Below are 57,671 nucleotides of genomic sequence, written 5' to 3'. Positions count from 1 at the left end.
CGAATTCGTCGCCCTTGCCGAAGGTCTGCTCGAATACGAGACCCTGACCGGCGAAGAGATCAAGGCGCTGATCCGCGGCGAAAAGCCTTCCCGCGATCTCGGTGATGATTCGCCGCCAAGCCGCGGTTCAGCCGTTCCGAAGGCCGGCGCACGGCCTGCCACCAAGGGTGACGAGCCCGAAGCCGGCCTTGAACCGCAGCCGCATTGAACAGCGGCACTCCCTTGAACAAGGCCCGGATTTCCGAAGTGGGAGATCCGGCCTTTTCTTTTGGTAACGGGATATAATCATTTTTCTTGCTAATTTACGTGCTGATCGCCGCATTTTGTGGCATTCCGCTGAATTGAGGCAAGCATGAATCACGCTCCTGGATTGACGACATTCCACTGAAGCCGGATTCGCTTGGAACGATGCGCTGCCTTGAATGGCGCGCGGAAAGCGCAGGAGTGCAGATGAAAAGACGCTATTTCGGTACGGACGGCATTCGCGGCCAGGCCAACGTCTTCCCGATGACGCCGGACCTTGCGATGCGGGTTGGCATCGCCGCAGGAACGATTTTCCGTAACGGCGCCCACCGTCATCGTGTGGTCATCGGCAAGGACACGCGCCTGTCCGGATACATGCTGGAGAATGCCCTCGTGGCCGGTTTTACCGCGGCTGGACTGGACGTGTTCCTGCTCGGCCCTATTCCGACACCTGCGGTTGCCATGCTGACGCGTTCCCTGCGATGCGATATTGGGGTGATGATTTCGGCCTCGCACAATCCGTTCCAAGACAATGGTATCAAACTTTTCGGTCCGGACGGCTACAAGCTCTCCGATGACATCGAAGCGCAGATCGAGGATCTGCTCGAGAAGGATCTATCGGGGCAGCTTGCCAAGGCTGAGGAAATCGGCCGAGCCAAGCGCGTCGATGGCGATATCTATCGCTATCTCGAGCATGTCAAACGCACGCTGCCGCGCGACGTCACGCTGCAGGGTCTCCGGATCGCCATCGATTGCGCCAACGGTGCCGCCTACAAGGTGGCGCCCGCCGTGCTCTGGGAACTCGGTGCTGAGGTCGTCACTATCGGCAACGAGCCGAGCGGCATCAACATCAACCTCAATTGTGGTTCCACCAGCCCCGTCGCGTTGCAGAAGAAGGTCGACGAGGTGCGCGCCGATATCGGTATCGCGCTCGATGGCGATGCGGATCGCGTCATCATCGTCGACGAGAACGGCTCGATCGTCGACGGCGACCAGCTGATGGCCGTCATCGCCGAGAGCTGGGCCGAGAGCCAGCAGCTGCGCGGCAATGGTATCGTTGCGACCGTGATGTCCAATCTCGGCCTCGAGCGTTTCCTCGATGACAAGGGCCTCGGCCTTGCCCGGACGAAGGTCGGTGACCGTTACGTCGTCGAGCATATGCGCCAGCATAATTACAATGTCGGCGGCGAGCAGTCCGGCCACATCGTGCTTTCGGATTACGGCACGACCGGCGACGGTCTCGTCGCGGCGCTGCAGATCCTGGCCGCGGTCAAGCGCACCGGCCGGACCGTCAGCGAGGTCTGCCGCCGCTTCGAGCCGGTGCCGCAGCTCCTGCGCAATGTCCGCATCAGCGGCGGCAAGCCGCTGGAGGATATCCAGGTGCAGAAGGCGATCGCCGATGCCGAAGCCGAGCTTGCCAGGAACGGCCGCCTCGTCATCCGCCCTTCGGGCACCGAGCCGCTGATCCGCGTCATGGCCGAGGGCGACGACCGCGCCCAGATCGAACGCATCGTCAACGAGCTGATCGGTACGATCTCGAACGTCCGGACAGCCGCCTGATTTTTTCGGGATGAAATGTCAAAAGCCGGTACGGAAGTACCGGCTTTTCGTTATTGGTGCCTTCGGTTCGAAGATTTACTCCGGATCGACTTCCCGCCGGGACCGTCTCCGCCCTTCCGAAGACAAGATGTCAGTGACTTGCCAGCTTGGCTTCCGGTAGGGAGCAAGCCTCGGCAATCGCAGCATGTCGGAGCGCAGTGAGCACTGAGACGGCATCCACGGAAATTTGCCGATGCCTTGGTGACAACGCTGTCAACCTCCACACGTGGATGCTACACGGCGGCATTTGCATTCAAGGGAAATATCATGAAAAAATTGGTGCGCCTGCTGCTGACGATCGCTCTGGCATTCGTCGTCTTTACCGGTTTCCGCTGGTATCGCTACATCACCAACACCGACAGCCCTTACGATGAAATCGGCATCACGCTCAACAATGCCATGCCGGGCCCGATCAATGCCTGGGGTTGTGCCAAGCTCAAAACGACCTTTGGCACCTCCTTGCCACCATACGGCTGCGCTGCCGAAAACGCGACGCAATGGAAGTAACAGCAAGATTTGTCGATTGGAGCAGCCGATGGATCTGACGGCGGAGGAAACCGACCTGGCGATTTGACGGGGCAGGGTTCTTGGGCTTTGCAGTTGGCGGTCTTCGGTGAGTCCGGCGGCTGCCAGCCTGAACCTAACTCCACGATAGCGAGGAACTCGCCGCCAATCTCTCTCTTAACGTTTCTTCCCATTTATAGTTAAGCAGCTTTTAACGTTTCCAATTCATTATCCATACGAAGCGTACCAGATTGGCGGCGATTGAGCCTGCCGACGCAACGAGATTTTGGAGTGGGATCCATGAAAAGAAGCTTGTCCGGCATCTTCGCCGCATTGTTGATCGCGACAAATGCCTATTCCGCGGACTTCGCCCCTGCCGAACCTATCCCGGAGCAGCCGCCTGAGGTAACGGTCACCGAAGCGACCGGCTGGTATCTGCGCGGTGATGTCGGTTATGCCTTTACCGATCTGCGCGGCGCCCGCTATTTTCAGGGCAGCAACGCCACGGAAGTCGATTTCGACGACGCTGATCTCGATGACGCATGGACGATCGGCGGCGGTGTCGGTTATCAGATCAACAGCTATTTGCGCACCGATCTGACCTTCGACTATCTCACCCAGGCGGATTTCAAGGGTTCGACGGTTGGGCAGTGCGGCTTTCCTCTGGTGGATTGCACCTCGAGCGACCGCTCCTCGCTGACGGCCTATACACTGCTCGCCAATGCCTATGTCGATCTCGGCACCTATGGCTACGTCACGCCTTATGTCGGTGCTGGTATCGGTGGTTCCTACGTGAAGTGGAAGAACCTGCGCAACGTTGCCTGCGCCGATGACGGCAGCTTCTGCGACGACCAGGTCACGCATGGCGGCAAGGGCAACTGGCGTTTCACTTACGCCCTGATGGCCGGCGCCTCGATCGACGTGACCTGCAACGTCAAGGCCGATGTCGGCTATCGCTACCTGCATATCGACGGCGGCAACATGTTCGGCTATGCCGACAATGGCGGCCCGGGTCGCGACAAGGGTCTCAGCGTTCACGAAGCCCGCGTCGGTGCCCGCTATCTCTTCGGGGGCTGCGCCCAGGCGAGCTACGAACCGCCGCCGGAAATCCCGCTGCAGCAGCCTGTCTACAAGTAAGTCCGATCTCCCTGACACCAGAAGCCGCCCCCAACCGGGCGGCTTTTCGTATTGCGGCCCTACTGCTCTGCGTCAAAATATGTTCCCGCCGCGACACTTCGATCTTGACTATGACGCGCCGGATCCATACACACGGCGGCGGGACACCCTTCCCCAACGAAGGGCTTTCTATCTGAGAGGATAGCATCATGGCGAAGACCGCAAAGCCGGACATCCGTCCGCTCAATACCCATTTTTCTTCTGGCCCCTGCTCGAAGCGCCCCGGTTGGTCGCTCGAAGCCCTTTCCGACGCGGCCCTTGGCCGCTCGCACCGCGCGAAGGTCGGCAAGGCCAAGCTCAAGCAGGCCATCGACCTTACCCGTGAAATTCTCGAAGTGCCGGCGGATTACCGCATCGGCATCGTTCCGGCGTCCGACACCGGCGCCGTCGAAATGGCGCTCTGGTCGCTGCTCGGCGAACGCGGCGTCGATATGCTCGCCTGGGAAAGCTTCGGCGCCGGTTGGGTCACCGATGTCGTCAAGCAGCTGAAGCTCAAGGATGTGCGCAAGCTCGAAGCCGGTTACGGCGAGCTTCCCGATCTCTCCGCCGTCGATTTCGACCGCGACGTCGTCTTCACCTGGAACGGCACCACCTCCGGCGTGCGCGTGCCGAACGCCGATTTCATCCCAGCCGACCGCAAGGGTCTGGCGATCTGCGACGCCACCTCGGCCGCTTTCGCGCAGGCACTCGATTTCGCCAAGCTCGACGTCGTCACCTTCTCCTGGCAGAAGGTTCTGGGCGGCGAGGGCGCCCATGGCGTCATCATTCTTTCGCCGCGTGCCGTCGAGCGTCTGGTCACCTACACGCCGGCCTGGCCGCTGCCGAAGATCTTCCGCATGACCTCGGGCGGCAAGCTGACGGAGGGCATCTTCCAAGGCGAGACGATCAACACCCCGTCGATGCTCTGCGTCGAAGACTATATCGATGCACTTGTCTGGGCCAAGGGCCTCGGCGGCCTCAAGGGGCTGATCGCGCGTGCCGATGCCAATGCCAAGGTCATCCACGATTTCGTCGCGGCAAACGATTGGATCGCCAATCTTGCCGTCAAGGCGGAGACAGCCTCCAACACCTCCGTCTGCCTGAAGATCGTCGACAAGGACATCGCAGCGCTTGATGACGACGGCCAGGCGAATTTCGCCAAGGGCCTGGTCGGCCTCCTGGAAAAGGAAGGTGTCGCTTATGACGTCGGCCACTACCGAGACGCGCCGTCGGGCCTGCGCATCTGGGCCGGCGCCACAATCGAGGCATCCGACATGCAGAAGCTGATGCCGTGGCTTTCCTGGGCCTTCGAAACACAGAAGGCGCAGTTCGCTCAGGCCGCCTGAGGTGATCGCATCCGGCTCCGCCATAGGGCGGAGCCTATTCCTGATTCATTCATCGCTGAACACTTTTGAAGGAGGCCCTCATGGCACCTCGCGTTCTCGTATCCGACGAGTTGTCGGAAACCGCCGTCCAGATTTTTCGCGACCGCGGCGTCGAAGTCGATTTCGAACCGCAGCTCGGCAAGGACAAAGACCGTCTGCTCGAAGTCATCGGCAAGTATGATGGCCTGGCCATCCGCTCCGCTACCAAGGTGACTGAAAAGATCATCGAGGGGGCGACGAACCTCAAGGTCGTCGGCCGTGCCGGCATCGGCGTCGACAATGTCGATATCCCGGCCGCCTCGCGCCGCGGCATCATCGTCATGAACACGCCCTTCGGCAACTCGATCACGACGGCCGAACATGCGATCGCGCTGATGTTCGCCGTCGCCCGCCAGCTTCCGGCCGCCGATACCTCGACGCAGGCCGGCAAGTGGGAGAAGTCGAAGTTCATGGGTGTCGAGATTACCGGCAAGACGCTCGGCGTCATCGGTGCCGGCAATATCGGCTCGATCGTCTGCGCCCGGGCCATCGGCCTCAAGATGCACGTCGTCGCCTACGACCCGTTCCTTTCCAAGGAGCGTGCCGAAGAGATGGGCGTCACCAAGGTCGAGCTGGAAGAGCTTTTCGCCCGCGCCGACTTCATTACGCTGCATGTGCCGATGACCGACAAGACACGCGGCATCCTCAACAAGGAAGCGCTGGCGAAGACCAAGCCCGGCGTGCGCATCATCAACTGCGCCCGCGGCGGCCTAGTCGATGAGGCCGCGCTTGCCGAGGCGATCAAGTCGGGTCATGTCGCCGGTGCCGCCTTCGACGTGTTCGAGGTCGAGCCCGCCAAGGAAAGCCCGCTCTTCGGCCTGCCGAACGTCGTCTGCACGCCGCATCTCGGTGCCTCGACGACCGAGGCGCAGGAAAACGTCGCTTTGCAGGTGGCCGAACAGATGGCGGATTACCTTGTCAACGGTGCCGTCTCCAACGCCATCAACATGCCGTCGATCACGGCTGAAGAAGCGCCGATCCTGAAGCCCTTCATCCGCCTTGCCGACGTTCTCGGCGCCTTCGTCGGCCAGGTCACCGAAGAGCCGATCAAGGAAATCGAAATCCTCTATGACGGCATCACTGCCAACATGAACACGCGGGCACTGACGAGTGCTGTGCTCGCCGGCCTCATCCGCCCGCAGGTCGCCGACGTCAACATGGTTTCGGCGCCAATCATGATCAAGGAAAAGGGCATCGTGCTCTCCGAGGTCAAGCGCGACAAAACCGGCGTCTTCGACGGCTATATCAAGCTGACGGTGACGACCGAAAGCATGACGCGCTCGGTCGCCGGCACGGTGTTTTCGGACGGCAAGCCGCGCTTCATCCAGATCAAGGGCATCAACCTCGATGCCGATGTCGGCTCGCACATGATCTATATCACCAATACCGACGTTCCCGGCATGATCGGCTTCATCGGCACGACGCTTGGTGCTGCCGGCGTCAACATTGCCAACTTCCAGCTCGGCCGTGACAAGCAGGGCGGCGACGCCATCGCACTGCTCTATGTCGACGGCAAGGTTGATGACGCCGTGCTTGCTGAGTTGACCGCCCACCAGGCAGTACGCCAGGCAAAACCGCTGACCTTCAATATCGACTGAGTTTTTCCTCCCAAGGAAATGAAAACCCGGCGCTGGAAACGGCGCCGGGTTTTTGCTGTTTCAGGAACAGACAAATTAACGGTGCCGGCGTTTCCGGCGGACGAGCCTGCCGAAACGGGCGACATCGTCTTCAGCCTTGGTGCGGTGAAGGAAGGCGAGCCTGCTGCCGTCGAGGCCCTGAAAGAATTCGTCCCAGGAAATTTCTTCCTGTGTTTCCGAGGAAAAATCGACGCGGACGGTTTCGCTATCGCTCGCGTCCTTGATGCGGGCGGGATGGCCACCGCGCGCCTCGATCCAGTGTCTGATCCTGCTGTAATCCGTCGTCGTGCCGAAACTGCCCATGAAACCCTCCTCAGCAACTGGCTTGCGACTTCGATGCCCAGGAACGCACGATCGAGAGAATTGTTCCATGGTGCCTCAATTATTTTATCGAGGCCCGAGATCGCGATGGCAGATCGCCGCTTTTGCACATTCTGAAGGCGGAAGCCTAAAGTTTAGCCCTGATTATGATTCTGATTTTATTTAACTTTTCTCGATATATCCTAGCATCGGCATCAACCGCACGCGAATTTCCATGGCCCTCTTGCAGAAGACCGAGCAGACCCAAGCATTAAACGACGACTTCCGGTCATTGTTTGCAACGCATCCGTCGCCGATGTGGGTCTATGATCCGGTAACGCTGCGCTTTCTCATCGTCAACGAGGCGGCGGCAGTACTTTACGGCTACGGCGCGGACGAGTACCAGCGCATGACGGTTCTGGAGATCCGCCCCGAGCATGAACGGGAGCGGATGATCGACGCCGTCAGCAGCCGTACCGACATGGAAAAGGCGGAACGCTGGGTTCACCTCAAGGCGAGCGGCGAGACCTTCGAAGTGCTGACCTATGGCCGAGAAGTGCGTTTCGAGGGCCGGGCTGCGATCCTGGCAATCGTGCAGGATCGCAGCGAGGTCAATGCCGCCAGACGCCAGATGAGCGATACCCGCTCGCTTCTCGACAGCATCGTCGACAACCTGCCTGTCGGCGTCTTCGTCAAGGACATGGAAGCGGACGGGCTCTACGTTCTCTTCAACGAGGCCTGCGGCGATATCGTCGGCATGAGGGCGGAGCACGTGGTCGGCCAAACCGACCGGGCGCTGTTTCCCGCCGGCCAGACAGACGCCTTCCGCGAGCAGGATCGCCGGGCCTTCGAAACCAATGCGGCAATCAGCTTCGAGGAGACGATGCTGCGCGCCGATGGCGTGCCGCGCATCCTGCGCACCGTCAAGCGCGCCCTGCCGACGCCGGAGGGCCATGCGCCGCGTTATCTGCTCGGCATCTCGCAGGACGTGACGGAGGAGCGCACCGTCGAGGCAAAGCTTGCCCATCTCGCCATGCACGATTCGCTCACCGGCCTGCCGAACCGGGCGGCATTTTCCAGGCGTATCAACCAGCGGGCGGTCGAAGCGACCACCGACAGCCCGATCGCGCTGCTCTATATCGACGTCGATCACTTCAAGCATATCAACGACAGCAAGGGACATGCCGCCGGCGACGCGCTACTTTGCCAGGTGTCGGAGCGGCTGCTGCAGCTGGCGGAGGAGGTCGATCTCGTCGCCCGCCTCGGCGGCGACGAATTCGCCGTCGTGCTGGAGCTCGACGAGCCGGAGCGGGCCGGGCGTTTTGCGCAGCGGCTGCTCAAGGCGCTGAGCCGTGCCTTCGATCTCGACGGCGCCCGGGAGCATGTCACCTGCAGTATCGGCATCGCCTTGGCGCCCGATCATGCCGGCGACGCGGATGTGCTGATGCGGCATGCGGATCTGGCGCTCTATGCCGCCAAGGAGAGCGGGCGCTCGACCTATCGTTTCTACGAGACGGAGATGCGGCTTGCCGCCGAGCGCCGGCACGTGATGACCGCCGAGCTGTGGGAAGCGCTGGAGAAGCTCCAGTTCGAGCTGCATTACCAGCCGATCGTGCAGCTCGACAATGACGGCATCGGCGGCTTCGAGGCGCTGATCCGCTGGCGCCATCCCAAGCGCGGTCTGGTGGCGCCGATGGAATTCATTCCGCTCGCCGAGGAAACCGGCCTTATTGTGCCGATCGGCGACTGGGTGATCCGGGAAGCTTGCCGCACGGCTGCCGGCTGGCCCGCCCATCTGAGGATCGCCGTCAATCTCTCCGTCAGCCAGTTTCGGCATGCGAGCCTACTTTCGACCGTGGTCGCGGCGCTCGACGAGACGGGCCTCAATGCCGACCGGCTTGAAATCGAGATCACCGAGTCCGTATTCCTTACCGATGCCGATCAAAGCCTGCCGCGGCTGCGTGCATTGAAGGAGCTTGGCGTGCATATCGCCATCGACGATTTCGGCACCGGTTATTCGTCGCTGAGCTATCTCCGGTCCTTTCCCTTCGACAAGATCAAGCTCGACCGCAGCTTCGTTTCGGGCATCGAGACGGATGCCGGTAATCTCGCCATCGTGCGCGCCGTCGTCGGCATCGGCTTCGGCTTCAGCGCGACGACGCTGGCCGAAGGGATCGAGACGGAGGAGCAATTGCAGAGGCTGCGCGCCGAAGGCTTCAGTGAAGTGCAGGGCTATCTGCTCGGCCGGCCGATGCCGCAGTACGAGGCGGAGGCGCTGATCCACGGGCGCGCGCTGAAGGCCGCTTCGTCTCTCAGATAGGCGTGCTTGCGAGGCAGCTGGGATCAGCCGCCCGGCGCATGCCGCCTGGCGCTATCAAGCATTCGTCATTTTGAGAAAGGCGGCAGAAGCGGCATAATTGTCGTGGGCTGGAAAGGAGGATGTGTATGAAACGCTATTCATTCTCGATGATCGGACTGGCGCTCGTAACCGCCATCATCGCCAATCCGGGCATCGCATTCGCCTGTAACAAGCTGATCGGCACCTGAGCCGCACCCCTGCTTTTCATGAGGCGCAGCTTCGGCTGCGCCTTTCTTGTGTGAAGCCATTTTTTCGACTCGTCACTTTCCGATGTTGCATTGCACTCTAACTGCACCTGCATGACGGAATTTCTGGACGACATTCGCGCCGGAGGCATCTGGCTCCCCGACTGGCTTGCAAGCGCCGTCATCTTCGCGGCGGTCATCTCAGTGGGGCTCTTTGCGCATCGCATTCTCTTTCGCTTGCTGACGCGCTTCGTCGAGAGCAAGGATCTCTTCTGGCGCTCCCTCGTCTCCCGGTTAAAACGGGTGGTGAGACTTGCGATGCTGGCAGCCGCCCTTTCCTTCGGTGCGACGGTCTCGCCGCTGACGGAATATCAGTCGGCGACCGTGCGCCACTTCCTGCTGATCTTCTTCATCATCCTGGTCGCATGGATGGCAAAGACCGCCAAGCATATCTGGATGACGGTCTATCTGCGCCAGTTCAAGCTCGACGCCGAGGACAATCTTCTGGCGCGCAAGCATGTGACGCAGACACGCATCATGGAGCGTGTCATCAACCTGCTGATCGTCGTCATCGCGATATCAGCCTGCATGATGACCTTCGATGCGGTCCGGCAATATGGCGTCAGCCTGCTCGCATCTGCAGGCGTTGCCGGTATCGTCGTCGGCCTTGCGCTTCAGCCGGTGCTGAAGAACCTGTTTGCCGGCATCCAGCTTGCCATCACCCAGCCGATCCGGATCGACGATGCGTTGCTGGTGGAAGGCGAGTGGGGGCGAGTGGAGGAGATCACTTCGACCTATGTCGTCCTGCAATTGTGGGACTGGCGGCGTCTTATCTTGCCGCTGAGCTATTTCATCGAGAATCCGTTTCAAAACTGGACGCGCGAAAGTTCAGCGCTGATCGGCACGGTGATGATCTATCTGGACTACAGCGTGCCTGTCGATGTGGTGCGTGGAAAGGTCGAGGAGATCGCGAAGGCTTCGACGCTGTGGGACCGCCGCGTCGTGAATGTCGCCGTCACGGATTTTCGTGAGACGGTCATGGAGATCCGCGTCCTCGTATCGGCATCGAATTCCAACCGCACCTTTGACCTTCGCTGCGAGGTACGGGAGAAACTGATCGATTTCATCCGCCGCGAATATCCCGAAGCACTTCCGCGCATGCGGGCAGTGATGAGCGAGGCGCCGGCGCGAGATCGCCGTCAAGCGGCGGAATAGGATCTATCTCGCAGGCGCCTTCGCATCACCTTCCATCGGCGTCATGGCCTATGACGCCGCCAAGTTCGGCCGAAAGCCGGCACTTGCGCGCGGGCGCAATAGTTTCTATATCCGTCGCCCATGAAAGCCGGCGGCCGATCCCGCCGGAAATGCAGGAAATCCGCCACATTCCGAAGTCAGAACGGCGGATCGAAACAACACAGAATTTGGCAGCACCCGTTGAACACACTGGATTTTGACAAGAAGCCGGAAGAGACCCGTGTCGTCGTCGCCATGTCGGGCGGCGTCGATTCATCTGTCGTCGCTGGCCTTCTCAAACAGCAGGGTTACGACGTGCTCGGCATTACGCTGCAGCTTTACGATCATGGCGCTGCTGTTCACCGCGCCGGCTCCTGCTGCGCCGGCCAGGATATCGACGATGCGCGCCGCGTCTGCGAAACGCTCGGCATCCCGCATTACGTGCTCGATTACGAAAAGCGCTTTCGCGAGACGGTGATCAACCCCTTCGCCGAAAGCTATGTGGCCGGCGAAACGCCGATCCCTTGCGTTTCCTGCAACCAGACCGTCAAATTCGCCGATCTTCTGGCGACCGCCAAGGAGCTTGGCGCCGATGCGCTGGCGACCGGCCACTATATCCGCTCGGGACGGAATCCTTCGCCGGACAATCCCGGCCGCCGCGCGCTTTTCCGCCCGGCCGATGCCGACCGCGACCAGAGCTATTTCCTCTTTGCCACGACGCAGGAACAGATCGATTATCTCCGCTTTCCTCTGGGCGGCCTGCCGAAGGCCGAAACCCGCAGGCTCGCCGAAGAAATGGGCCTCGTTGTCGCCAAGAAGGCCGACAGCCAGGACATCTGCTTCGTGCCGCAGGGCAAATATTCCGACGTCATCACCAAGCTGAAGCCGAATGCTGCGCTCGCCGGCGAGATCGTCCATCTCGATGGTCGCGTGCTCGGTACCCACGAGGGCATCCTGCACTTCACGATCGGCCAGCGCCGCGGCATCGGCATCGCCACCGGCGAGCCGCTCTACGTCGTCTTTCTCGACGCCCGTTCGCGCCGCGTCATCGTCGGGCCAAAAGTGGCGCTGGAAACGCACCGCGTCTACCTGCGTGACGTCAACTGGCTGGGCGACGAGACACTCCAGGAAGCCGCCTCCGGCAAAGGCTTCGCCTGTTACGCCAAGGTCCGATCGACACGGGCGCCAGCGCCCGCCGAGCTGCATGTCGATGCAACCGGCACCTATGTCGACCTGACCGTCGGCGAGGCGGGCATCGCGCCCGGCCAGGCCTGCGCGCTTTATTCGGCGCCCGGCGACAACGCCCGCGTCTTCGGTGGCGGTTTCATCGAACGCTCCGAGCGCGAACCTTCGGCCGAAGCCTGCCTGAAGGCCCTTTTGGCCAGCCCCGTCGCCGCCTGAAACCCATCGGAAACGGGAGGCGGCAAAGCCCACCGTTTTTCTCGATCATGCGCTTGACACAAAGCCGAAGCGCACCTTATAAGCCGCTCATCCCACGAACCGGCATCGCTTCGCGAGCGGGTATCGTTGACCAGTGGCGGAGTAGCTCAGTAGGTCAGAGCAGAGGAATCATAATCCTTGTGTCGGGGGTTCAAATCCCTCCTCCGCTACCATCTCCTCATTGCACAATTAACGATTTTTGCGGCTCGATTTTGAGCCGGCTTCGATGGCCGCTATGGCACATTGGTCGCAGCGCCAAGCGTGGCGGCGAGGGACAAAACCAGTCCGGCCCTGATCTGCAGGATTCGCGCCAACGGCGAGGACAGGCCTATCTGTAGAGCGTCAGAAACAACAGAGGCATCTTCGTCGTCCAAAGGTGGGATGCGACAGCGATAATAATAGCCCATACGGCGAGCGAGAACATGACCGCCGCTAACCTGATCCCGACTGGCTGCATCATGTCCTCCATCCCAGCATAATCGTGCCCCTCGAACGATCCAATGCTAGCAAGATGCAGGCCCGTCAGCTATCGCAAGAAATTGGTACCCAGATAGGCGCCGCAGGACGCAGTCGGTGAAGGTGCACAGATTTCGGTGATGCGGCGCCTTTTCCCCATCAATCAAACGATGAAGTGAAAGTTGTCGTATTGCGCGCCGTAATAATCCGGGCCGCTCGTTTCGTTGATGACGGGTTCGGTGTCGAGCACGAGTTGGTCGATTTCGCCGTAGGCGCTGAGATCGATCACTTGCGGGTCATGAATGCTGTCGGCGGTGACGTTGACCGTGACCAAGAATACGGTATCGCCGTCCAGCTTACCTTCGATCGTCAGAACGTTGTCATAGTCCGATGTGCCGTTTGCGACACTGAATTGCTCGATCTGAAAGTTGCCGCCATCGGCGGCTTGGATGGGTGTCCAGAACACGCCTCCTCCCAGATAGTGGTTGCCATCCGCTTCCTCCCGCACAGTCGCGTCGTCACCATCGTACCAAGCGCCCCAATCGAAGCCTTTGTAGCCCGTCGGGAAGTCGTGGTTGCCGACATCCTCGAAATTGACGAAGACGTCGCCGCGTTCCGGCAGGTCGACCGCGATGTTGAGCAAGCCGAAGTCGGTCGCGCCTTTGCCATCCGAGATCTTGAAATTGAACTGGTCGACGAGTTGGTCTCCCGGGCCGAGCGCTGCTACCACCGGGTTGGTGTGATCGAGCTCATATGTGTAGTTGCCGTTGGAATAGACGGTCAGAGTGCCGTATTTTCCCTCGACTGTGGTGGTGGTGGCAGGTCCGTACGGATCGGCCGGTTGCGGAATTCGCTGTCCATTGACGAAGTTGAGACGTACCTGATCTCCGTCGGCATCCACCGAACTGGTATTGTCCAGGATGTTGCCGTCGATCGGATTGTCGATGTTGAAAATAGGCTGGTATACGTCACCTGCAACCGGCTTGTGGTTCGCCATTTCTATCCCCCCGTTTGATGTTCTTTTCGACTATGCAACCCTATAGGGTGTCTGGCAACCGAAATTGAGGGAGCGTCAGAGCAATTCCACCCGTCAACGTCACAGATCCCGGTCGATTACAGCTCAACTATTCAAGTAAAGGGAGCGCATAAACGTCGATCCTATTTATGAACCAGGATTTACGCCTTGTCTTACATTGCTGCCGCTTCATCGATCATGGTGTTTCTCGCCCTTTCAGGCGATCCACCAATTCGGCCAGCGGATAACTTTCGGGCAGATAATAATGATAGGTCAATCATGACATCGTCATGACGATATACTGCATGAATTGCTCGACGCGCCAAGAGCAATCGTAATGGCGAAAGGGGAGCAATCAGCAGAGCCCGAGCTTCTGCCGACTATCGATCAATGCAGGCCGCCGACCCCGAGCAGGCTCTCGACAACCTCGTGATCCCTGGTGAGATTTTCCGGCGTTCCGGTCCAGGCCAGTCTGCCGCGTTCGAGAATGACGACTTGATCGGCGAAATCGAGCGCGCTCTGGATGCGCTGCTCGACCAACAGGATGGTCATGTCTCCCGTCTTGGCGAGGTCGGCGAAGGCGGCCATCAGTTCCTCGCAGATGACGGGCGCCAGGCCCTCCAGCGGTTCGTCGAGCAGCAGGACGGAGGGGCGGCCGAGAATGGTGCGGGCGGTGGAGAGCATCTGCTGCTCGCCGCCGGAGAGCTGGCTGCCGAGATTGCGGCGGCGCTCCTTCAGGCGCGGGAACATCGCATAGGCTTCCTCCAGCGCCGTCTTCGGCCGCGCCTTCAAGCCGACGAAGAGATTTTCTTCGACTGTCAGCGTCGGGAAGACGCAGCGTGCCTGCGGCACATATCCGAGGCCTTTATGCGCGCGTGCAGCACTCGGCGCCGTCGTGACATCCGAATCGCCGAGGCGGATGCTGCCCTCGTATCGCCTGGTCTGCCCGGCAAGTGTTGCCAAGAGCGTGGTCTTGCCCATGCCGTTGCGGCCGAGCACGGCAAGCCGTGCGCCTGCCAGCACCGAGAAGGAAATGCCTTCGAGCACTCTCGTCGACCCATATCCGGCCGATAGGTTCTCGACCTCAAGCGACAGGGCTGGCATTGGCATAGCTCCCGAGATAGGCCTCGCGCACACGCGCATCCTTGGTGACGTCTTCAGGCAGGCCGTCGAAGATGATCGCGCCTGATGCAAGCACGATGACGCGTCTGGCAAAACGGAAGACGAGATCCATGTCGTGTTCGATCATCAGCACGGCGAGATCGGCAGGCAGATCGGCGAGCGCCTGCTCGATGCGGCCGGTATCGCTCTGCGGCACGCCGGCTGCCGGCTCGTCGAGCAGCAGCACCTTCGGCTTCAGCGCCAGCGCCACGGCGATCTCGAGAAGCCGCTGCTGGCCATAGGCGATTTCGCTGACCTTGCGATGCATCAGGAAAGCCAGCCCGAGTTTTTCAAGGAGGTCATCGACCTCGGCCATGACGTCGGGCATACGCAGGAAATTGCCGAACATGTGCCCGGTCTTTCCATCGCGCTGAAGGACGGCAAGTCCCACATGTTCGGCCGGCGTCATGTCCTGGAAGAGCCGTGTCACCTGAAAGGAGCGGACAAGACCGCGCCTGACCCTGCCGATCGCATCGACCTTCGTCACCAGCTCGCCGCCGAGGCGAACCTCGCCGGAATCGGGTGAGAGATTACCGGTCACGAGGTTGACGAAGGTGGTCTTGCCGGCGCCGTTCGGGCCGATCAGCGCGATGCGATCGCCAGGCGACATCGTGAGCGAGACATTATTGGTGACGGCCAGGCCGCCGAAGGCTTTCTTGAGATTGGCGACTTCGAAGACCGGGCTCATCAGCGCTGCTCCCTGCGGCGGCCAATGAAGGCTGCGGCCGTGCCATAGAGACCTTTCGGCGCAAAGAGCACTACGGCGATCAGCAGCGCGCCGACCATGGTCAGCCAATGGAAGGGATTGGCGGCGGAGACATAGTCCTCGAAGAGCATGAAGATAACGGTGCCGGAAAGTGCCCCGAAGAGAGAGCCTGTGCCGCCGAGCACCAGCATGACAAGCGCTTCGGCCGACTGCGTGAAAGACAGGCTGTCGAGGCCGACGACCTGTGTCGAGATCGCATTCAAGGCGCCGCCGACACCGGCAACGGCGCCTGATATTGCGTACATCCTGATCAGAGTTGCCTTCGGCGAAGCGCCCATGGCGCGGATGCGCAGCGGATCCTGCTTGATGGCGCGGCAGAGCATGCCGAAGGGCGAGCGGACCAGGAACCGTAGCAGCACGAAGACGATCAGCAGCAGCGCCATTCCGAAGAAGAAGGCGGTGTGACCATAGAGATCGAATTCGAAGAGGCCGAAGACCGGATCTGGCGCGATGCCGGAAAGTCCATCGCTGCCGCCTGTCCAGGACGAGGCCTTGTTGGCGAATTCATGGAAGAGGTTGATCAGCGCAATCGACAGCACCAGCTGCGGCAGTCCATGCGCACGCAGGATGATGGCGCCGCAGAGTAGCCCGGCAACTGCGCCGCCGGCAATGCCGGCAAGCATCATCAGCAGCGGGTCATTGATGCCGTAATGCGCCGACAGGATTCCGGCGGCATAGGCGCCGGAGCCGAAAAGCGCTGCATGGCCGAGGGTCGCGACGCCGCAATAACCGGTCACGAGATCGAGCGACAGGACGAGCAGCGCGATCGTGATCATCCGGGTCAGAAGGGCGAGATTATCGGGGAAGGCGAAATAGCCGGTCGCGGCAATAGCTATGATGACCGCTATTCCGATAAGATCGCGGCCGATGAACCTGCGACGATGCTGGAGAGCTTCGGTTTCGTCATTCATGACAAGCGCCATCTTATTTCGCCCTTCCGGCAAGGCCGCGCGGGAAGACGCAGATGATTGCGATCACCGCGAGATAGAAGAAGAATTCGCCGAATTCCGGCATCAGATACCGTCCTGTCGTATCGATCGCGCCCAACAGCAAACAGGCGATCAGGGCGCCTGGAATGGAGCCCGCCCCGCCGACGGAGACGACGACCAGGAAGGTGACCATGTAGCGCAGCGCGTAATAGGGTTCGACGGGCAGGAGTTCGGCGCCGACCACGCCGCCGAAGGCGGCAAGACCGACGGCAACGGCAAAGCTCACCGCATAGATGATCTCGGTGCGCACGCCGAGTGCTGCAGCCATTGCAGCATCATCGACGGAGGCGCGCAGCTTGACGCCGAAGCTGGTCCTGTCGATCGTAAACCAGAGGGCGAGCGCCACGACGAGGCCGCAGAGGATGACGAAAAGCCGGTGAACGGGAATGGTGCGGAAGCCCAGATCGGCTGACCCCTGCAGCGCACCGGCAAGCGGTATGGTCTTCAGCGTCGGCCCCATGACATAATTGGCGATGCCGATGACGCAGAAGGTGATGCCGATGGTCATCAGCACCTGGGTCAGTTCCGGCGCGCCATAGATCCGGCGGTAGAGAAAGCGCTCGATCGGAATGGCGACGATGATCGTGATGACAACGGCAGCGATGACCGCCGCGGCATAACCGAGGCCGAGCTCGCGGGCGACATAGGAGGCGATATAGCCGCCGATCATCGCGAAGGCGCCATGGGCGAGGTTGACGACACGCATCAGCCCCATGGTCACCGAAAGGCCGATCGAGATCACGAAGAGCACCATGCCATAGGCAAGAGCGTCGACGGCTATGCTGAAGACTGTCTGCATGGAAATCCCTTGCTTCCAAGCGAAGGGCTCGGCCTGATCGCAGGCCAAGTCCGTCGCCTGTCTTGACGCTCTATGTTACTTGACGGCCGCCAGGCCTGGATCGCCCTGCTTCTCGAAAGTCTGGACCTCCTTGTTGATGTAGGTCCCGTCATCGGCCTTGACGACTTCGCGCAGATAGATGTTCTGCGTGATGTGACGGCTTTCCGGATCGATCGAAACCGGGCCGCGCGGGCTCGTCCAGGCAAGGCCCTTGACCGCATCGACGGCCTTCTCAGCATCTTGTTTGCCGCCGGTCGCCTCGATCATCTTGTAGATGACATACATGCCGTCATAGGCGCTGACTGAGGGGAAGGAGAGTTCGGCCTTGTTGCCGATCGCCTTGGCCGCCGCCTCGACGAAAGCCTTATTCTCGGGCGAATCGTGCGACACGGCATAGTGAAAGGTTGTCTGGATGCCGAGTGCGGCATCGCCGAGCGCCGGCAGATCGGACTCCTGGGTCAGGTCACCCGGCGCGAAGAACTTGATGCTGGCAGCCTTCAGGCCATTGTCGTTGTAAGCCTTGACGAAGCCGAGCGTCGTCGGACCTGACGGCAGGAAGGCGAACACGCCCTCAGCGCCGGAATCCTTGATGCGCTGCATGATCGGGCTGAAATCGTTGGTCGCAAGCGGCATGCGGATCGCCTCGACCACCTGGCCGCCGGCCTTTTCGAAGCCGGCCTTGAAAGCGTTCTCGGCGTCGATGCCGGGGCCGTAATCGCTGACGACGGAAATCACCTTCTTGACGCCGGCGCCGAAGGCGACCTTAGCGATCGGCGTCGACGTCTGCCAGGTGGTAAACGAGGTGCGGACGACGAGCGGGCTCTTGGTCACGATCGCCGAAGTGGCGGCGTTCATGATGACCATCGGCACATTGCCCTGTTTCAGGATCGGCGTCACCGCCATGGCGTCGGGGGTGAAATAGAAGCCGGCAAGATACTGGACCTTTTCCTTGACGATCAGTTCCTGCGCCAGCGCCTTGGATTGGGCGGGATCGGCCTGCGGCACGTCGCGATAGACGATCTCCACCGTATCGCTGCCGACCGTGTTGCCGTTGACCGCCATATAGGCGTCGATACCGGCCTTGAAATTCTTGCCCTGGAGCGCGAACGGACCGGAGAACGGGCCGATGACGCCGACCTTGATGGTGTCGGCATAGGCGGTGCTGCTGAGCAGCACCGCCGCAACGGCGGCGAATACAAGCTTTTTCATGTTAGTTTCCTCCACTTTAAAATGCGGCCTTCGTGGCTCGCCTCAGTCTCAGATCTTCATATCAGAACGGCAATCCGACGTAGTTTTCTGCAAGCGCCGTCGAGGCGGCGCGTGAATGGGTGAGATAGTCGAGTTCCGCCTCCTGGATCTTCTGATCGAAATCGCCGGTGTCCGGAAATCGATGCATCATCGTCGTCATCCACCAGGAAAACCGCACGGCTTTCCACACGCGGGCGAGCGCCTTTTGCGAGTAGGTGTCGATGCCGCCATCCGATTTCTCGCGGTAATGCTCGATCAGCCCGGAGAAAAGATAATGAACGTCGCTGGCGGCAAGGTTCAGTCCCTTGGCGCCGGTCGGCGGGACGATATGGGCGGCGTCGCCGACCAGGAAAAGCCGGCCGAAACGCATTGGCTCGGCGACGAAGGAGCGCAGCGGCGCGATCGATTTCTCGAAGGACGGCGCGGTCGCCAAGGCCTCGGCGTGATGCACCGGCAGCCGCCGTCTCAACTCATCCCAGAAGCGATCGTCGCTCCAGTCCTCGATCTTCTCGTCGAGCGCGCATTGGATGTAGTAGCGGCTGCGGGTGGCCGAGCGCATCGAACAGAGCGCAAAGCCCCTTGGATGGTTGGCGTAGATCAGTTCATGACTGACGGGCGCCATGTCTGCAAGCACCCCCAGCCAGCCGAAGGGATAGACCTTCTCGAAACTCCTGATCGCCCGTTCCGGGACGGCCTTGCGGCTGACGCCGTGAAACCCGTCGCAGCCGGCGATGAAGTCGCAATCGATGCGCTTGGCGACACCATCTTTCATATAGGTGACGAAGGGAGAATGGCCGTCGAAATCATGCGGCGCGACATCGACCGCATCGTAGATCGACAGGGAGCCGCTCGCTTCACGCCGCTCCATGAGATCGCGCGTCATTTCGGTCTGTCCATAAACCGTCACGCGCCTGCCGCCGGTCAATTCGTGGAGGTCGATGCGATGGTCGCGTCCGTCGAAGGCCAATGAGAAGCCGTCATGCGGCAGGCCTTCGGCATGCAGCCTCGGGCCTGATTTGGCCTGATCCAGCAGCCCGACGGTGCCTTCCTCCAGAACGCCGGCACGAACCCGGCCGAGGATGTAATCCTTGTTCACACGATCGAGAATGACATTGTCGATGCCGGCTTCGGTCAGAAGTTGGCCGAGCAGCAGTCCGGATGGTCCCGAACCGATAATGGCGACCTGCGTTCGCAACAACTTCCTCCCTACATTTTTGCGTTTTGCCAGATTCTGCCGTGTCGCCCCTGCCGCAGCAATGGACATTCCGGCCGAAAAATTGCACTAATCGAACATTGTGCGGGAGCAGCCCTATGAGCAGACATGTCCCTACCTACGAACTCTACGGTGAGAATACCGGGCGAAAGCCCGATTTTTGGTTGCATTGCGAAACAATTCGCTCCCGCAGCAGCTTGCATCATTGGGAGATTCGCCCGCACCGTCACGAGAGTTTCTTTCAGATATTGTACATCGAAGGCGGGTCGGGCGATGCGATCTTCGGCGAAAAGAGCCATGCCATCCGTCCGCCGGCAATCATCACTGTACCGCCTGGGCTCAAACACGGCTTTCGTTTTTCACGCGATATCGACGGCCTTGTGATCACCCTGTTGAGATCCCATCTCAGCCATCCGCTCGGTGATAGAAGTCAGCTCGGCGAGTGGCTGGCGGCGCCGCACCTGACGCCGCTCGATCCCGATAATGCCGAGGCCGCCTATGTCATGCAGACGTTGAAGCGGCTGGGCGACGAATTCGAAAACCGCCGCAGCGGCCGCAATGAGGCCTTGGCCGCCTATGTCGCCCTGGCGCTGCGGCTGACGGCGAGGATTTCCCATGAGCGGAATACGCACGAGCTTCCGGCAAACGAGAACGAGCGGCGGATGGAAATGCTGAGCGAACTCATCCAGCAACATTTCCGATCACATAAGCCCGCGTCGTTCTACGCCAGGGAGCTTGGGCTTTCGCCGACACATCTTACCCGTATCGTCCGGTCGATGACCGGCAATACTCCTCATGAATTGATCGCCGGCAAACTCGTCGAAGAGGCGAAACGCCAGCTCGTTTTTACGCTGGGCAGCGTTCAGGAGATCGGATTTCGGCTCGGCTTTGCCGACCCCGCCTATTTCTCGCGCTTCTTCTTTAAGTATACTGGAGAAACACCGCGGGTCTGGCGCATGAAGGAGAAGGTTCGGCTTGAAGGTGTCTAGGCCACCCGCAAGGTTGCCCGATTTACCAGGCTTCGATGCCTTCTTCCGTGTTGCGGGCGCGTTCGCCGGCGCGGGTCTCGTATGCGTCTCGTTCCTCAGCTGACTTGACGGCATCGTCTGAGCCATCGCGCTGGGCTTCGGGCGTCATGTAGAAGGCGAGCGCCTTTTCCAGCCGGGCGGCGGTAAGCGTGGCAGCGAAACTTTTCATGTCGTTTCCTCGGTCGACGGCCTTGAAGCTTGCCCGAGACACATAGCCTGCCATGCGGTCTTCCAGGAACAGTGTGCCGATGGTTTTCACCAACTTTAGACTTTGCTAGACGATTGTTTCCGCCGGATGATCTCCGCCGACCAGTTCCGCGCAATTCCGGCTGGTTTTCGCTTCACGCCATCGGCCATTTCCAGTTTCGCACCTCCGGCATGTCCTCGCCATATTCACGGACATAGTCGTGATGCTTGGCAAGCTTGCGGCGGAAGGCGGCGAGCGCTTCGCCTGCCTTTTCCTTCAGGCCCGGCACACGCTCGATCGCTTCGATGGCGAGGTGGAAGCGGTCGAGTTCGTTGAGGACGGTCATGTCGAAGGGGGTCGTCGTCGTGCCTTCCTCGATGAAGCCGCGGACGTGGATGTTGCGGTGGTTGGTGCGTTTATAGGTCAGGCGGTGGATGAGATAGGGATAGCCGTGATAGGCGAAAATCACAGGCTTGTCGGCGGTGAAGATCGCGTCGAAGGCCTCGTCGGTCAGGCCGTGCGGATGCTGATCCCTGGATTGCAGTGCCAGGAGATCGACGACGTTGACGGTGCGGATTTTCAGTTCCGGAATGGCCTTTCGCAGCAGGTCGACGGCGGCAAGCGTTTCCATGGTCGGCACGTCGCCGGCGCAGGCCATGACGAGGTCGGGCAGAATGGTATCTTCCTCGTTGCTCGCCCAGTGCCAGATGCCGATGCCGGCTTCGCAATGTTTCACCGCCTCGTCCATCGACAGCCATTGCGGCTCTGGCTGCTTGCCGGCGACGATGACGTTGATGCGGTCATAGGTGCGCAGGCAATGGTCGCCGACCCAGAGCAGGGTGTTGGCATCCGGCGGCAGATAGATGCGGACGATATCGGCCTTCTTGTTGGCGACGAGGTCAACGAAGCCCGGATCCTGGTGGCTGAAGCCATTGTGGTCCTGGCGCCAGACATGCGAGGTCAGCAGGTAATTCAGCGACGAGATCGGCTTTCTCCACTCGAGCTCGCGCGTCACCTTCAGCCATTTGGCGTGCTGGTTGAACATGGAATCGATGATGTGGATGAAGGCCTCGTAGCAGGAGAACAGGCCGTGCCGGCCAGTCAATAGGTAGCCTTCCAGCCAGCCCTGGCAGAGATGTTCGCTCAGCACCTCCATGACGCGGCCGTCGCGGGAGAGGTGGACATCGTAAGGCTCGATACCCTCCATCCAGACACGGTCGGTGACTTCGAAGACGCTGCCGAGACGGTTCGATTCTGTCTCGTCGGGGCCGAAGATACGGAAGTTGGCGGCATCGGCGTTGCGCTTCATCGTGTCGCGCAGATAATGGCCGAGGATTTCCGTCGATTGCACCATGGCGCTGCCGCGCTTGCCGATATCGACCGCATAGTCGCGGATATCGGGAACATCGAGTTCCCGGCGCAGCAAACCGCCATTGGCGTGCGGATTGGCGCCCATGCGGCGCTCGCCGACAGGGGCGAGCGCGCGCAGCTCGGGTTTCAGCCGGCCGTCGGGGGTAAACAGGTCTTCCGGATCATAACCGCGCATCCAGTCCTCGAGGATCTTGCGATGGCCGTCATTCTCGCGGCAATTGGAAACCGGCACCTGATGGGCGCGCCAGAAGCCTTCGACCTTCTTGCCGTCGACCTCCTTCGGGCCCGTCCAGCCCTTCGGGCTGCGCAGCAGGATCATCGGCCAGCGCGGGCAGCCGTCCGCGGCCTTGCCGTCACGGGCTTGCCTCTGGATGTCGCGGATGCGATCGAAGATCCGGTCCAGGGTTGCTGCCATCAGCTGATGCATGTCGCGCGGCTCATGGCCCTCGACGAAGAAGGGTTCGTAGCCATAGCCTTCGAAGAGACGCCTGAGGTCATCATCACTCGCGCGGCCGAGAATGGTCGGATTGGCGATCTTGTAGCCGTTCAGATGCAGGATCGGCAGCACGGCGCCGTCGCGGGCGGGATTGAGGAACTTGTTGGAATGCCAACTCGCGGCGAGCGGCCCGGTTTCGGCCTCGCCGTCGCCGACGACACAGGCGACGATCAGGTCGGGATTGTCGAAGGCGGCGCCATAGGCATGGACCAGGGCGTAACCGAGTTCGCCGCCCTCATGGATAGAGCCTGGCGTTTCCGGTGCCGCATGGCTCGGAATGCCGCCGGGGAAGGAAAATTGCCGGAAGAGTTTGCGCATGCCTTCGGCATCCTCGGAGATCTCGGGATAGATCTCACTGTAGATGCCTTCGAGATAGGTGTTGGCAACCATGCCCGGCCCGCCATGGCCGGGACCACACATATAGATGATGTCGAGGTCGCGGGCGCGGATCAGGCGGTTCAGATGCGCATAGATGAAGTTGAGGCCGGGCGTCGTGCCCCAGTGGCCGAGCAGGCGGGGCTTGATGTGCTCGGCTTTCAGCGGCTCACGCAGCAGCGGATTGGAAAGCAGATAGATCTGGCCAACCGAGAGATAGTTGGCGGCGCGCCAGTAGCGGTCGATGAGCGTGAGTTCGGTGTCGGTCAGGGCGGCGGTCGAGACATGCTTTTCCATGGGTTTCTCCCGTTCGAAAACGTCTTCAACGTCAATTCTACCGGCTGATGCCGGCAAGCTGTTGATCTGGATCAGCACCGCGAAGAACGGTTAGCGCCTCGTCGGCGATGATCTGCTCTTCATCGGTGGCGATGACATGGGCGGCGATGCGGCTTTCCCGCGTGCTGATGGTGAAATCATTGGCGGCATTGGCCTTTTCGTCGATCGCAAGGCCAAGCCAGGACAGCCGCTTGGCCACGCCTTCGCGGATCTCCGGCTGATGTTCGCCGATACCGGCGGTGAAGACGATGGCGTCAAGGCCGCTCAGCGTTGCCGCCATGCGGCCGATTTCGCCGGCAATCCGCAGGGTGAAGAGGTCGATCGCCTGGCGCGCCTCTGGCCGTCCGTCCTTCACCAGCTCGCGCGTATCAGCGCTGATGCCGGAGACGCCGAGCAGGCCGCAACGATGATAGAGCAGGTCCTCGATCTCCTCCAAGGATTGTTTCTTCTGACCGGCCAGATGCAGGATGACGCCGGGATCGAGCCAGCCCGGGCGCGTCGCCATCGGGGTGCCGTCGAGCGTCGAAAAGCCCATGCTGCAATCGCGGCTGACGCCGTCATCCAGCGCACAGAGGCTGGCGCCGCTGCCGAGATGGGCGACGACCACTTTTGCCGCGCGCGGCGCCTGGCGGCGGAGCTCGCCGGCGATGAATTTATAGGACAGGCCGTGGAAGCCGTAGCGCTTGATGCCCTCGTCATGCAGGGCGCGGGGAATGGCGAAGCGGCGAACAAGATCGTCCTGCGTGGCGTGGAAGGCTGTGTCGAAGGAGGCCGTCTGGGCAAGATGCGGTTTCAGATGCCGGAGCGCGCGGATGAAACGCAGCGCCTGCGGCTGGTGTAGGGGCGCAAGCGGGGTCAGCGCATCGACGGCATCGATTGCGGCGGCGTCCAGGGCGATCGCTCTCGTGAAGCGGTCGCCCCCATGGACGACGCGGTGGCCGGCGGCGCGCGTGGCGGTCATGTCGAAATCATCGGCGAGAAGCGCGAAGGTCTCATCGATGACGCCGTGCAAATCATCCGTCACCTCGGCCTTCAACGGCCTCTCGACTGTCTGCCGCCCTTTCGTCAGCCTGAGCGCGAGCGGTTCGGCGCGGAAATCGATCACGCCCTTGCCGATACGCCGCGCCTCGGCGCCGTCGATCGCGAAGATGCCGATCTTGACCGTCGAGGAACCGGCATTGAAGGTCAGCAGCAGGTCGGTCGTTTCCATGTTTTCAAGACTCCGTGCGGGCGTGACGATAGCCGAACTTAGTGCCGGGGCTTCCGACGGAAAGGTATTTATTCACCCACCCGTGGGTTTTGTCGCTGGGCTGGAAGCGCATCGTCGTCACCGTCGGCGAAAAGATCGGCAAGACACATCTGACCTATGATGCGGCAGCCGAAGTCGTGGCGATGGTCACCATCGCTTCGGCCGATCATCTCGGCCTGCCGGTCTCGGATTGCGATCGCCTTCGTGCTGTTCGTGACCCTGCGCCAGGTTTTTTAGAGAAAATTCCGCCGGTAAAGCGCGAAGCGGTTTTGCCGGGAATTGCGTCAAAACAAAAGGTTAGAGCGCTTCGTCAGGCCGTGGAGGCCAGACTGGCATTGCGATCGCTGATGAAGATGCCCGCCTCGGCGGCGGGCATCGCCTTGCCGAAAAGATAGCCCTGGCCGATGTCGCAGCCGAGCTGCAGCAGGAAGGCGAGCTGGCCGTGCTCTTCGATACCTTCCGCAGTCGTCTTGATTTTGAGACTCCTGCCGAGGCCGAGCATGGCGCGGACGATCTCTTCCTGCCGCTCGTCGTCGCGATAGGTGGCGATGAAACTTTTGTCGATCTTGATCTTGTCGAAACGATAGCGGGCGAGCTGGGCGAGGCTCGAATAGCCCGTGCCGAAATCGTCGAGGGCGATCTGGATGCCGGCTGCATGCAGTTCATCGAGAATGGCCGCGGCCGCGGCGGGATCCTGAATCAGCGCATTTTCGGTGATCTCCACTTCCAGGCGCTGCGGCGACAGCCGGCTGGCCGAAAGGACCTTGAGGATGCGGGAGGTCAGCAATTTGTCTTCCATTTGCACCGGCGAGACGTTGAAGGACAACATCACATGCTCCGGCCAGGTGAGGGCGTCGCAGCAGGCCTGGGCAAGAAGATCCTCGAACAATGCGGTGATCATACCGTTTTCCTCGGCGATGCCGATGAAGACCGGCGGCGGGATGTTGGCGCCGTCGTCGCCGATCCAGCGCGCTAGGGCCTCGAAGCCGCAGAGCTGGCCGGTCTTCAGGTCGATCAGCGGCTGATAGAAGAGCTTGATCGCCTTGTTGGAGATTGCAGCGCGCAGCCTGGTTTCCAGCGCGGCGCGTTCCGTTACTTTGTTCTGCATCGAGGCTTCGAAAACGAAATAGTGGTTGGGTCCACGTGATTTCGCCTCGTACATGGCGAGGTCGGCACGGTGGGCCGCATCTTCCAGCGGTTCGGCTCCCTCGGCCCAGCGGTCGTAGCCGACGCTGGCGCCGACTTCGACGGCAAAGCCATCGATATGGATCGGCCGGGTGACGGCCTGGATCAGCAGCTTGGCAAAACGCTCCTCGCGCTGCGCCGTCAGGGCGAAGGCGACGATGATGAATTCGTCGCCGCCGAAGCGATAGACGCAGTCGGCATTGCCGAGCGCGCAGATGCGTCTGGCAACCTCGATCAACAGGATGTCGCCGCCCTTATGCCCGACGAGATCGTTGACCTTCTTGAAGCCGTCGAGGTCGACGCAGAAGATAGTGACGTTGCGGTCCCACTCCTCGATCTCGGCCTCGTCGTCCGTGATCGGCCGTGACAGGATCTTGCGCTCGAAGGCGTAGCGGTTCGGCAGCTTGGTCAGATGGTCGTGGGTTGCGGTCCAATCGGCCTTTGCCTGGGCGGCGGCGCGCAGTTCCGTTTCCTTGCGCAGGTCGGCGATACGCAGCACCGAATAGATGAAGCTCATGGCGCCGGCGATGCCGAGCGCCAGAACAAGCTTGTCGGCGCCGTACTCGCCGAAACCGGTCATGAAGGCGACCAGGCTGTCGTCGAGCTGCAGCAGCGTGCCGAGAAGCCAGAGGGTCACGCCAGACACCACGATCGACACGCACTGCCGTCCGGCCCTGCTTTGGAAAAACACCGGCATTATGCCTTCTCCATCTCCACCTTCGCGGAAATATCACGAAAGTCTGAAATGTTTGTTGAAACCAGAAGGCGAATTATCGGAGGCGGCAGCCTGTTGCTGTGCCGCAGAGAGTCCCGACGGGGCTTGTGGGGAACCAAGGCGTTGTTGTCAGCGCGATTCCCTCGTGGTCGGGAGACTGGCTGATGCGGGAAAAGAACGAAGGCGAGCGTGCCAGTGCATCGCTCGCCCTTTCTCGTGCTTCAGGCGGTGACGATCAGCAGCGGAACGCTGACGATGAGACCCACCAGAACCGTGACTGTGGCGACACGCATGAAACGCAGGCGTCGCGTGCGCTCGCCACTCCAATCATATGTCATTCTTCCATCTCCTTGGGACAAGGAAGTAGTCCCCGCAAAGCCGGGTTCAACAGAGATGACGCGATTTGCTTGTGCAAAGCTGGATAAGATCAGCAGTCTCTAATCCTGGAAGCGCAGAGACCAGCGCTGTGCGTTGCTGGTCATGCGGATGACGGAAAGCGGCTCGACGTCGCTCAGCCAGAAGGAGGAGAGCGGCGCCTGCAGCACATGCACGATCGATGCCCGGATGACGGCCGCATGGCTGATTGCAATGACGTGGCCGCCGAGGACGGTCTGGCCATCCATCCAGGCGGCGATGCGCGTGCGCAGATCAAGAAGGCTCTCGCCGCCATGCGGGGCTGCCTCCGGATCGCTCATCCAGCCCATGAGGTTCTCCGGCTCTTCGGTCCCGATCGTCGCGATCGACCTGCCGGCCCAGCGGCCATGGTCGCAGTCGCAAAGCGCCTGATCTATTTGGACTTCGAGGCCGAGCGCGTCAGCAGTCTGACGGGCGCGCAAGGCGGGGCTCGTGGCAATACGGTCGGCGCGGGGGGCGATCATCCTGCCGGCTTCCTCCACGGCCTTGTCCTCCAGCGGTTCGTCGAGCGGGAACAGGGCCTTGCGGCTTGCTGCCGTCGCGCCATGGCAGATCCAGGTGATGCGCGTGTTCACGGTCGTTCTCGTCTCCCGGAATGCGGCGACGGCGTCCTTCGCCGGCTTGTGAAGTTTCGTTGACAGTCTCTTCGGCGTGCAGATATAACCGTGCTGTTGCGGGTTTGGAAGCCGGTGTAAGTCCGGCGCGGTCGCGCCACTGTGACCAGCGTGTTGAAAGCTCTTCGCGCTGGAAGTCAGACCCTACTGCACAAGCACTCTTTCGACTGAACGCGTCATTCCCGGAGGAATACATGTCTGACACCACTTTCGCGCCCGTTGCTGTACCGGCGCCGATCCCTGTAGGCGAAATCCTGCCTTGGGCGATCTTCGGCGGCCTGCTGATGCTCATCGTCCTCTATTTCGTCGGCACCGAAGAAGGCGCAATAGCGCTGTTCAACGGTATGTATGTGCATGAATTCGTGCATGACGGCCGCCATCTCCTCGGCTTTCCCTGCCACTAATCGCGTCGCGATCGGAGTTCCTGACATGGTTGGAAACCTTCTGCTTCGCGGCATGCTCGCGGGCCTGATGGCTGGCATTCTCGTTTTCGCTTTCGCCCATACCTTCGGCGAGCCGCTGGTCGATGCGGCGATCGCCTTTGAAGAGGCGAGCGCCCAGACGGCCGGCGAGGCTGCCGAACCTGAAATCGTCAGCCGCGCCACGCAGGCCGGTCTCGGCCTTTTCACCGGCGTCATGGCCTACAGCGTCGCCGTCGGCGGGCTCTTCGCGCTCGCTTTCGCTTTCGTGCACGGCCGCTTCAGCAGCCTTTCGCCGCGCGGCACCTCGGCCGTCATCGCCATTGCCGCCTTCGTGGCGGTCGTCCTCGTTCCCGGGATCAAGTATCCGGCCAACCCGCCGGCGGTCGGCAATCCCGATACGATCGGCGCCAGGACCGAGCTGTTCTTCCTGATGATCGTCGTGTCGCTTGCTGCGCTCGTCGCTGCTGTGGCGCTGTCGCGTCGTCTTTCCGAGCGCTTCGGTCTCTGGAACGGCGCGATTATCGCCGGCATCGCCTATCTCGTCTTCATCGGCGTCGTGCTCTACCTGCTGCCGCCGATCAACGAGGTGCCGGAGAACTTCTCGGCGATGGTGCTCTGGCGGTTCCGCACGACCTCACTCGGCATGCATGTGATCCTCTGGGCAACGCTCGGTCTCGCCTTCGGGGCGCTGGCGGAAAAGCGACTTGCGGTCAGGGGCGGACAACGCAGCCGGCCGGCAACGGCATTTCACTGAACGCATCGAAGGGCGCCGCTTTGCCGGCGCCCTGAACTTTCGGGCGATTATGAAAAACGACAGAGCCAGATCACTGCTGCTGACGGCGCTTTCTGCCGCCGCGTTTTTTTGTGTGGTCGCTGGAAGCGCTTTTGCCCATAGCCGCAGCAGCGACGGCGGCAGCCATGCCGGGCTGGATATCCCGGAGATTTCCCATGGCGAGATGGCTGTCATGTCTGACTATCGCGGTCGGATCATCGGTCTTGCATCCCGCGCCGTCGATACGAACGAGCCGTTCCGGCGCGTGCTGAATTATGCCGAGATCCAGTATTCTTACTGTCTATGGGGCCGGATGCCGGGCAGCGTGACGGATGAGGAAAGCCCGTTCAACGAATGCGCCCATGCCTATCTCGCCGCGACCAAGGCGGTCTTGCTTTCGATGCGCGAGATGCCGCGGGAGGCTGCTGCGGCGGGTGAAATCATTTCCGCGGTCGACGCCGACATGGTGCGGCGCGGTCTTGCGCTGATCAGCTGCCGGTTCAGCGGCGAAGCCTTCAACACAGCCGATATCGTCAAGCCGCGCTGGAGCGGGATCCCATTCCATGCCGCCAGCGTGGCATCACTGACGGGGCTTGCCTCTTTGTTCGGCCTTGGCGTGTTTGCGCTTCGCCGTTTCTCGCGGCCAAAAGCTCAATCGTCGGAATAGCGCTGCTCGCGCCACGGATCGCCATACATGTGGTAGCCGTTCTTTTCCCAGAAGCCGGCCTGGTCGGCAGGCATCAGCTCGATGCGGCGCAGCCATTTGGCGCTTTTCCAGAAATAGAGATGCGGTACGACGAGGCGCATCGGGCCGCCGTGCTCCGGCGTCAGCGGCAGGCCTTCCCAGACGGTGGCGAGAATCGCATCCTCGGCGGCGAAATCGGCGAGCGGCAAGTTGGTGGTATAGCCGTCGTAACTCGTCAGCATGACGTAAGCCGCATCCGGCTTCGGCATGGCGAGGTCGAGCAGATCGCGGGTCGAAACGCCCTTCCATTTGTTGTCGTAGCGCGACCAGGTGGTGACGCAGTGGATATCGCTCACCCCAGTGCTCTGTTCGATCGCCTGGAAGTCGGCCCAGGTGAGGGCGAGCGTCGTTTCGACGAGGCCGCGCACGTCGAGCCGCCAGGTCTCGGTCGAGATGACAGGCTGCTGGCCGAGATCGAGCACCGGCCAGTTCTTGACAAGGTGCTGGCCGGGCGGCAGGCGCTCGGTTTCGGGACGGCTGATACGGCCGGTCAGGAACTTGCCCTCTGCCGCCCAGCGACGCTTGGATGTGGTGAGTTTGCTGTCGGCGGGCGTCTGGTCGTCGCTCATGGGCGGAGCCTCCTTGCGGTGCAGCAATAGGACATCGGCCCCTGCCGGGTGTCAAGTTTCGGCGGCCCCTTGGAAATCCCTACCCACCCCTCTAAACTCGGTCCGTTGGATATGCCTCGCTGGGGAGTGGAGGCAGAAAAGGGGAGGAGCCGGTTCTGTCTTCGAGATATCGTGCGATAGCGGCGTTGCTGGTGGTGCCGCTGATCATCTTCGCCTTCTTCAACTATGGCAGCGCGATTGCGACGCGCGCCTATATGGAGGAAGCCTCGGCGCAGGCGGGGACGGCGTTGCGCCTTGCCGTTTCGGCACTCAGCGGTCATCTCAACCGCTACGAGGCGCTGCCGGCGCTGATCGCCGATCACGACGACATCAAGGAACTGGTGAGCGCGCCTGAAGATGCGGCGCTGCGCGATGCGGCCAATCTCTATCTCAAGGAGATCAACGGGCTGCTGAAATCCTCCGATATTTATGTGGTGAAGCCAGACGGAGAGACGATCGCGGCCAGCAATTACGATGGGCCTGCAAGCTTCGTCGGGCAGAATTTCAGCTACAGGCCCTATTTCCAAGATGCGGTCGAAGGCCGGCAGGCACGATTTTACGCGCTCGGCACCACCTCGCTGAAGCGCGGCTATTATTTTGCCGCACCGATCCGAACCGGCGCGGATATTCGCGGCGTCATCGTCTTCAAAGTCGATATCGACATGATCGAATCCTCCTGGGGCGGCGGCGAATACAAGATTTTCGTTTCCGATCCGGAGGGCATCATCTTCATGTCCGGCAGCCCGGAATGGCTCTATGGCGCGATCCTGCCGCTGACGGCCGACCGCGTCGCCCGCACCGAGGCGTCGCGACGTTATGCCAATGCCAGGCTGGCGGCGCTGCCGGTGACGCGTCACCACTTCGAGCAGCATGAGCTGATGACGCTGGCCGGCGAGCGCGGTTCGAGTGAATATCTGGTGCTCTCGCATTACATGCCGGCCGAGGACTGGACGGTGAACGTGCTGATGGAGACGAGTTCCATCCGTGCCCAGGCACGCACGGCGCTTGCGGCAGTCTTTCTCTTCCTCTGCATCGCCGGGCTCGCAGTCGCGGTTCTGCGCCAGCGGCGGGCGCGGCTTGCCGAGCGCATGCAGATGCAAGCCGAAGCCCGCAACGAGCTGGAGCGGCGCGTCGAGGAGCGCACAGCCGATCTTGCCCGAGTCAACAGCCGCATCGAAGAAGAAATCGCCGAACGGCGGCTGACCGAGCAACAGCTCCGGCAGACTCAGGCCGATCTGATCCAGGCGGGCAAGCTTGCTGGGCTAGGGCAGATGTCTGCTGCCCTTTCGCACGAGTTCAACCAGCCGCTCGCCGCCGCCAAGACCTATACGGACAGTGCCTCCGTTCTCATCGACCGTGGGCGGACGGAGGAGGCGCGGGACAATATCCGGCGTATCGGCGGGCTGATCGACCGTATGGCTACAATCAGCCGGCACCTGCGCAACTTCGCCCGCAAGCCGAACGAGAAGCTCGGTCCCGTTTCCCTCGACGAGGCGATGCGCGATACGCTCGAGATTATCGCCTGGCGGCTGAAGGCGGCGGATGCCGAACTGCTGCTCGCTCTCGGGCCGCGTCCGCCGGTGGTGCGCGCCGGTTCGGTGCGTCTGCAGCAGGTGCTGGTGAACGTGATTTCGAATGCGGCCGATGCGGTGGAGGGGCTGGATGATCGGCGCATCGAGGTATCGGCCTTCGAGGAGGCCGGCAAGGTGGTGCTGACGGTGCGAGACCATGGGCCGGGCGTGCCGGCGGCGATCGCCGAGCGCATCTTCGATCCCTTCTTCACGACGAAGGGCGTCGGCAAGGGGCTCGGCCTCGGGCTTTCGATCTCCTACAACATCATCAAGGATTTCGGCGGCAGCCTTGGTGCTGCCAATCATCCCGAAGGGGGCGCGGTGTTCCGCATCGAGCTGCAATCGGCGGCAGGGCTGATGCCGGAGGCAGCGGAATGAACGATGCGAAGATCCTGCTGGTTGACGACGAGGAGGAACTGCGCCGTTCGACGGCGCAGGCGCTGGAGCTCTCCGGCTTCAGTGTCGAGACCTATTCGAACGGCGACCACGTGCTGGAGCTGATCGGCTACAGCTTTCCCGGCGTCGTCGTCAGCGATATCCGTATGCCCGGCATCGACGGCATGACGCTGATGCAGAAGATCCGCGAACTCGACCCGGAGGTGCCGGTCATTCTCGTTACCGGCCACGGCGACGTTCAGCTTGCGGTGAAGGCGATGCGCGAAGGGGCCTATGATTTCATCGAGAAGCCGTTCACGCCTGAGATGCTTGCCGGCGTCATCCGCCGGGCGATGGAGCGGCGCGGCCTCGTGCTCGAAAACCGGCTGCTGAAAGCGGTCGCCGGCAAGCGCGACGATATCGAGGCGCGGCTGCCGGGGCGCACGCAGGTGATGGTGGATCTGCGCTACCGCATCCGGGCGATCGGGGCGAGCGACGCCGATACGCTGATCGTCGGCGAGACCGGGGCCGGCAAGGAGGTGGTGGCGCGGGCGCTCCACGACATAAGCGCCCGGGCGAGCCGGCCGTTCATCGCGATCAATTGTGCCGCACTGCCGGCGAACCTGATCGAAAGCGAGCTCTTCGGCCATGAGGCGGGTGCCTTTCCGGGCGCGGTAAGGCCGCGCTATGGAAAATTCGAACACGGGCGCGGCGGCACGATCCTGCTCGATGAGATCGGCTCCATGCCCTTCGACCTGCAGGCGAAGTTCCTGCGGGTGCTGCAGGAGCGGGTGATCTCCAGGCTCGGTTCGAACGAGGTGGTGGCGCTCGACGTGCGCTTCATTGCGACAAGCAAGGTCGATCTGGAGGCGGAGGTGGCGGCGGGGCGCTTCCGCGCCGACCTCTTCTATCGGCTGAACGTCGCGACGCTGCACGTGCCGTCGCTGTCGCAGCGGCGGGCGGATGTTCCATTGCTTTTCCTGCAGCTGGTGCGGGAGGCGGCGGCCCGCTACGGCCGCGACGAGATGACCGTGCCGCCAGACGTTATTTCCGACATTGCTCAGCGCGACTGGCCCGGCAATGTGCGTGAGCTGAGGAATGCCGCCGACCGTCTGGTCCTCGGTCTCGACAATGGCGGGCGGCAAGCCGAGGAGGCGACCGGGCTTGCGGAGCGCGTCGCCGAATTCGAACGCGGGGTCATTGCCAGCGCGCTGGTGGCGCATGGCGGCAGCCTCAGGCCGGTCTATGAGTCGCTCGGCATTTCCCGGAAGACCCTCTACGAGAAGATGCAGAAATATGGTCTCGACAAGCGGATGCTGACCACCGAAAGCTAAACCGGGTGCTTGGGGCGCGCTGCAATTTTTGCGGTGCGATGGGTGGATTTCCACCCACCGCCAGAGCCGTTTGTTTCCAAATCGACCCATGCTGCATCGCACTGTCGTAAAATCGTCCTTCGAAAGCGACTGCAATGATTGCCGATCGATTTTTCCAGGCGGCAAATAGGCTATCCGAACCGGCGCGGAGGATGTGTCGGCGGGCTTGCTTATTTTCAGGGAGGAAACGATGAAAATTCTGAAGGCCATGCTCGGCCTGACCGCGGCTGCCGCGGTCTCTCTTCTCGCCGGCGCCGCTTCGGCGCAGACTTATCCCGAGCGCACCATCACCATGGTCGTGCCCTTTGCGGCCGGCGGCCCGACGGATACCGTCGCGCGCCTCGTCGCCGAATCCATGTCGAAGGATCTCGGCCAGCAGATCGTCGTCGAAAATGTCGGCGGCGCCGGCGGCACGCTCGGCGCCGGCCGCGTGGCGAATGCCGATCCCGACGGTTACACCATCCTGCTGCATCATATCGGCATGGCGACCAGCGCCACGCTCTACCGCAAGCTCGCCTACGACACGCTCGGCGCATTCGACTATGTCGGCCTCGTCACCGAGGTGCCGATGACGATCGTCGCCCGCAAGGACATGGAGCCGGCCGACCTCAAGGGGCTGATCGATTATATCAAGGCCAACAAGGACAAGGTGACGGTCGCCAATGCCGGCATCGGTGCGGCTTCGCATCTCTGCGGCATGATGTTCATGAGCGCCATCCAGACGCCGCTGACGACCGTTCCCTATAAGGGCACCGGCCCTGCCATGACCGATCTTCTCGGCGGTCAGGTCGACGTCATGTGCGACCAGACGACCAACACGACGAAGCAGATCCAGGGCGGCACGATCAAGGCCTATGCCGTGACCTCGCCGAAGCGTCTCGACGTGATGAAGGACATTCCGACGGCCGTCGAAGCCGGTCTGCCCGGTTTTGAAGTCGGCATCTGGCACGGCATATACACGCCGAAGGGCACGCCTGCCGAAATCAACGAACGTCTGTCGAAGTCGCTGCAGGTGGCGTTGAAGGATCCAAATGTCGGCGCCCGCTTCGCCGAGCTCGGCACGGCGCCATCCTCCGACGCCGATGCGACGCCGGCTGCGCTGAAGGCCAAGCTCGAAAGCGAGATTGCCCGCTGGAAAACGGTGATCGAGGCCGCTGGCGAATATGCCGACTGAGGATTATCCTCGTCAGGACATGCTGGATGAGCCCCTCACCCTAACCCTCTCCCCGTGAACGGGGAGAGGGGACTTGCGTCACTCAACGGCGGCAAGAGGGCAAAGGGCTCGCAGCTACTTCCCTTCTCCCCGCATGCGGTGAGAAGGTGCCGGCAGACGGATGAGGGCAATCGCAGCAGCAGCGTCACGAACCATCTCCCCAGGAGAAACCATGAAATCCATCAGTTTCGATACCACCAATGCGATTTGCGGCACGCTTTTCGTCGCGACCGGCGCTTTCTTCGCCATCCAGTCGCTGGGGCTCGACCTCGGCACGTCAGTGCGCATGGGGCCTGGTTATTTCCCGCTGGTGCTTGCCGCCGTGCTCGTGCTTCTCGGCGCGATCATCTTCATTCAGGCGCTGCGGGTCGAGGGCGAGCCGATCGACCCGTTTGCCTGGCGCGGCATGCTCTTCATCCTGCCGGCGCCGGTGTTCTTCGGGCTGACGGTGCGCGGTCTCGGCTTCGCGCCGTCACTGTTCCTCACCGCCTTCATCGCCTGCTTCGCATCGCAAAAGATGAACGTGTTCTTCGCGATCGTGCTGTCGCTGCTGCTGACGATCTTTTCGGTCGGGGTCTTCAGCTACGGGCTCGGCCTGCCGTTCGAGCGCTTCGGCCCCTGGGTCCGGTTCTAGGAGACGATGATGGATCTTTTCAGCAATCTCGCGCTCGGCTTTGCAACAGCCGGCACTCCGGAAAACCTGCTCTTCTGCCTGATCGGCGTGCTGCTCGGCACGTTGATCGGCGTGCTGCCCGGGATCGGCGCTACGGCGACGATCGCCATGCTCTTGCCGATCACCTTCCAGCTTGAACCGGTTTCCTCGCTGATCATGCTCGCCGGCATCTATTACGGCGCGCAGTACGGCGGCTCGACGACGGCGATCCTGATCAACATGCCGGGCGAATCCTCCTCGGCCGTGACCGCGATCGACGGCTACCAGATGGCCCGCAAGGGCCGGGCCGGCGCAGCGCTTGCGATCGCGGCGCTCGGCTCGTTCTTTGCCGGCACGGTCTCGACCTTCCTCGTCGCGATCTTCGCACCGCCGCTGACTGCAATCGCGCTGCAATTCGGCTCGGCGGAATATTTCTCGCTGATGATCGTCGGCCTCGTCTCCTCGATCGCACTCGCGCATGGCTCGGTCGTCAAGGCGCTGGCCATGGTGGCGCTCGGGCTGCTGCTTGGCCTCGTCGGCACCGACATCTACACCGGCACGCCGCGCTTCACGCTCGGCATCCGTGAATATGCGGACGGGCTGAACTTCGTGGCGCTTGCCGTCGGCGTGTTCGGCGTGGCGGAAATCCTGCGCAACCTCGAGGGCGAGTCGACACGCACGGTGCTGATGGCCAAGGTCACCGGCCTTTTGCCGTCCCGCCAGGAATTCAAGGAGATGATTGCGCCGGTCATTCGCGGTACGGCAATCGGTTCGGCGCTCGGCATCCTGCCGGGTGGTGGCGCCATTCTCGCGGCCTTCGCCTCCTACACGGTGGAAAAGCGGATGTCGAAGACGCCGGAGGAATTCGGCAAGGGTGCGATTGCCGGCGTTGCCGGACCGGAATCGGCGAACAATGCCGGCGCGCAAACCTCGTTCATTCCGCTCTTGACGCTTGGCATTCCGGCCAATCCCGTCATGGCGCTGATGGTCGGGGCGATGATCATCCAAGGCATCGTACCCGGTCCGAACGTCGCCACCGAGCAGCCGGCGCTGTTCTGGGGCATCATCGCCTCGATGTGGATCGGCAACCTGATGCTGGTCATCCTTAACCTGCCGCTGATCGGGCTCTGGGTGAAGCTCTTGACCGTGCCTTATTACGTGCTCTTCCCCATCATCATGGCCTTCTGCTCCATCGGGGTCTACAGCGTCAACGCCAACGTCTACGATCTCTACGCCGTGGCCTTCTTCGGGCTCATCGGTTATGTGCTGGCGAAGCTTCGCTGCGAGCCGGCGCCGCTTCTGCTCGGCTTCGTGCTCGGGCCATTGCTCGAGGAGAACCTCCGGCGCGCCATGATCCTGTCGCGCGGCGATCCGACCACCTTCGTTACTCGGCCGATCAGCGCCATTCTTCTGGCCATTGCGGTCGCCGTGCTGATCGTCGTCTTCCTGCCGAGCGTCAAGAAGAAGCGCGAGGAGGTGTTCGTCGAGGAGGCCTAAAGCATGATACCGAAAAGCGTGATCGGGTTTCGGATGACATCATGCCCTAACTCATTCATTTGGAACAGGATTCGGATTTTAGGCCGGCCTAAATCATCCTGTTCTGGGGGTTGAACTTGTGGGTCGTTTGGTGAACAAGGAATGATCTGACGCGGGCGCCGGTTGGGCGCCCGTTTCCTATGACAGGATATCCAGGCTCATGAGCATTCCCGCCCGGATCAAAGACGATCTGCCGTTTCTGACCGCCTTGCGCCACGACCTGCACGCCCATCCCGAACTCGGTTTCGAGGAGGAGCGCACCGCCGGCATCGTCGCGAGGCTTCTCGAAGAGGCTGGCATCACCGTGCATCGCGGTCTCGGCGGTACCGGCGTGGTCGGCACACTGCGGCTCGGCAACGGCACACGCAGGATCGGGCTGCGCGCCGACATGGATGCGCTTGCCATGCCTGAGATGGCGGAGCGGCCTTATAAATCGACGGCGCCTGGCAAGATGCATGCCTGCGGCCATGACGGTCATACGGCGATGCTCCTCGGCGCTGCCCGGCATCTTGCGGCGACGCGGAATTTTTCCGGCACGGTGCATTTCATCTTCCAGCCGGCCGAAGAAGGGCGAGGTGGAGCAAAGCGCATGGTCGAGGAGGGGCTGTTCAAGCTTTTCCCCTGCGATGCCGTCTATGGGCTGCATAACATGCCTGGGCTTGCAGTCGATGAGATCGCCGTGGTCGAGGGGCCGCAGCTTGCCTCCTCCGACAGCTGGCGAATCACCTTCCGTGGGACCGGCACGCACGGCGCCAAGCCGCATCTCGGCCGCGATCCGATCACGGCGGCCGGGACCTTCCTGTCGTCGCTGCAGACGATCGTCGGGCGGGTGGTCGATCCGCTGCAACCGGCCGTCGTCAGCGCCTGTTTCCTGCAGGCGGGCGACTCGAAGGCTCTGAACGTCATTCCTGATATCGTTGAGATCGGTGGGACGGCGCGAGCCTATTTACCCAATGTGCGCGACCAGTTGGAGACCGAGATCGGGCGATTGGCGCATGGCACTGCGGTCATGTACGGCATCGCTGTGGACTATGCATTCGAGCGGCGGATTCCGCCTGTCATCAATGACGCGGATGTGACGGCACGGGCGCTGGCAGCGGCCGGCTCGGTCTTCGGCGGGAAGGTGCAGACAAGCTTTCCGCCGTCGACGGCAGGCGACGATTTCGCCTTCTTCGCCCAGAACGCGCCGGGCTGTTATGTCTGGCTCGGCAACGGTCCGGCGGTGGACGGGGCTCTGCATCACAACACGGCCTATGATTTCAACGATGAAGCGCTGGGATATGGGGCGGCCTATTGGGTGGCGCTGGTCGAGCGGGAGTTGAAGGTTTAATTATCTGCTGCCCAATTGTCCAAACCGGAATCGAGTTTAGGAATTAGGCAGCAATTCAAAAGCGACCGTTACGCGCCTCTCTGCATTCTGCATTGGCAACAATTGCCCTCCGTACAGCGACTTCGTCAATGTCCATCAGTCGATCGGCGATTCCTCGACTCGGGCCGTCCCGCGCGTGGCATGGATGAAGGCGAGCACGAAGCCGATCGCCAGCACAAGCACGATGGTCGGCGCCGGCGCGCTGTCGATGAAGAAGGACAGGTAGACGCCGATAAAAGAGCCGATCACCGCAATGGCCACGGAGAGCAGCAGCATCGTGCTGAATTTGCGGGTGAGCAGGAAGGCGATGGCTCCCGGCGCAATCAGCATGGCGATCGAAAGGATGATGCCTACCGCCTGCAAGGCACCGACGATCGTCAGCGAGATGAGGGCGAGAAGGCCGTAATGCAGCAGGTTGATCCTGAGGCCCACCGCTCTCGCCTGGGCAGGGTCGAAGGCGTGCAGCAGGAAGTCCTTCCACTTCACACCAAGAATAACAGCTGTGATCGCGGCGATGACGGCTGACTGCCCGATATCGCGCCAGGAGACACCGAGCATGTCGCCGAACAGGATGTGATCGAGATGCACGTCGGACTGGATCTTGACATAAAGAACCAGGCCGAGCCCGAACATGCCGGAGAAAACGATGCCCATCACAGTATCCTGTTTGATGCGGCTGTTATCTTTCAGGAAACCGGTGGCGATTGCGCAAAACATGCCGGCCACGAAGGCGCCGACCGCAAGGGGTATGCCGACGATATAGGCGATAACCACGCCGGGGAAGACGGCGTGGCTGATGGCGTCTCCCATCAGCGACCAGCCTTTCAGAACCAGGAAGCAGGACAACAGCGCCATCGGGATTGCGACCAGCACCGAGATCACCAGCGCATTGACCATGAAGCCGAACTGGAAAGGCGAAAGAAGCGTGTCGACCATGTTCATGGCGCTGCCTCCAGCGCCTGCGCGGCGCGTCTGCGCGCCGCCAGCATGCCGTGTTTGGGTGCGAAGAAGAACGCGATCAGGAAGATTGCCGTCTGTAGCACGACGATGATGCCGCCTGTTGCGCCATCGAGGAAGTAACTTGCATAAGCGCCGACGAAACTGGTCATCGATCCGATGATGACGGCGATCACAAGCAGCCGCGGGAAGCGGTCGGTCAGCAGATAGGCGGTCGCGCCGGGCGTCACCACCATGCAGATGACGAGGAATGCACCGACTGTCTGCAGCGCCGCGACGGTGGAGGCAGACAGCAGCGTGAAGAAAATGACCTTGAGAGCGGTCGGATTGAGACCGATCGATCGGGCATGGCTCTCGTCGAAAAAAGTGACCATCAGGTCCTTCCATTTGACGAGCAGGACAGCGAGTGACACGAAGCCGATGATGGCGAGTTGCAGCGTATCCTCGGGCGTGATGGCGAGAATGTTGCCCAGCACGATCGTCTGGATGTTGACCGCCATCGGCTGGAGCGAAACCATGAACAGGCCCAGCCCGAAGAAAGAGGAGAAGATCAGGCCAATGATGGCATCTTCCTTCAGCTTGGTGCGCTGGTTGAGGAAAAGCATCGCTGCGGCAGCGAGCCCTCCGGAAAAGAAGGCTCCGATCGAAAAGGGAAGTCCGAGCATATAGGCGCCGGCGACGCCGGGAACGATCGCGTGCGATAGTGCGTCGCCGATCAGCGACCAGCCTTTCAGCATCAGATAACAGGAGAGGAAAGCGCAGACGCCGCCGACAAGGGCGGACACCCACATGGCATTGAGCATGTATTCATAGGTGAAGGGCTGCAGGAGGTCGGCTATCATTCCCCGCCCCCATTGCCACTATCGGGGCCCCGGGCAGTCGCTTTGCCACCCTGCAGGATCAGGGGGCGCTCATCATCGGTTATGACGCCGATCGACGTTGGCCTGCCGTTCTGCGCTTCGCTGAACACGAAATGACGCAGCACGCCGCCAAAGGTCTTTTCCAGATTTTCCTGCGTAAAAGTCTCGACGGTCGGCCCGTAGGCGAGCACCGTGCCCTTGATCAGAATGGTCCGGTCGCAGAACTCCGGCACGGAGCCGAGATTATGGGTGGAGACCAGCATGACGCGGCCTTCATCCCGCAGTTCGCGCAGGAGCTTGGTGATCTGGTCCTCGGTCTTTACGTCGACGCCGGTAAAGGGTTCATCGAGCAGAATGACCCGGCCGTCCTGCGCCAGTGCTCGCGCCAAAAAGACCCGCTTCCTCTGACCGCCGGAGAGTTCGCCGATCTGGCGCTTGCGGAACTCGCTCATGGCAACGCGGACGAGCGCGGAGGCCACTGCCTCGTGGTCTGCGGCCTTCGGGATGCGCATCATGCCCATGTGGCCGTAGCGGCCCATCATCACGACATCCTCGACCAGCACTGGGAAGTTCCAGTCGACTTCTTCCGATTGCGGCACATAGGCGACGAGGTTCTTGCGTAGCGCCTCTTCGACCGGCATGCCAAGCACGCGAATGTGGCCCCTGGCGAGACGCACGAAACCCATGATCGACTTGAAGAGCGTCGACTTGCCGGAACCGTTGACACCGACCAGCGCGGCGATCGTGCCCGTGGGGATCTGGAAACTCGCGTCCCTCAGGGCCGTATGTCCGTTGCGGTAAGTGACGGTCGCATCCTTTACCGTGATCCCCGATCCCGCATCCGAGGATGCGGGGCGGACAAGATTGCCAAGCAGCACGGTCATTGCGACAACCCATCGGCAAGACCCTTCGCGACGGTATCGGAGGTCACGCGCAGAAGATCGACATAGGTTGGCACCGGGCCGTCGGCTTCGCTCAGCGAGTCGACATAGAGCACGCCGCCATAATGCGCGCCGGTTTCGCGCGCCACCTGCCGGGCCGGTTTGTCGGAAACGGTGCTCTCGCTGAAGACGGTTGGAACCTGGTGTTCCTTCACCGCATCGATCACCTTGCGGACCTGCTGGGGTGTGCCCTGCTGGTCGGCGTTGATTGGCCAGAGATAGAGTTCCTTCAGCCCGAAATCGCGTGCGAGATAGGAAAAGGCGCCCTCGCTTGAAACCAGCCAGCGCTTGTCCTCGGGAATTTTTTCGAGGGTGGCGCGGATCGGAGTGATCGTCGCTTCGATCTTCTGCTTGTAGGCCTCGGCGTTAGACTTGTAGGTCTCCGCATTCGCCGGATCATACTTTGAGAAAGCATCACGGATATTGTCGACGTAAATCAGGGCGTTCTTCGGCGACATCCAGGCGTGGGGATTGGGCTTGCCTTCGTAGGGGCCTTCCGAGATGCCCATCGGTTCGACGCCATCGGAGACGACGGCACCGGGGACGTCGTGCAGGTTCTGGAAGAACTTTTCGAACCAGCGCTCCAGATTGAGGCCGTTCCAAAGAATGAGCTGTGCACCTTGTGCTCGCTGGATGTCACCCGGCGTCGGCGCATAGTTGTGGATCTCCGCGCCCGGCTTGGTGATCGATTCCACGATCGCGGCATCACCGGCCACGTTTTTTGCCATGTCGGCAATTACGGTGAAGGTCGTCACCAGCTTGAACTTCGAATTGGTTGTCTGTTGGGCAGCGGCGGGAAAGGCAACCAGCACGGCTGCGAATGCCACCCCTATCAGTCCGGCCAAAACCGACCGTCTTTCCCCATAGAGCATATGTTTCTCCTCTTTCTGCTATTGCGACCGAATTGCAAAATTCGCGGAGAGTCGAACAAGTTGCGATTCGGAATGATTTGCAAAAAATTCTTGACGACCCTTGCTTCGACTATTGTGCAATTAAGAATGAATTGCAACAATGATCCGAACGAGAGGTCGAAAAAGATGACAGCAGGGCTCGACGGGCTGGCCAACCTCATCGAACAACGCATCCGGGATATGCTTCGATCGGTTAGATGTTTGAGGAGCACACGGCGCGCCTTCTGGCGGAGCCGCGCTTTCGTCGATCTACCAAACAGCCAGTACCGGGTTTTCCAGCACCTTGCCCGTTACAACATCGGCAATCCCCCGATCGGTCTGATGCGGGCCGACATTGCAGGCGAGCGTGGCGCCGAAGCAGGCCTTGAAGACCAGATAGGGCGGCTTCCACGTGACGATCTTTTCCATCGCCTTGCGGATGCCGGCAAAGGCCAGGGCCGTGTCCTTCAGCGAGGCATCGGTCACCAGGCCGGAGAGCGGCAGCGGCAACATCGCCTCGATCCGGCCGTCCTTGGCGACGGCCATGCCGCCGCCGGCTGATATGACGGCGTTGGCGGCAAGCGCCATGTCGCCTGCATTGCCGCCGAAGACGGTGAGGTTGTGGCTGTCATGCGAAACGGTGGTACAGAACGCGCCGCGCCATTCACCCCAGCCGGTGAGGAAGCCGATGCGTGGGGCAGCGGCGGCCTTGCCGTGGCGATGGGCGACCGAAATCATGACGCTGCCGGCCGGCGACACGATGAAACCGTCCCTGACCTCGGTTTCGGCCTCGCCCCATTGCGTGAAGCGCGGACGGTCGATGGTGGCGACGCGGACGCGTTCGCCCTTCGCCGGAATGCGAAAGTCATTCTCGGTCAGCGGCGGCAGCTTCACCGAATTGACAAGCGGTGCCGTATCGATCTGCTGGACGGCAACCTGCATGCTGCCGTTGCGGGCAATTATGCGGCCGCCTGATATCACGAGCCGCGCCCGGAATTCCGCGAGGTCTTCGAAGAGCACGATGTCGGCTCGGCGGCCGGCGGCGACGAGGCCGAGATCGGAGCGCTTCAGACGTTGTGCGGCGTTGAAGGTCGCGGCACGGATCGCCCATTCCGGCTTCATGCCGTAGCGCACCAGGCGCCTGATGACGTCGTCGAGGCCGCCGCCTTCCTGGAGTTCGTCGGGAAAGACGTCGTCGGTGCAGAGCGTGACGGTCGCAGGCAGGTGGCCGAGACCGTTCAGCACCTCGACGAACTCCTGCAGCAGATGGTCGTGAGAGCCGCGCAGTTCGATGGTCAGGCCGGCGGAAAGCTTGGCGAGGAGATCGGCGCCCGAGGTAAGTTCGTGGTCGGAGGTGATACCCGATGCCATGAAGGCGTTGAGATCGGCGTCTTCGAGGCCGCGTGCATGACCGCAGACGAGCTTGCCGGCGGCAAGGCCGGCATTGACGATATCAGTCATGCGCGGATCGCCGTCGATGACGCCGCGCATATTCATCACTTCGGCGACGCCGCCGATGGCGGAGGAGTGCAGCATCTCGGTGATCATGGAGGCATCGAAGTCGGCGCCGGCAAGTTCCAGGCCCGGCGCGGAGGGCACGCAGGAGGGCGCGAGCAGGATCATACGCAGCGGCAGGCTGCGCGCCGCCTCGATCGCCCAGCGCACGCCGTCGAGCCCATGGACATTGCCGAATTCATGCGGATCCCACACGATCGTGGTGACGCCGCGTGGCAAGACGGCGCTCGTATATTCGGCGGGTGTCACCATCGAACTTTCGATATGCATGTGCGTGTCGATCAGGCCGGGCGTCAGGATACTGCCCGCTGCATCGATGATCTCGGCGGCATCGGTGCGGCTCGCCGGGGCATGAACGCTTGATATTAGCGCGCCGACGAGGCCGATATCGACTTGCCGGATCAGGCCCGTCACCGTATCGAGCAGCCGGCCGCCGGTGATCAGCATGTCGAAAGGGGCATCGCCGCGCGCAGCAGTGACGGCGCGGGCGCGCAAAGCGGGATCGTTGAGATCGGCGGGTTCTTGGCGAGCGGTGACGTTCATTTGCGGGCCTCGTTGACCAGGGCAGCGAGAATGATGACACGCGCCATGTCGGCATCGATGTCGGCGGCGAATTGAGCATTGAAGGTCGCATGCGTGGCGCGGGTCTCGACGACGGTACGGCCGCGGGTCAAGGCGCCCTGCAGCTCGACGTCGATACGGGCAGGGCGGAAGCTGACGATATCCGGAGTGACGAAGGCGACGGCGGCGGAAGGATCATAGATCGCCATCGCCGGGCGGCCGCGGCTGGTGCCGATGCGGATATAACCCGAAAACATATCGGCGATGAGTTCGGCGTTGGCGCCGCCGGCATTGCGCATCGGCTCGGCGTCTTCGGGCCTGGCCAGCACCTTGCGGCAGAGGTCGAGATCGACCATGCGCAGCGGCAGGCCATGGGCAATGACGATCGAGAGTGCCTCGGGATCGGCGAGCGCGTTGAACTCGGCGGAGGCCGTATGGTTGCCTGACGTGACGCCGCCGCCCATCCAGACAAGTTCGGTGATGCGGGCGGCAAGATCGGGCCGGGCGAGTGCCACGGCGGCGATGTTGGTGAGCGGGCCAAGCGCCAGGATACGGTGCTGGCCTTTGCGCTGCAGCCAGCGGCAGAGTGCTGCGAAGGCATCGCTTTTGGCAAGGGCAGCCGCCTGCGGCAGGCTCCTGCCGATGGTGGAGATGCCGGTTTCGCCGAGGATCGCCTGAGCGGTTTCGAGCTTGCCGAGCACGGGCATGGCGCGGCCGGTGTGGATCGGGAACGTCCAGCCGAAGGCGCCGGCGGCGCCGGCGGCGTTTATCCTCACCTGCGGCAGCGGCGTATTGCCGAAGACCAGTGATATTCCGTCGATCTCGAATTCCGACTGTCCCACCACCAGAATGGCGGCGATGTCGTCGAAGCCCATGTCAGTGTCGATCCAGACGCCCATGATTTCACCCGAACCGTTTGAGGCTTGCCGCGCCGGCAAGCGGCAGATCGAAGCTTGTCGAATCCAAATTCATCTTATGCGCAGTTATCGGTGGCGGCACGCGGCACCTACGAAAAAGCCCCGCGAGATGATCGCGGGGCTCTGTATTTTCTAGAAGGGCGAAACGCAGATCAGCTCTTGACGGCTACAGCTTTCACCGCCGGTGCGGTGGTCTTGCCCCCGGGGGCGAAACCGCCGCCGATTGCGATGTTCAGCGAGACATAGTCCTTGGCCATCTGCTGGACGGCTGCGGCAAGGCTTGCCTGAGCGAGCGAAACCTGGCGCTGGGCGTCCAGAACGTCGAGCAGCGAAGAGGCGCCGTCCTTGTAGGATGCTGTGGAAAGCTCAAGCGTTTCCTGCGTGGTCTTCACTTGGGCCTGAAGTGCTGCGACCGTGCGCGCGTCACGCCGGACGGCCGAAAGTGCATTCTCGACCTGTTCGACGGCGGACAGCACCGTCGACTTCCAGTTGAGATAGGCACTGGCGGCATTGGACTGTGCAGTTTTGACGTTGGCGCGCAGGGCACCGCCGTCGAAAATCGGCAGATTGAGGGTCGGGCCGAAGGACCAGCCGGTCAGGCCGCCATGGACGCCGCGCTGGTTGATGTAGGACGGCGAGATCGAGCCGCTGAGCGAGATGCTCGGATAAAGCTGCGCCTGGGCAACGCCGATATTGGCCGTTGCGGCGGCGAGATCACGCTCCGCTACGCGAATGTCGGGACGGTTGCGGATCAGATCTGCCGGAATGCCGGAGGTGATGCCGCCGCGGAATACCGGCTGGCCACGGCCCTTCAGCAATTCATCGACGAGAGCCGAGGCCGGCAGGCCGAGCAGCGTGGCGATGTGATGGGCCGATATGCGGATGTTGGTTTCGAGGCCGGGAATTTCGGCGAGCGTCGACTGCACCAGGCCTTCGGCCTGAACGACGTCGAGACGCGAGGCGGCGCCGGCTTCAAGCTGGAACTTGGTCAGTTCGTAGGTTTCCTGACGAGACTTCAGGTTGGCCCTCGAAAGCGCCAGGCGCTGCTGATAATAGCGAACGTCGATATAGCTCGAGACGAGATCCTGCACGAGGGTCAGCTTGGCGACATCAGCGGATGCGTATGCTGAATCGAGCGACGCAAGCGCGCTCTCGGTGCTGCGCTTGTAGAGGCCGAAGAGGTCGAGCAGCCAGCTCAGCTGGACGTCGCCGGCACTGGTGTTGCGCGTGTCGAACTGTGTGCGGAGCTCGCCCTTCTGGCCGCTGATCGTGTGCGAAGCGCCGACGTTCAGGTTCGGCAGGCCGCCGGCGCCGGCGGCGATGACGTTGGCGGAAGCCGAATTGATGCGTTCGATCGCCTGCTGGACGGTCAGGTTCTGATCGAGTCCGGCCTGGACATAGCCATTCAGTTTGGGATCGCTGAAGGCGGTCCACCAAGCTGCGGTTGCAACGTCGCCTACACTCTTCGTTCCGCCTTCTCCGAATTTGGCGGGCAGCGGCATTTCAGGAGGAGCATGATCCGGGCCTACGACGCAGCCCGACAACAATAACAATAATGCCGGTGTGGCAAAACGAAGAGATACCATTCATTTCATCCTGTACTCGAGCAAGTCAATTCTTGTCCGAAGCTTCATGCTTCACTATCGCCGCCGCGCCTCGTCATACCAAAAAAACACACCGAAGCAGTCGGGCGCAATGTAGCAACGGGAACTGCATTATCACAGTGCATTTATATCACAGTCCTGCCGCATTTTTGGCGCGTGTGGCAAAGATGCGTCGAATGACGACGAAAAACGACGGCACGAAGAAAATTCCGAGCATTGTGGCCGCCAGCATGCCGCCGAGAACGCCGATGCCGATGGCATTCTGCGCCGCCGAGCCCGCGCCTGTCGCGATCGCCAGCGGCACGACGCCGAGAATGAAGGCGAGCGAGGTCATGATGATCGGCCGCAGCCGCAACCTCGCCGCTTCCAATGTCGCCTCGTAGAGCCCCATGCCGCTTTCCATGCGGTCCTTGGCGAATTCAACAATTAGGATCGCGTTCTTCGCCGCCAGCCCGATAGTTGTGAGCAAGCCGACCTTGAAATAGACGTCGTTTGCCTGCCCGAAGACCGTTGCCGCCGTCAGCGCCCCGAGGATGCCGACAGGCACCGCCATGATCACCGAGAAGGGGATCGACCAGCTTTCGTAAAGCGCTGCCAGGCAGAGGAAGACGACCAGAACCGAGATCGCGTAGAGCATCGGCGCCTGCGAACCGGACAGCCGCTCCTGATAGGAGATGCCCTGCCAGGCGACCGTATAACCGCCGCCGAGCTGATTGGTCAGTGCTTCCATTTCGTTCATCGCATCGCCGGAGGAAACTCCGGGTGCAGACGCTCCGTCGAGCGGAATGGCGCTAACGGCGTTGAAGCGGGCAAGCGAGGGCGCGCCCTTCACCCACTCCGTGCGGGTAAAGGCGGAGAAGGGCACCATTTCGCCGTCATTGTTGCGGGCGTACCAGTGGTTCAGATCGCTCGGCTGCATGCGGAAGGGCGCATCGCCTTCGACGTAGACCGGCTTGATCTCGCCGTTCAGCGTGAAGTCGTTGACGTCACGGCCGGTGAAGATGATCGACAGCATCGAATTGACCGAGGTAATGTCGACGCCCATGGCGCCGATCTTTTCCTGATCGAGCACGATGCGCATCTGCGGCTCGACTTCCTTGTTGCTGCTGCGCAGCGCGACAATCTTGCCCGAGCTATTGCCCATCTGGATCAACCGCTTGGAGGCGGCCGTCAGGGCGTCGTTGCCATGACCGCCGGTATCGACGAGATACATGGAGAAGCCGCTCGACACGCCGAGACCCTGAATCGCCGGCGGCAGCAGCGCGAAGACCTGCGCCTCACGGATCGCAAAGAAATTGCCAAGCGCCCGGTTGACGACCGATTGAGCGCTCAGCGTCGGATCGGTGCGCAGCGAGAAATCCTTGAGCTTGGTGAAGACGATGGCGCTGTTCTGGCCGGAACCGCTGAAGCCGAAGCCGAGCGCGCCGAACACGGAATCGACGGCGTCCTTCTCGTTTTCACGATAATATTTCTCGACCTTTTCGACCACTGCCTGGGTCTGCTGCGTGGTCGAGCCCGGCGGCGTGGTGACGATGGTCAGCAGCACGCCCTGATCCTCCTGCGGCAGGAAGGAGCTCGGCAGGCGGGTGAAGAGATAGGCGCAGCCGGCGCCGACCAGAAGGAAGACCAGCATGACGCGGATCGGCCGCTTCAGCAGATAGCCGATGGTGCTGACATAGCCGTTGGTCGAGCGCGTGAAGTTGCGGTTGAACCAGTCGCCGACGCGGTGCTTCCTGTGTTCGCCGACCGGCTTCAGCATCGTGGCGCAAAGTGCGGGCGTCAGCACGAGGGCGACGAGCGCCGACAGCAGCATGGCCGAGACGATGGTGATCGAAAACTGGCGATAGATGATGCCGGTCGAACCGCCGAAGAAGGCCATCGGAATGAAGACGGCGGTGAGGACGAGCGCGATACCGACAATGGCACCGGTGATCTCCCCCATCGATTTTTCCGTCGCCTCGAGCGGCGAAAGCTTTTCTTCGGACATGATGCGTTCGACGTTTTCGACGACGACGATCGCGTCGTCGACGAGAAGACCGATCGCCAGCACCATGGCGAACATCGTCAAGGTATTGATCGAATAGCCGGTGACCGCCAGCACCCCGAAGGTGCCGAGCAGCACCACGGGAACGGCAATCGTCGGAATCAGCGTCGCACGGAGATTCTGCAGGAAGACGAGCAGCACCACGAAGACGAGCACGATCGCCTCGATCAGCGTGTGCACCACCTTCTCGATCGACAGTTCCACGAAGGGCGTGGTGTCGTAGGGATAGGTGATCTCGACACCTGCCGGCAGACCGCGGCCGATAACCTCGAGCGCGGAGCGCACGCGGGCGGCGGTATCGATGGCGTTGGCGCCGATCGCAAGGTTGACGGCGAAACCGGTCGACGGCTGGCCGTTGTACCGCGAACTGCCGCCGTAACTTTCCTGACCGATCTCGATGCGCGAGACGTCGCTCAGGCGCACCGTCGCGCCGTCCTTTTCGACCTTCAGGATGATGTGCTCGAAATCGGCGACGGTGGTCAGCTGGCTTTGGGCGGTGATGGTGACGTTGATCTGCTGGCCGGGGATCGTCGGCTGGGCACCGAGCGAACCGACGGAAACCTGGGTGTTCTGCGCCTGGATGGCTGACGTCACGTCGCTCGGCGTCAACTGGTATTTCAAAAGCTTGAACGGATCGAGCCAGACGCGCATGGCATATCCCGAACCGAAGACATTGATGCTGCCGACGCCTTCCAGGCGCTGGATCTGATCCTCGATCGAGGTCGACATGATATTGCCGAGGTCGACAGAGTTGCGCTTGCCGTCGGTGGAGACGAGCGAGCCGACGAGAAGGATGCTCGAGGTCGAGCGGGTGACGCTGATGCCGGCATCGATGACGTCGCTTGGAAGCTGCGACTGAACCAGCTGCAGCTTGTTCTGCACCTGCACCTGGGCGATATCGGGGTCGGCGCTCGTCCCGAAGGTGAGCTGGATGCTGGCCGAACCCGTCGATGAGGTCGAGGTCATGTAGGTGAGGTCGTCGAGGCCGGTCATGCCGTCCTCGATGATCGTCGTCACCGACTTCTCGACAGTCTCGGCGCTGGCGCCGCGATAGGTGGCGTTGATGCGAACCGTCGTCGGGGCGATGTCGGGATATTGCGAGATCGACAGCGTGAAGATCGCCAGCAGGCCGGCGAGCATGATGGTGATCGCAATGACCCAGGCGAAAATCGGACGTCGGATGAAAAACTTGGCCATCGGTTGTTCCTGTGCGGCTGAGACGGTGACGATGCGGGCCTGCGGCGATTACTTCGCCGCGGGCTTCTCAGCGTCACCGGCCGCGGGCTGCTCGGCAGGCACGACCACGCCGGCGTCATTGATCTTCATCGGGACCGGCTTCACCGGCATGCCTGAGGTGATCGATTGCAGGCCGCTGACGATCAGTTGATCGCCGTCCTTGATGCCTTCGGTCACGAGCCAAAAATTGTTGGAGGGCGAGCTGTTCTCGAAGGCGCGGGTTTCGACTTTGCCGTCGGCGGAAATGAACTGTGCCGTCAACCGGCCGTTGGCGTCACGGCTCGTCGCCAGCTGCGGCAGCGCATAGCCGGCCTCGGCGCCGAGCTCGACGGTTGCGCGCACATACATGCCGGGCAGCACGATACGGTCGGGATTGGGAAAGAGCACACGAATGATGAAGGTGCCGGTCGTCTCACTGACCACCTGCTTCGACATGTCGAGCTTGCCCTGCTGATTGTATTCCTTGCCGTTTTCCAGGATCAGATGGAAGACCACGTTGGCTTCGCCCTTGATGTCGCCGGCGGCCATAGCATCGCGCAGCTTCAAGAGGTTGGTGCTCGATTCCGTCAGCGAGATGTAGATCGGATCGAGTTGGCGGATCGTCGTCAGCGCCGTCGTCTGGTTGGCCGAGACGACGTTGCCGACATTAACGGCCGTCTGGTCGATGATGCCATCGAAGGGGGCGACGATCCTGGTGTGGTCGAGGTCGATCTGTGCAGCGGAAAGCGAGGCCTTCGCCGACTCGACTTCGGCCTTGGCCTGGAGCAGCGTCGTCTTGGCTGTTTCGAATTCGATCTGGGTGGCGCCGCTGCCGACGAGGCGCTGGTAGCGGTCGAGATTGCTTTCAGCGCTCGGCACGCTCGCCTGCGCCTTGGAGATCGCCGCCTTGGCCTGCTCGACGGCGGCGATGTAGGGTGCATCCTCGATCTGGTAGAGAAGGTCGCCCTTCTTGATTTCGCCGCCGTCCTTAAAGGCGACCTCGCGGATCAGGCCGCTAACCTGCGGCCGGATATCGGCGGTCTGAAATGTCTCGGCACGGCCGGGCAGGATCGTGGTGATCGGGAACGTGCCCTTCGTCAACGCGATCACGCCGACGAGGGCAGCCTGCTGCGCCGCGCCTGCACCCGCATTGCCGGCGGGCTTGGAGCCACTGTCGCTGCAAGCGGCGAGAAGGGCTGCGAATGCCAGGGCCGAGGAGATGAGGAGGGCACGCCGTATCATGCTGAATTCCTGTGCGGTGGCAATCGCCGTTCAATCTACGAGCTCGGGCCTGCGGGCTCGGCTTGATCGAGCGCAGGCTTACATAAGCGTCAGGATTGCGTTGGCTTCAAATGCCGTCATCCGAATTTAAGAAAAGCTTTACGAAGTGACGTAATTCAGCAATCATCACTTAGCAAGCGCTATTTTGCAGTGCGGCATGGACGAAACACACGATTTTTTCGGCGCGGTGCACGAGCGTCTCCTTGTCGTCGCGAGCGATCAGGACAGGGTGCAGCACGCAGGCCAGGACGTCTGCCACCGTATGCGCCGCGCTTTCGGGATCGCGGCAATGATAACTTCCCTCCGCCATGCCCTCACGGATGATCTCGCCGAGCTTTGCCTCGATGCGGGCGCGATAGCGATTGCCGGCCTCGAGTTTGGCTTCGATCGTCGAAAGCACCATTTCGAAGATGTAAGGGTTCTTCTGGATGTCCTGCAGGTGGCTTTCCAGCAGGCGCAGGATGAAGCGGAGCAGTTGTTCCTTTGGCGGCAGCTTCTCATCGAAGGCGGCGAAGCGCTCGGCAGCATCGTCGAGATGACGTCCTGCGATCGCATCGACCAGTGCGACCTTGGAACGGAAATGCTTGAAGACATTGGCGGGCGACATGTGGAGCGCGCCGGCGATATCGGCGATCGACACCGCAACGAAGCCCCGCTCGCGAAACAGCATCTCCGCCATGGAGAGAATGTCTTCCCGCGTTTCCTCGGCCTTGCGTCTTGGCCTTCTTGTCATTTGTTCCCCGCCGGGCTGAGCCCGATACCCCTTTTTTCCGATGCTAGCGCGATTGGAAGGGATGCCGCAAGCTGATGATCGGGCCGGCGGCTTTCGTCTGTCGCCTTTTCAAGGAAAATAGGGAGCGAGGTTGTTTCGGACACGGGCAAGCGGCGTCTCGCCGCTATCGTCTGGGACAAAGCGCTCGCCGATGATCGCCTCGTAGGCTTTGATATAGACGGCCGAGGTCTGCTCGATCAGTTCGGCGGGGATTTCCGGGATCTCGTCCTTATAGGGGTCGCAGCGCTCCGCCACCCAGGCGCGGACGAAATCCTTGTCGAAACTTTCCGGGCGTTTTCCGGCGGCAAAGCTTGCCGGATAGCTTTCGGCAAGCCAGTAGCGGCTGCTGTCCGGCGTGTGGATCTCGTCGGCGAGGATAATGTTGCCGTCACCATCGGTGCCGAACTCGTATTTGGTATCGACCAGGATCAGCCCGTTTTTCGCCGCCATCTCCCGGCCACGGGCAAAGAGGGCGAGCGCATATGTCGACAGCGTCTGCCATTGTTCATTGGTGAGAAGGCCACGCGTGATGATTTCGGCCGGGGTCAGCGGCTCATCGTGGCCGCCGTCGAATTCCTTGCTGGTCGGCGTGATGACGAGGTCCGGCAGGATCTGATTGTCGCGCATGCCGTCGGGCAGACGCATGCCGTACATCTCGCGTTCGCCCTTCTTATAAAGCGTCAGGATCGAGGTGCCGGTGGTGCCGGCGAGATAACCGCGCACGACGATCTCGACCGGCAGGATGTCGAGCCGCTTGCCGATGACGACATTCGGATCGGGATAGTCGAGAACGTGGTTCGGGCAGATGTCCTTCGTCGCCTCGAACCAGTAGCGCGCCGTCTGCGTCAGTACCTCGCCCTTATAGGGGATGCAGGTGAGGATGCGGTCGAAAGCGCTTAGCCGGTCGGTGCTGATAATAATGCGGCGTCCGTCCGGAAGATCGTAATTCTCGCGCACCTTGCCGCGATAATAGTTCGGCAATTCCGGGAAATGGGCTTCGGAGAGAATTCGCACGGTGCTCGACTGTCCTTCATTATTGGGTGAAGACTTCCTGCTCTAGTTTCATTGCTGGGGAAGTCAAGCCGATCGGATATCGCATCAGAGCCAGAACAGACCGGTAAGAAGCAGGGCGAGGCCGTAACTTGCGACGGCAAGCGGCCAGCCGGCGCGCAGGAAATCACTGAAGCGGTAGCCGCCGATGCCCATTGCCAGCGTGTTGTTGTGATGGCCGAAAGGCGTCAGGAAATCGAGCGACGCGCCGGCGGCGACCGCGATCAGATAGGCGTCAGGCGCATGCCGGCCGGCCCTTGCGAATTCCAGTGCGATCGGGGTCAGGACGATTGCGACCGTTGCGTTGTTGACGAAAGGCGTCAATGCCATGGCGAGAAAGAGGATGAGGGCGATGCCGAAGAGCGGATGGGTGATCGGCACGACGAGGCTCAGCCAGCCGGCAATGGTTTCGGCCGCTCCGGTGCTTGCCACCGCCTGGCCGATCGGGATCATCGAGGCCAACATGATGATGATCGGCCAGTTGAGATCGGCCATCGCCTGACGGATGTTCAGATGATTGAGCAGAGCGAGCACGAGCACGACGCCGGCAAAAGCCATGTCGGGACGCAGGCCGGCCGCCGAGGCGGCGACGCCGCAGGCAAAGAGCGCGAAGGGCCGCCAGGTTAGGAGCACCGGTTCGCTCGGTGCTGTCGAGGCGAGCGGCAGGCACTCGCTTTCCTCCAACGCTTCGCCGATTGCAATGCGCGGCCCCTCCAGCGTCAATATATCGCCGATCGACAATTGCAGGTCGAGGAAGCGGCCCTCGATGCGTGGCGCGCGCATGGAAAGGGCGGTGACAGCAACGCCGCGAGAATGGAAGACTTCAAGCGAGCGGACGCGCGAACCGACCAGCGTGCTTTCCGGCATGACCACGGCTTCGATACGGGTGAAATCCGGCTGCAGCCCAAGCGCGTGGGCGTCGGCCATCAGCGCCCGTGTGGCGGCAAGATCGGCAAAAGTCGCATCGGCGCCCTCGGCAAGCAGTACGTCGCCGGGTGCGATCACCAACTGGTCGAGCGGACCGAACGCAAAGTTGTCGTCACGGATCAGCGCGTGCGGCTTGATGGCGAACCGTGCCGGGCAATCGGTAAGCCTTACGCCGATCAGCGGTGAGACGTCAGGGATGCGACGCTCGACGACGATGCGCCGCGCCGCCGGGGAGATCGTTGCGGGTGTTTCGTCCGGTTCCGGAAACAGGTGCTGCACGCGAAAGGCGATGAGCAGAATGCCGGCGATGGCCACCGGCAGGCCGACATAGGCGAAATCGAAGAAGTGAAAGCCGGTTCCGGTCGCCTTGGCGAGCGCATCGCTGACGAGCAGGTTGGCCGGCGTGCCGATCAGCGAAACGAGGCCGCCGAGCAGGGCCGCGAACGAGACCGGCATTACGAGCTGGCGGCGGGGGATCGTCAGGACCGTGCCGAGACGTAGCGCTACCGGCAGGGTGATCGCAAAGGCGCCGATATTATTCATGAAGATGGACATGAAGCCAGCGAGCGAGGACGTGCCGGCGATGACCTTGAAGCCCGAAGGTCTTGCAGCCGCGAAACGGGCGGCGAGACTGTCGAAGAGCTTGGCGCGTGCCAGCACCTGGACGATCAGCAGGATCTCGACGACGGTGATGACGACGGGACTGGCGAAGCCCGCGAAGATCTGCTCGGCGGGATAAAGGCCGAGCGCATGGCCGCCAAGCAGGCCGGCGATCGAGACCACCTCGATGCGGATGCGATCGAGCGAGAAGAAAATGAGCATCGCCAGCAGAAGGATCAGCAGGGATGCTTGCTCGAACGACATGGGCGGGTCCGTTGTTTCATCGATCAGGCGGGACTGTAATCGTTCCTCATGCGCTGTACAGAGGCGCCTTCAGCCAAAGATTGAACAATCCTCATATCGCGCGCCAGGCTGGTGGCGCCTGCCACCGGCCTCTGGCGTTCCGCTGCAGAATGGGGGTTGTGAAGACGCCGACGGTGCGCCCGATCCATTGCGGCCCGGCGGCTGCGAGGCTTTCGCGCCAGCGCTCCGATTGTAGCATGGCGGCACCGATGACGACGGGTTCGATGCCGCAGCCTGTCAGCAGATGAAGACCCGCGACGATCGAGGCGCCGCTGGAAATGACGTCATCGATGAGTGCGACGCGTCGTCCCTGCAGCAGCGGCAGCATGCGCGGATCGATATAGAGACGTTTCTGCTGTGTCGGCGTGGTGATCGAAGACAGGGCGACGGAGAGCTCGTCGCGATACCAGAATTTGCGCGAGGTGCCGAGCGGAACGTATCGGCTATGGCCGAGCTTCTGCGCCACGGCAGCGGCCAGCGTCAGGCCGAGCGTCGGCAGGCCGGCGACGACGTCGATGCGCATGGGCCTGATCTTTTCGGCGAGGCTTTCGGCGAGCGCATCGAGGACGAGGAAGCTCGCCTGGTTGACGATCAGCGAGGCGAGGGCGTGATCGCCATCCGCCAGCTCGCGGATCGGCAGGCGTAGCTGACGGCCATCTTCGAGCACGGCGACATAGAAGGAGGTAAATTCCCCATCGCCGGCAAAGGTGCCGGGCGGGTGAAGCTCCTGCCAGAAATCGTGCAGCGCCATCTCCGTCACACCAGTCAATTGCGTCTCGTCCTTTCCATGCCGGTTTTCCGGCGCAGTGCCTGCAATTCCGGTTCGGTCAGCGCACGCACGGCGCCTTTCGGCAGTTCGCCGAGTTCGAGCCCGCCGATTGCGACGCGCACGAGGCGAAGGCATTCGGTGCCGAGCGCCTCCAGCATGCGGCGGATCTGGCGGTTGCGGCCCTCGTCGAGCTCGACCTCGATCCATGAATTCCTGTCGCCCTGGCGCAGGCGCCGCGCGGCGGTCGCCGTCAGCAACTCGCCGTCGTGGCGGATGCCCGATGTCATGGCGACAATGTCCTCGTCATCCATGATGCGGTCGATCTGGACATGATAGGTCTTCGTCACATGCGTGACCGGGTCGAGCAGGATCTGGGCGAATTCGGTGTCGTTGGTGAAAAGCAGCAGGCCCTCGCTGGCCTTGTCGAGCCGGCCGACCGGAGAGAGATGTGGGATGTCGAAATCCCTCAGGCAATCATAGACCGTCGGCCGGCCTTCGGGATCGTGGCGGGTGGTGACAAGACCGCGAGGCTTGTTGAGCATCAGATAGATTTTCGCTTCGGCCGCGATGACAAGGCCGTCGATGCTGATGCTTGCCGTGGCAAGATCGACCCATGCGGAGGTATCGTTGACGATACGACCGTCAACCGCAACACGATTTTCGGCGATCAGGCGTTCGGCCTGCGTGCGGGAGCAATAACCGAGCTTGGAAAGGGCACGGGGAAGGGTAACCCTTTTGGCCGCGGCGTTGTCGGCGGGCTTTGTCCGTTCACGCGTCTTGTGCGGTGGGCGCCGCTCCCTCATTTGCCATCCTTATCCTGCTTTTGATGCCGTTTTCTTGGCATGATCGACAGAAGGATGCCAGCAGCGTGAATAAAAAACGAGGGGAATAACAGGCGCTACAAAAAGGGCTCAGCGCTTGGATAAAGCGCCGTCGCGGCTTTGTTAGGGTGGCGCTGCCTCAGCGGCAAGCCATGAAGCCGGCCAGTTCCTTGCGGCTGACGACGATACCGGCGGCGGCCTTGACCGGGTCCGGATGGGTGTAGGACAGACTAGGCATTTCCGGCAGATCGAGTGCCTGGCGCATATTCATGATGCCGACCGCATAGCGGCCATCGGCGCTGTCGACACTGACTTCGATAATGCAGTTGGCCCTCTTGTTTTCCATGGTAGTCCTCCCTTCGTTTTTTATGTTCCCATAGCTGGCATTAAAAATTGGTTTTTCTAAGACATAAGCATTTACGCACCCTGCCGAAAAACGGATCGGCGGGTGCGTAAAAAACTGGTTTATGGGTGGATATGGCGTGTTCAGCGCCACCAATGGCGAGGCTGCGGCTGCGAACTGCCGGAAAGCAGGTATCCGGCAAGAAAGCCAATGGCGCCTGCAAGCACCAGAGCCGTGGTTGTTGCGGTCGGATGCTCGCGGGCTGCGTCGGCGGCAGCCACACCTTCGGCCCGGATCTGGGCGACGGCGTTTTTTGCCCGGGGCAGGGCTTCGTCATAAGCCTTGCCGGCGCGGCCGCGCACTTCGTAATAGGCTTCGGCGCCTTGAGCGGAAATCATCTTCTGCAGGCGCGAGACTTCCTGCTGGAGTGCGGCGATGTCCTTGCTGACAGATGCTCTGATATCATCGGTATTGGCAGCCATGTTGGTCTCCTTCCTTCAATGGGAAAGACAACACCCAACTCGGTGATAGGTTCCGAAATCTCAGCCGCTGATTTGTGACGAAAATTTAAAGCTTGCCGGTCGGAGGCGCTTTAATCCTCCGTTAACCATAATTTCGCGCAAGATCCTGTTTTCTCGCTATATTTCGGTCGTTGAGAACAGCGTTCCTATGGATTTTTGACCAGCTGGTAAAGGAATTTTCGGGAATTCGTCCCGAAAGGGCGCCCTGTGGATAATAGCGACCGACAAAAATGCCAGCCGAATCAACCTGTTACAAAAATGTCAAAAAACTTTGGTTGGGTGTGTTGACTGTTTATGAGGGTTAGTTCTATAAGCCCACTCACTGAACGAGGGCGGCGGCGCTGCTGGCGACGAAGTCTTTCGTTCTAGTGAAACTCAAGCGGATTGGCGATTGCTGGTTTGTGTTCTG

Annotated in this window: 50 protein-coding genes and 1 tRNA gene (1 of these 51 running past the window's edge); 21 read left to right on the top strand and 30 right to left on the bottom strand. The window is 61.6% G+C overall.

All coding sequences use genetic code 11. The features are described 5' to 3' along the window. The 6 genes from ftsH to serA all read left to right on the top strand — a co-directional run. Positions 1–208, top strand: the final stretch of a protein-coding gene (gene ftsH / locus HFO71_RS23155) for an ATP-dependent zinc metalloprotease FtsH (protein ID WP_131641655.1). 1,724 nt of this gene lie to the left of the window's left edge; the window shows 208 of its 1,932 coding nt (coding positions 1,725–1,932); its start codon lies beyond the left edge, outside the window; its stop codon occupies positions 206–208. 242 nt (positions 209–450) lie between these two features. Then, entirely contained in the window at positions 451–1,803 is a 1,353-nt protein-coding gene (gene glmM, locus HFO71_RS23150) for a phosphoglucosamine mutase (protein ID WP_077979583.1), read from the top strand. Between the two features lie 306 nt (positions 1,804–2,109). After that, positions 2,110–2,349, top strand: a complete 240-nt coding sequence (locus HFO71_RS23145; RefSeq protein WP_062945198.1) for a hypothetical protein — start codon at positions 2,110–2,112, stop codon at positions 2,347–2,349. Between the two features lie 297 nt (positions 2,350–2,646). Continuing rightward, positions 2,647–3,483: an outer membrane protein gene (locus HFO71_RS23140; RefSeq protein WP_003542702.1), complete on the top strand. Its 837-nt coding sequence runs from the start codon at positions 2,647–2,649 to the stop codon at positions 3,481–3,483. A 188-nt stretch (positions 3,484–3,671) separates the two neighbouring features. After that, on the top strand, positions 3,672–4,847 hold the full coding sequence (locus tag HFO71_RS23135; RefSeq protein WP_132612232.1) for a phosphoserine transaminase: 1,176 nt from the start codon (positions 3,672–3,674) through the stop codon (positions 4,845–4,847). A gap of 80 nt (positions 4,848–4,927) precedes the next feature. Further along, positions 4,928–6,523, top strand: coding sequence for a phosphoglycerate dehydrogenase (gene serA / locus HFO71_RS23130; protein ID WP_003542699.1), 1,596 nt, complete (start codon positions 4,928–4,930; stop codon positions 6,521–6,523). A gap of 75 nt (positions 6,524–6,598) precedes the next feature. Here the strand turns inward: serA and HFO71_RS23125 are convergent, their stop codons facing one another. Then, entirely contained in the window at positions 6,599–6,865 is a 267-nt protein-coding gene (locus HFO71_RS23125; RefSeq protein WP_221968384.1) for a hypothetical protein, read from the bottom strand. A gap of 232 nt (positions 6,866–7,097) precedes the next feature. Here HFO71_RS23125 and HFO71_RS23120 point away from each other — a divergent pair, with 232 nt between their 5' ends. The 4 genes from HFO71_RS23120 (at position 7,098) to HFO71_RS23105 (ending at position 12,252) form a co-directional block, all read left to right on the top strand. Continuing rightward, positions 7,098–9,182 carry a putative bifunctional diguanylate cyclase/phosphodiesterase gene (locus HFO71_RS23120; RefSeq protein ID WP_221968386.1) on the top strand — a complete coding sequence of 695 codons (2,085 nt, stop codon included), beginning with the start codon at positions 7,098–7,100 and terminating at the stop codon, positions 9,180–9,182. Positions 9,183–9,520: 338 nt separating this feature from the next. After that, positions 9,521–10,621 carry a mechanosensitive ion channel family protein gene (locus HFO71_RS23115; RefSeq protein WP_077979588.1) on the top strand — a complete coding sequence of 367 codons (1,101 nt, stop codon included), beginning with the start codon at positions 9,521–9,523 and terminating at the stop codon, positions 10,619–10,621. A gap of 219 nt (positions 10,622–10,840) precedes the next feature. Continuing rightward, positions 10,841–12,040 carry a tRNA 2-thiouridine(34) synthase MnmA gene (gene mnmA, locus HFO71_RS23110; RefSeq protein ID WP_131641651.1) on the top strand — a complete coding sequence of 400 codons (1,200 nt, stop codon included), beginning with the start codon at positions 10,841–10,843 and terminating at the stop codon, positions 12,038–12,040. A 135-nt stretch (positions 12,041–12,175) separates the two neighbouring features. Next, a tRNA-Met gene (locus HFO71_RS23105) sits at positions 12,176–12,252 on the top strand. A 446-nt stretch (positions 12,253–12,698) separates the two neighbouring features. On the opposite strand, the gene HFO71_RS23100 is transcribed toward HFO71_RS23105, so the two are convergent. From HFO71_RS23100 to pobA, 7 genes are all read right to left on the bottom strand, one after another. Next, the gene (locus HFO71_RS23100; protein ID WP_132612228.1) at positions 12,699–13,532 is read right to left on the bottom strand and encodes a VCBS domain-containing protein; all 834 of its coding nucleotides are present in this window, start codon (positions 13,530–13,532) and stop codon (positions 12,699–12,701) included. 405 nt (positions 13,533–13,937) lie between these two features. Further along, on the bottom strand, positions 13,938–14,654 hold the full coding sequence (locus HFO71_RS23095; RefSeq protein WP_221968388.1) for an ABC transporter ATP-binding protein: 717 nt from the start codon (positions 14,652–14,654) through the stop codon (positions 13,938–13,940). Further along, positions 14,635–15,399 (bottom strand): ABC transporter ATP-binding protein, encoded by a 765-nt coding sequence (locus HFO71_RS23090; RefSeq protein WP_168286726.1) that lies wholly within the window; start codon positions 15,397–15,399, stop codon positions 14,635–14,637. Before HFO71_RS23090 ends, HFO71_RS23095 begins: the two co-directional genes overlap by 20 nt. After that, the gene (locus HFO71_RS23085; RefSeq protein WP_168286727.1) at positions 15,399–16,400 is read right to left on the bottom strand and encodes a branched-chain amino acid ABC transporter permease; all 1,002 of its coding nucleotides are present in this window, start codon (positions 16,398–16,400) and stop codon (positions 15,399–15,401) included. The genes HFO71_RS23090 and HFO71_RS23085 overlap by 1 nt, the downstream gene beginning before the upstream one ends. A 1-nt stretch (position 16,401) precedes the next feature. Further along, positions 16,402–17,265: a branched-chain amino acid ABC transporter permease gene (locus HFO71_RS23080; protein WP_025395901.1), complete on the bottom strand. Its 864-nt coding sequence runs from the start codon at positions 17,263–17,265 to the stop codon at positions 16,402–16,404. Positions 17,266–17,340: 75 nt separating this feature from the next. After that, on the bottom strand, positions 17,341–18,513 hold the full coding sequence (locus tag HFO71_RS23075; RefSeq protein WP_221988429.1) for an ABC transporter substrate-binding protein: 1,173 nt from the start codon (positions 18,511–18,513) through the stop codon (positions 17,341–17,343). 61 nt (positions 18,514–18,574) lie between these two features. Then, the gene (gene pobA / locus HFO71_RS23070; RefSeq protein ID WP_221968390.1) at positions 18,575–19,747 is read right to left on the bottom strand and encodes a 4-hydroxybenzoate 3-monooxygenase; all 1,173 of its coding nucleotides are present in this window, start codon (positions 19,745–19,747) and stop codon (positions 18,575–18,577) included. A 116-nt stretch (positions 19,748–19,863) separates the two neighbouring features. Between pobA and HFO71_RS23065 the strand changes: the two genes are divergently transcribed. Continuing rightward, on the top strand, positions 19,864–20,754 hold the full coding sequence (locus tag HFO71_RS23065; protein WP_221968392.1) for a helix-turn-helix domain-containing protein: 891 nt from the start codon (positions 19,864–19,866) through the stop codon (positions 20,752–20,754). Between the two features lie 22 nt (positions 20,755–20,776). On the opposite strand, the gene HFO71_RS23060 is transcribed toward HFO71_RS23065, so the two are convergent. From HFO71_RS23060 to HFO71_RS23050, 3 genes are all read right to left on the bottom strand, one after another. Next, positions 20,777–20,962 (bottom strand): hypothetical protein, encoded by a 186-nt coding sequence (locus HFO71_RS23060; RefSeq protein WP_245006963.1) that lies wholly within the window; start codon positions 20,960–20,962, stop codon positions 20,777–20,779. Positions 20,963–21,134: 172 nt separating this feature from the next. After that, a complete protein-coding gene (locus tag HFO71_RS23055; RefSeq protein ID WP_132612212.1) occupies positions 21,135–23,519 on the bottom strand; it encodes a phosphoketolase family protein in 2,385 nt (794 codons plus the stop codon). Positions 23,520–23,556: 37 nt separating this feature from the next. After that, positions 23,557–24,768, bottom strand: a complete 1,212-nt coding sequence (locus tag HFO71_RS23050; protein WP_132612210.1) for an acetate/propionate family kinase — start codon at positions 24,766–24,768, stop codon at positions 23,557–23,559. Between the two features lie 41 nt (positions 24,769–24,809). On the opposite strand from HFO71_RS23050, the gene HFO71_RS36470 reads away from it, so the two are divergent. After that, complete coding sequence (locus HFO71_RS36470; protein WP_376766904.1) at positions 24,810–25,202, top strand: hypothetical protein; 393 nt, start codon at positions 24,810–24,812, stop codon at positions 25,200–25,202. Here the strand turns inward: HFO71_RS36470 and HFO71_RS23040 are convergent. Then, entirely contained in the window at positions 25,118–26,689 is a 1,572-nt protein-coding gene (locus HFO71_RS23040) for a putative bifunctional diguanylate cyclase/phosphodiesterase (protein ID WP_131641641.1), read from the bottom strand. The two genes, HFO71_RS36470 and HFO71_RS23040, sit on opposite strands and share 85 nt — an antisense overlap. 455 nt (positions 26,690–27,144) lie before the next feature. Next, positions 27,145–27,696, bottom strand: a complete 552-nt coding sequence (locus tag HFO71_RS23035) for a histidine phosphatase family protein (protein WP_131641639.1) — start codon at positions 27,694–27,696, stop codon at positions 27,145–27,147. 233 nt (positions 27,697–27,929) lie between these two features. Between HFO71_RS23035 and HFO71_RS23030 the strand changes: the two genes are divergently transcribed. The 3 genes from HFO71_RS23030 to HFO71_RS23020 are packed head-to-tail and all read left to right on the top strand — an operon-like array spanning position 27,930 to position 29,596. Next, complete coding sequence (locus tag HFO71_RS23030) at positions 27,930–28,139, top strand: CbtB domain-containing protein (protein ID WP_020051492.1); 210 nt, start codon at positions 27,930–27,932, stop codon at positions 28,137–28,139. A gap of 25 nt (positions 28,140–28,164) precedes the next feature. Next, complete coding sequence (locus tag HFO71_RS23025) at positions 28,165–28,911, top strand: CbtA family protein (protein ID WP_131641638.1); 747 nt, start codon at positions 28,165–28,167, stop codon at positions 28,909–28,911. Positions 28,912–28,960: 49 nt separating this feature from the next. Next, entirely contained in the window at positions 28,961–29,596 is a 636-nt protein-coding gene (locus HFO71_RS23020; RefSeq protein ID WP_077979669.1) for a hypothetical protein, read from the top strand. Here HFO71_RS23020 and HFO71_RS23015 read toward each other — a convergent pair. Continuing rightward, a complete protein-coding gene (locus tag HFO71_RS23015) occupies positions 29,581–30,243 on the bottom strand; it encodes a sulfite oxidase-like oxidoreductase (protein ID WP_077979634.1) in 663 nt (220 codons plus the stop codon). The two genes, HFO71_RS23020 and HFO71_RS23015, sit on opposite strands and share 16 nt — an antisense overlap. Before the next feature lie 188 nt (positions 30,244–30,431). Here HFO71_RS23015 and HFO71_RS23010 point away from each other — a divergent pair, with 188 nt between their 5' ends. From HFO71_RS23010 to HFO71_RS22985, 6 genes are all read left to right on the top strand, one after another. After that, the gene (locus HFO71_RS23010) at positions 30,432–32,231 is read left to right on the top strand and encodes a sensor histidine kinase (RefSeq protein ID WP_376766903.1); all 1,800 of its coding nucleotides are present in this window, start codon (positions 30,432–30,434) and stop codon (positions 32,229–32,231) included. After that, entirely contained in the window at positions 32,228–33,562 is a 1,335-nt protein-coding gene (locus HFO71_RS23005) for a sigma-54-dependent transcriptional regulator (RefSeq protein ID WP_065281141.1), read from the top strand. The genes HFO71_RS23010 and HFO71_RS23005 overlap by 4 nt, the downstream gene beginning before the upstream one ends. 229 nt (positions 33,563–33,791) lie before the next feature. Continuing rightward, complete coding sequence (locus HFO71_RS23000; protein ID WP_077979636.1) at positions 33,792–34,775, top strand: tripartite tricarboxylate transporter substrate-binding protein; 984 nt, start codon at positions 33,792–33,794, stop codon at positions 34,773–34,775. Positions 34,776–34,986: 211 nt separating this feature from the next. Beyond that, positions 34,987–35,448 (top strand): tripartite tricarboxylate transporter TctB family protein, encoded by a 462-nt coding sequence (locus HFO71_RS22995; RefSeq protein WP_077979637.1) that lies wholly within the window; start codon positions 34,987–34,989, stop codon positions 35,446–35,448. A 9-nt stretch (positions 35,449–35,457) separates the two neighbouring features. After that, complete coding sequence (locus HFO71_RS22990; protein ID WP_020051484.1) at positions 35,458–36,963, top strand: tripartite tricarboxylate transporter permease; 1,506 nt, start codon at positions 35,458–35,460, stop codon at positions 36,961–36,963. 199 nt (positions 36,964–37,162) lie between these two features. After that, positions 37,163–38,332 (top strand): M20 aminoacylase family protein, encoded by a 1,170-nt coding sequence (locus HFO71_RS22985; protein WP_132612200.1) that lies wholly within the window; start codon positions 37,163–37,165, stop codon positions 38,330–38,332. A gap of 135 nt (positions 38,333–38,467) precedes the next feature. Here the strand turns inward: HFO71_RS22985 and HFO71_RS22980 are convergent, their stop codons facing one another. The 16 genes from HFO71_RS22980 to HFO71_RS22905 form a co-directional block, all read right to left on the bottom strand. Next, positions 38,468–39,313 (bottom strand): metal ABC transporter permease, encoded by an 846-nt coding sequence (locus HFO71_RS22980; RefSeq protein WP_221968394.1) that lies wholly within the window; start codon positions 39,311–39,313, stop codon positions 38,468–38,470. Continuing rightward, entirely contained in the window at positions 39,310–40,170 is an 861-nt protein-coding gene (sitC, locus tag HFO71_RS22975; protein ID WP_003542639.1) for an iron/manganese ABC transporter permease subunit SitC, read from the bottom strand. The genes HFO71_RS22980 and sitC overlap by 4 nt, the downstream gene beginning before the upstream one ends. Continuing rightward, positions 40,167–41,072, bottom strand: coding sequence for a manganese/iron ABC transporter ATP-binding protein (locus HFO71_RS22970; protein ID WP_131641633.1), 906 nt, complete (start codon positions 41,070–41,072; stop codon positions 40,167–40,169). Before HFO71_RS22970 ends, sitC begins: the two co-directional genes overlap by 4 nt. Beyond that, positions 41,069–42,001, bottom strand: coding sequence for a metal ABC transporter substrate-binding protein (locus HFO71_RS22965; protein ID WP_221968396.1), 933 nt, complete (start codon positions 41,999–42,001; stop codon positions 41,069–41,071). The genes HFO71_RS22970 and HFO71_RS22965 overlap by 4 nt, the downstream gene beginning before the upstream one ends. A 288-nt stretch (positions 42,002–42,289) precedes the next feature. After that, positions 42,290–44,077: an adenine deaminase gene (locus HFO71_RS22960; RefSeq protein WP_221968398.1), complete on the bottom strand. Its 1,788-nt coding sequence runs from the start codon at positions 44,075–44,077 to the stop codon at positions 42,290–42,292. Then, on the bottom strand, positions 44,074–44,994 hold the full coding sequence (locus tag HFO71_RS22955; RefSeq protein ID WP_132612192.1) for a nucleoside hydrolase: 921 nt from the start codon (positions 44,992–44,994) through the stop codon (positions 44,074–44,076). The genes HFO71_RS22960 and HFO71_RS22955 overlap by 4 nt, the downstream gene beginning before the upstream one ends. Before the next feature lie 170 nt (positions 44,995–45,164). Beyond that, positions 45,165–46,598, bottom strand: a complete 1,434-nt coding sequence (locus HFO71_RS22950) for an efflux transporter outer membrane subunit (RefSeq protein WP_131641629.1) — start codon at positions 46,596–46,598, stop codon at positions 45,165–45,167. 148 nt (positions 46,599–46,746) lie between these two features. Beyond that, on the bottom strand, positions 46,747–49,857 hold the full coding sequence (locus tag HFO71_RS22945; RefSeq protein WP_168256304.1) for an efflux RND transporter permease subunit: 3,111 nt from the start codon (positions 49,855–49,857) through the stop codon (positions 46,747–46,749). Positions 49,858–49,905: 48 nt separating this feature from the next. Beyond that, the gene (locus tag HFO71_RS22940) at positions 49,906–51,117 is read right to left on the bottom strand and encodes an efflux RND transporter periplasmic adaptor subunit (protein WP_221968400.1); all 1,212 of its coding nucleotides are present in this window, start codon (positions 51,115–51,117) and stop codon (positions 49,906–49,908) included. A gap of 169 nt (positions 51,118–51,286) precedes the next feature. Beyond that, positions 51,287–51,889 (bottom strand): TetR/AcrR family transcriptional regulator, encoded by a 603-nt coding sequence (locus HFO71_RS22935; protein WP_077979647.1) that lies wholly within the window; start codon positions 51,887–51,889, stop codon positions 51,287–51,289. A 108-nt stretch (positions 51,890–51,997) separates the two neighbouring features. Then, positions 51,998–52,942 carry a phosphoribosylaminoimidazolesuccinocarboxamide synthase gene (locus tag HFO71_RS22930; RefSeq protein WP_221988428.1) on the bottom strand — a complete coding sequence of 315 codons (945 nt, stop codon included), beginning with the start codon at positions 52,940–52,942 and terminating at the stop codon, positions 51,998–52,000. An 84-nt stretch (positions 52,943–53,026) separates the two neighbouring features. Then, positions 53,027–54,769 carry an SLC13 family permease gene (locus HFO71_RS22925; protein ID WP_221988427.1) on the bottom strand — a complete coding sequence of 581 codons (1,743 nt, stop codon included), beginning with the start codon at positions 54,767–54,769 and terminating at the stop codon, positions 53,027–53,029. A gap of 91 nt (positions 54,770–54,860) precedes the next feature. Beyond that, positions 54,861–55,559 carry a phosphoribosyltransferase gene (locus HFO71_RS22920; RefSeq protein ID WP_132612483.1) on the bottom strand — a complete coding sequence of 233 codons (699 nt, stop codon included), beginning with the start codon at positions 55,557–55,559 and terminating at the stop codon, positions 54,861–54,863. 14 nt (positions 55,560–55,573) lie between these two features. Then, positions 55,574–56,380, bottom strand: a complete 807-nt coding sequence (locus tag HFO71_RS22915) for a pseudouridine synthase (RefSeq protein ID WP_132612186.1) — start codon at positions 56,378–56,380, stop codon at positions 55,574–55,576. Between the two features lie 157 nt (positions 56,381–56,537). Beyond that, positions 56,538–56,744 (bottom strand): hypothetical protein, encoded by a 207-nt coding sequence (locus HFO71_RS22910; RefSeq protein WP_011653303.1) that lies wholly within the window; start codon positions 56,742–56,744, stop codon positions 56,538–56,540. 140 nt (positions 56,745–56,884) lie between these two features. Further along, positions 56,885–57,223 carry a hypothetical protein gene (locus HFO71_RS22905; RefSeq protein ID WP_003542606.1) on the bottom strand — a complete coding sequence of 113 codons (339 nt, stop codon included), beginning with the start codon at positions 57,221–57,223 and terminating at the stop codon, positions 56,885–56,887. Positions 57,224–57,671 lie beyond the last annotated feature (448 nt).

This window comes from Rhizobium laguerreae (assembly GCF_019778565.1).
Lineage (GTDB): Bacteria > Pseudomonadota > Alphaproteobacteria > Rhizobiales > Rhizobiaceae > Rhizobium > Rhizobium laguerreae.
This window is presented reverse-complemented; position numbering and strand designations above follow the sequence as displayed.

Coding starts and splice junctions, on each gene's coding strand:
- glmM (WP_077979583.1), top strand. CDS start 451: ATGAAAAGACGCTATTTCGGTACGGACGGCATTCGCGGCCAGGCCAAC.
- HFO71_RS23145 (WP_062945198.1), top strand. CDS start 2,110: ATGAAAAAATTGGTGCGCCTGCTGCTGACGATCGCTCTGGCATTCGTC.
- HFO71_RS23140 (WP_003542702.1), top strand. CDS start 2,647: ATGAAAAGAAGCTTGTCCGGCATCTTCGCCGCATTGTTGATCGCGACA.
- HFO71_RS23135 (WP_132612232.1), top strand. CDS start 3,672: ATGGCGAAGACCGCAAAGCCGGACATCCGTCCGCTCAATACCCATTTT.
- serA (WP_003542699.1), top strand. CDS start 4,928: ATGGCACCTCGCGTTCTCGTATCCGACGAGTTGTCGGAAACCGCCGTC.
- HFO71_RS23125 (WP_221968384.1), bottom strand. CDS start 6,865: ATGGGCAGTTTCGGCACGACGACGGATTACAGCAGGATCAGACACTGG.
- HFO71_RS23120 (WP_221968386.1), top strand. CDS start 7,098: ATGGCCCTCTTGCAGAAGACCGAGCAGACCCAAGCATTAAACGACGAC.
- HFO71_RS23115 (WP_077979588.1), top strand. CDS start 9,521: ATGACGGAATTTCTGGACGACATTCGCGCCGGAGGCATCTGGCTCCCC.
- HFO71_RS23100 (WP_132612228.1), bottom strand. CDS start 13,532: ATGGCGAACCACAAGCCGGTTGCAGGTGACGTATACCAGCCTATTTTC.
- HFO71_RS23095 (WP_221968388.1), bottom strand. CDS start 14,654: ATGCCAGCCCTGTCGCTTGAGGTCGAGAACCTATCGGCCGGATATGGG.
- HFO71_RS23090 (WP_168286726.1), bottom strand. CDS start 15,399: ATGAGCCCGGTCTTCGAAGTCGCCAATCTCAAGAAAGCCTTCGGCGGC.
- HFO71_RS23085 (WP_168286727.1), bottom strand. CDS start 16,400: ATGGCGCTTGTCATGAATGACGAAACCGAAGCTCTCCAGCATCGTCGC.
- HFO71_RS23080 (WP_025395901.1), bottom strand. CDS start 17,265: ATGCAGACAGTCTTCAGCATAGCCGTCGACGCTCTTGCCTATGGCATG.
- HFO71_RS23075 (WP_221988429.1), bottom strand. CDS start 18,513: ATGAAAAAGCTTGTATTCGCCGCCGTTGCGGCGGTGCTGCTCAGCAGC.
- HFO71_RS23065 (WP_221968392.1), top strand. CDS start 19,864: ATGAGCAGACATGTCCCTACCTACGAACTCTACGGTGAGAATACCGGG.
- HFO71_RS23060 (WP_245006963.1), bottom strand. CDS start 20,962: ATGAAAAGTTTCGCTGCCACGCTTACCGCCGCCCGGCTGGAAAAGGCG.
- HFO71_RS23055 (WP_132612212.1), bottom strand. CDS start 23,519: ATGGAAAAGCATGTCTCGACCGCCGCCCTGACCGACACCGAACTCACG.
- HFO71_RS23050 (WP_132612210.1), bottom strand. CDS start 24,768: ATGGAAACGACCGACCTGCTGCTGACCTTCAATGCCGGTTCCTCGACG.
- HFO71_RS23040 (WP_131641641.1), bottom strand. CDS start 26,689: ATGCCGGTGTTTTTCCAAAGCAGGGCCGGACGGCAGTGCGTGTCGATC.
- HFO71_RS23030 (WP_020051492.1), top strand. CDS start 27,930: ATGTCTGACACCACTTTCGCGCCCGTTGCTGTACCGGCGCCGATCCCT.
- HFO71_RS23025 (WP_131641638.1), top strand. CDS start 28,165: ATGGTTGGAAACCTTCTGCTTCGCGGCATGCTCGCGGGCCTGATGGCT.
- HFO71_RS23020 (WP_077979669.1), top strand. CDS start 28,961: ATGAAAAACGACAGAGCCAGATCACTGCTGCTGACGGCGCTTTCTGCC.
- HFO71_RS23015 (WP_077979634.1), bottom strand. CDS start 30,243: ATGAGCGACGACCAGACGCCCGCCGACAGCAAACTCACCACATCCAAG.
- HFO71_RS23005 (WP_065281141.1), top strand. CDS start 32,228: ATGAACGATGCGAAGATCCTGCTGGTTGACGACGAGGAGGAACTGCGC.
- HFO71_RS23000 (WP_077979636.1), top strand. CDS start 33,792: ATGAAAATTCTGAAGGCCATGCTCGGCCTGACCGCGGCTGCCGCGGTC.
- HFO71_RS22995 (WP_077979637.1), top strand. CDS start 34,987: ATGAAATCCATCAGTTTCGATACCACCAATGCGATTTGCGGCACGCTT.
- HFO71_RS22990 (WP_020051484.1), top strand. CDS start 35,458: ATGGATCTTTTCAGCAATCTCGCGCTCGGCTTTGCAACAGCCGGCACT.
- HFO71_RS22985 (WP_132612200.1), top strand. CDS start 37,163: ATGAGCATTCCCGCCCGGATCAAAGACGATCTGCCGTTTCTGACCGCC.
- HFO71_RS22980 (WP_221968394.1), bottom strand. CDS start 39,313: ATGAACATGGTCGACACGCTTCTTTCGCCTTTCCAGTTCGGCTTCATG.
- sitC (WP_003542639.1), bottom strand. CDS start 40,170: ATGATAGCCGACCTCCTGCAGCCCTTCACCTATGAATACATGCTCAAT.
- HFO71_RS22970 (WP_131641633.1), bottom strand. CDS start 41,072: ATGACCGTGCTGCTTGGCAATCTTGTCCGCCCCGCATCCTCGGATGCG.
- HFO71_RS22965 (WP_221968396.1), bottom strand. CDS start 42,001: ATGCTCTATGGGGAAAGACGGTCGGTTTTGGCCGGACTGATAGGGGTG.
- HFO71_RS22960 (WP_221968398.1), bottom strand. CDS start 44,077: ATGAACGTCACCGCTCGCCAAGAACCCGCCGATCTCAACGATCCCGCT.
- HFO71_RS22955 (WP_132612192.1), bottom strand. CDS start 44,994: ATGGGCGTCTGGATCGACACTGACATGGGCTTCGACGACATCGCCGCC.
- HFO71_RS22950 (WP_131641629.1), bottom strand. CDS start 46,598: ATGGTATCTCTTCGTTTTGCCACACCGGCATTATTGTTATTGTTGTCG.
- HFO71_RS22945 (WP_168256304.1), bottom strand. CDS start 49,857: ATGGCCAAGTTTTTCATCCGACGTCCGATTTTCGCCTGGGTCATTGCG.
- HFO71_RS22940 (WP_221968400.1), bottom strand. CDS start 51,117: ATGATACGGCGTGCCCTCCTCATCTCCTCGGCCCTGGCATTCGCAGCC.
- HFO71_RS22935 (WP_077979647.1), bottom strand. CDS start 51,889: ATGACAAGAAGGCCAAGACGCAAGGCCGAGGAAACGCGGGAAGACATT.
- HFO71_RS22925 (WP_221988427.1), bottom strand. CDS start 54,769: ATGTCGTTCGAGCAAGCATCCCTGCTGATCCTTCTGCTGGCGATGCTC.
- HFO71_RS22920 (WP_132612483.1), bottom strand. CDS start 55,559: ATGGCGCTGCACGATTTCTGGCAGGAGCTTCACCCGCCCGGCACCTTT.
- HFO71_RS22915 (WP_132612186.1), bottom strand. CDS start 56,380: ATGAGGGAGCGGCGCCCACCGCACAAGACGCGTGAACGGACAAAGCCC.
- HFO71_RS22910 (WP_011653303.1), bottom strand. CDS start 56,744: ATGGAAAACAAGAGGGCCAACTGCATTATCGAAGTCAGTGTCGACAGC.
- HFO71_RS22905 (WP_003542606.1), bottom strand. CDS start 57,223: ATGGCTGCCAATACCGATGATATCAGAGCATCTGTCAGCAAGGACATC.